50 protein-coding genes and 5 pseudogenes are annotated in these 51,833 nt (G+C 33.3%); 13 read left to right on the top strand and 42 right to left on the bottom strand.

Translation table 11 applies throughout. From position 1 onward, the window contains the following. Positions 1–481 precede the first annotated feature (481 nt). The 3 genes from ACUXEY_RS25120 to ACUXEY_RS25130 all read right to left on the bottom strand — a co-directional run bounded on the left by ACUXEY_RS25120 (position 482) and on the right by ACUXEY_RS25130 (position 2,806). Positions 482–916 carry an NUDIX hydrolase gene (locus ACUXEY_RS25120; RefSeq protein WP_071756848.1) on the bottom strand — a complete coding sequence of 145 codons (435 nt, stop codon included), beginning with the start codon at positions 914–916 and terminating at the stop codon, positions 482–484. A 214-nt stretch (positions 917–1,130) separates the two neighbouring features. Beyond that, positions 1,131–1,580, bottom strand: a complete 450-nt coding sequence (locus ACUXEY_RS25125; protein WP_461301838.1) for a DUF6884 domain-containing protein — start codon at positions 1,578–1,580, stop codon at positions 1,131–1,133. A 20-nt stretch (positions 1,581–1,600) separates the two neighbouring features. Then, positions 1,601–2,806 (bottom strand): peptide ABC transporter permease, encoded by a 1,206-nt coding sequence (locus tag ACUXEY_RS25130; protein ID WP_461301839.1) that lies wholly within the window; start codon positions 2,804–2,806, stop codon positions 1,601–1,603. 158 nt (positions 2,807–2,964) lie between these two features. Here ACUXEY_RS25130 and ACUXEY_RS25135 point away from each other — a divergent pair, with 158 nt between their 5' ends. After that, positions 2,965–3,162: a DUF4017 family protein gene (locus ACUXEY_RS25135; RefSeq protein ID WP_048525916.1), complete on the top strand. Its 198-nt coding sequence runs from the start codon at positions 2,965–2,967 to the stop codon at positions 3,160–3,162. A gap of 18 nt (positions 3,163–3,180) precedes the next feature. Here the strand turns inward: ACUXEY_RS25135 and ACUXEY_RS25140 are convergent, their stop codons facing one another. The 12 genes from ACUXEY_RS25140 to ACUXEY_RS25195 form a co-directional block, all read right to left on the bottom strand. Next, positions 3,181–4,827: a M3 family oligoendopeptidase gene (locus ACUXEY_RS25140; protein ID WP_461301840.1), complete on the bottom strand. Its 1,647-nt coding sequence runs from the start codon at positions 4,825–4,827 to the stop codon at positions 3,181–3,183. 102 nt (positions 4,828–4,929) lie between these two features. Beyond that, positions 4,930–5,859 (bottom strand): manganese-dependent inorganic pyrophosphatase, encoded by a 930-nt coding sequence (gene ppaC / locus ACUXEY_RS25145; protein WP_461301841.1) that lies wholly within the window; start codon positions 5,857–5,859, stop codon positions 4,930–4,932. A 162-nt stretch (positions 5,860–6,021) separates the two neighbouring features. Beyond that, positions 6,022–6,687: a lytic polysaccharide monooxygenase gene (locus ACUXEY_RS25150; RefSeq protein WP_461301842.1), complete on the bottom strand. Its 666-nt coding sequence runs from the start codon at positions 6,685–6,687 to the stop codon at positions 6,022–6,024. 218 nt (positions 6,688–6,905) lie between these two features. Next, entirely contained in the window at positions 6,906–7,421 is a 516-nt protein-coding gene (locus ACUXEY_RS25155) for a DinB family protein (protein ID WP_087983843.1), read from the bottom strand. A gap of 255 nt (positions 7,422–7,676) precedes the next feature. Beyond that, entirely contained in the window at positions 7,677–8,180 is a 504-nt protein-coding gene (locus ACUXEY_RS25160) for a GNAT family N-acetyltransferase (protein ID WP_461301843.1), read from the bottom strand. Between the two features lie 218 nt (positions 8,181–8,398). Next, positions 8,399–8,836, bottom strand: coding sequence for a carboxymuconolactone decarboxylase (locus ACUXEY_RS25165; protein ID WP_141545958.1), 438 nt, complete (start codon positions 8,834–8,836; stop codon positions 8,399–8,401). Positions 8,837–8,866: 30 nt separating this feature from the next. Then, a complete protein-coding gene (locus ACUXEY_RS25170) occupies positions 8,867–10,357 on the bottom strand; it encodes an alanine/glycine:cation symporter family protein (RefSeq protein WP_166704822.1) in 1,491 nt (496 codons plus the stop codon). A gap of 130 nt (positions 10,358–10,487) precedes the next feature. Further along, a complete protein-coding gene (locus tag ACUXEY_RS25175) occupies positions 10,488–11,972 on the bottom strand; it encodes an aldehyde dehydrogenase family protein (RefSeq protein WP_461301844.1) in 1,485 nt (494 codons plus the stop codon). 18 nt (positions 11,973–11,990) lie between these two features. Beyond that, positions 11,991–12,908: a 4-hydroxy-tetrahydrodipicolinate synthase gene (gene dapA / locus ACUXEY_RS25180; protein WP_166704820.1), complete on the bottom strand. Its 918-nt coding sequence runs from the start codon at positions 12,906–12,908 to the stop codon at positions 11,991–11,993. 1 nt (position 12,909) lies between these two features. Then, positions 12,910–13,851: a proline racemase family protein gene (locus ACUXEY_RS25185; RefSeq protein WP_429603297.1), complete on the bottom strand. Its 942-nt coding sequence runs from the start codon at positions 13,849–13,851 to the stop codon at positions 12,910–12,912. Further along, a complete protein-coding gene (locus ACUXEY_RS25190) occupies positions 13,848–14,885 on the bottom strand; it encodes a proline racemase family protein (protein ID WP_461301845.1) in 1,038 nt (345 codons plus the stop codon). The genes ACUXEY_RS25185 and ACUXEY_RS25190 overlap by 4 nt, the downstream gene beginning before the upstream one ends. Beyond that, entirely contained in the window at positions 14,882–16,057 is a 1,176-nt protein-coding gene (locus tag ACUXEY_RS25195) for an NAD(P)/FAD-dependent oxidoreductase (RefSeq protein WP_097891952.1), read from the bottom strand. Before ACUXEY_RS25195 ends, ACUXEY_RS25190 begins: the two co-directional genes overlap by 4 nt. A 181-nt stretch (positions 16,058–16,238) precedes the next feature. Between ACUXEY_RS25195 and ACUXEY_RS25200 the strand changes: the two genes are divergently transcribed. The 4 genes from ACUXEY_RS25200 to ACUXEY_RS25215 all read left to right on the top strand — a co-directional run bounded on the left by ACUXEY_RS25200 (position 16,239) and on the right by ACUXEY_RS25215 (position 19,807). Continuing rightward, positions 16,239–17,900 (top strand): sigma-54 interaction domain-containing protein, encoded by a 1,662-nt coding sequence (locus tag ACUXEY_RS25200; protein ID WP_461301846.1) that lies wholly within the window; start codon positions 16,239–16,241, stop codon positions 17,898–17,900. 73 nt (positions 17,901–17,973) lie between these two features. Next, complete coding sequence (locus ACUXEY_RS25205; RefSeq protein WP_048525929.1) at positions 17,974–18,246, top strand: (2Fe-2S)-binding protein; 273 nt, start codon at positions 17,974–17,976, stop codon at positions 18,244–18,246. Continuing rightward, complete coding sequence (locus ACUXEY_RS25210; RefSeq protein ID WP_087983834.1) at positions 18,243–18,575, top strand: (2Fe-2S)-binding protein; 333 nt, start codon at positions 18,243–18,245, stop codon at positions 18,573–18,575. The genes ACUXEY_RS25205 and ACUXEY_RS25210 overlap by 4 nt, the downstream gene beginning before the upstream one ends. Further along, complete coding sequence (locus ACUXEY_RS25215) at positions 18,572–19,807, top strand: NAD(P)/FAD-dependent oxidoreductase (RefSeq protein ID WP_461301847.1); 1,236 nt, start codon at positions 18,572–18,574, stop codon at positions 19,805–19,807. Before ACUXEY_RS25210 ends, ACUXEY_RS25215 begins: the two co-directional genes overlap by 4 nt. Before the next feature lie 24 nt (positions 19,808–19,831). Here the strand turns inward: ACUXEY_RS25215 and ACUXEY_RS25220 are convergent, their stop codons facing one another. Both ACUXEY_RS25220 and ACUXEY_RS25225 read right to left on the bottom strand, forming a co-directional pair. Further along, complete coding sequence (locus tag ACUXEY_RS25220; RefSeq protein ID WP_000447759.1) at positions 19,832–20,140, bottom strand: YxcD family protein; 309 nt, start codon at positions 20,138–20,140, stop codon at positions 19,832–19,834. Further along, complete coding sequence (locus ACUXEY_RS25225) at positions 20,128–20,577, bottom strand: hypothetical protein (RefSeq protein WP_048525932.1); 450 nt, start codon at positions 20,575–20,577, stop codon at positions 20,128–20,130. Before ACUXEY_RS25225 ends, ACUXEY_RS25220 begins: the two co-directional genes overlap by 13 nt. A gap of 258 nt (positions 20,578–20,835) precedes the next feature. Between ACUXEY_RS25225 and ACUXEY_RS25230 the strand changes: the two genes are divergently transcribed. Then, complete coding sequence (locus ACUXEY_RS25230; RefSeq protein ID WP_144611637.1) at positions 20,836–21,600, top strand: DUF1836 domain-containing protein; 765 nt, start codon at positions 20,836–20,838, stop codon at positions 21,598–21,600. A 191-nt stretch (positions 21,601–21,791) separates the two neighbouring features. Here the strand turns inward: ACUXEY_RS25230 and ACUXEY_RS25235 are convergent. Continuing rightward, positions 21,792–23,191: pseudogene (locus ACUXEY_RS25235) on the bottom strand (HD domain-containing protein). Positions 23,192–23,636: 445 nt separating this feature from the next. Between ACUXEY_RS25235 and uptA the strand changes: the two are divergent. Beyond that, entirely contained in the window at positions 23,637–24,242 is a 606-nt protein-coding gene (uptA, locus tag ACUXEY_RS25240; RefSeq protein ID WP_317459798.1) for an undecaprenyl phosphate transporter UptA, read from the top strand. Positions 24,243–24,276: 34 nt separating this feature from the next. Here uptA and ACUXEY_RS25245 read toward each other — a convergent pair whose 3' ends face one another. After that, a complete protein-coding gene (locus ACUXEY_RS25245; RefSeq protein WP_461301848.1) occupies positions 24,277–24,765 on the bottom strand; it encodes a DinB family protein in 489 nt (162 codons plus the stop codon). Positions 24,766–24,906: 141 nt separating this feature from the next. Here ACUXEY_RS25245 and ACUXEY_RS25250 point away from each other — a divergent pair, with 141 nt between their 5' ends. Continuing rightward, the gene (locus ACUXEY_RS25250; RefSeq protein ID WP_166704811.1) at positions 24,907–25,131 is read left to right on the top strand and encodes a hypothetical protein; all 225 of its coding nucleotides are present in this window, start codon (positions 24,907–24,909) and stop codon (positions 25,129–25,131) included. A gap of 39 nt (positions 25,132–25,170) precedes the next feature. Here the strand turns inward: ACUXEY_RS25250 and dltD are convergent, their stop codons facing one another. The 9 genes and pseudogenes from dltD to ACUXEY_RS25295 all read right to left on the bottom strand — a co-directional run. Continuing rightward, positions 25,171–26,352 carry a D-alanyl-lipoteichoic acid biosynthesis protein DltD gene (gene dltD / locus ACUXEY_RS25255; protein WP_461301849.1) on the bottom strand — a complete coding sequence of 394 codons (1,182 nt, stop codon included), beginning with the start codon at positions 26,350–26,352 and terminating at the stop codon, positions 25,171–25,173. A gap of 446 nt (positions 26,353–26,798) precedes the next feature. Then, positions 26,799–27,566, bottom strand: coding sequence for a MerR family transcriptional regulator (locus tag ACUXEY_RS25260; RefSeq protein WP_461301850.1), 768 nt, complete (start codon positions 27,564–27,566; stop codon positions 26,799–26,801). Between the two features lie 208 nt (positions 27,567–27,774). Next, positions 27,775–29,397, bottom strand: coding sequence for a peptide ABC transporter substrate-binding protein (locus ACUXEY_RS25265; RefSeq protein WP_461301851.1), 1,623 nt, complete (start codon positions 29,395–29,397; stop codon positions 27,775–27,777). Between the two features lie 20 nt (positions 29,398–29,417). Further along, on the bottom strand, positions 29,418–30,419 hold the full coding sequence (locus ACUXEY_RS25270) for a C40 family peptidase (protein WP_461301852.1): 1,002 nt from the start codon (positions 30,417–30,419) through the stop codon (positions 29,418–29,420). A 39-nt stretch (positions 30,420–30,458) separates the two neighbouring features. Continuing rightward, positions 30,459–31,520, bottom strand: a complete 1,062-nt coding sequence (locus ACUXEY_RS25275) for a dipeptide epimerase (protein WP_461301853.1) — start codon at positions 31,518–31,520, stop codon at positions 30,459–30,461. Between the two features lie 154 nt (positions 31,521–31,674). Beyond that, complete coding sequence (locus tag ACUXEY_RS25280; protein WP_000271329.1) at positions 31,675–32,001, bottom strand: DUF3870 domain-containing protein; 327 nt, start codon at positions 31,999–32,001, stop codon at positions 31,675–31,677. 259 nt (positions 32,002–32,260) lie between these two features. Further along, positions 32,261–32,617 carry an FtsB family cell division protein gene (locus ACUXEY_RS25285; RefSeq protein ID WP_166704805.1) on the bottom strand — a complete coding sequence of 119 codons (357 nt, stop codon included), beginning with the start codon at positions 32,615–32,617 and terminating at the stop codon, positions 32,261–32,263. 394 nt (positions 32,618–33,011) lie between these two features. Then, positions 33,012–33,602: a DJ-1/PfpI family protein gene (locus ACUXEY_RS25290; protein ID WP_429603308.1), complete on the bottom strand. Its 591-nt coding sequence runs from the start codon at positions 33,600–33,602 to the stop codon at positions 33,012–33,014. Beyond that, positions 33,599–33,682, bottom strand: a pseudogene (locus ACUXEY_RS25295) (ankyrin repeat domain-containing protein); the annotation flags it as partial. The gene ACUXEY_RS25290 and the pseudogene ACUXEY_RS25295, both read right to left, overlap by 4 nt. An 82-nt stretch (positions 33,683–33,764) precedes the next feature. On the opposite strand from ACUXEY_RS25295, the pseudogene ACUXEY_RS25300 reads away from it, so the two are divergent. Beyond that, positions 33,765–34,189 (top strand): annotated as a pseudogene (locus ACUXEY_RS25300) (cytidine deaminase). Between the two features lie 261 nt (positions 34,190–34,450). Here ACUXEY_RS25300 and ACUXEY_RS25305 read toward each other — a convergent pair. The 3 genes from ACUXEY_RS25305 to ACUXEY_RS25315 all read right to left on the bottom strand — a co-directional run bounded on the left by ACUXEY_RS25305 (position 34,451) and on the right by ACUXEY_RS25315 (position 36,263). Further along, positions 34,451–34,681, bottom strand: coding sequence for a hypothetical protein (locus ACUXEY_RS25305; protein ID WP_000789033.1), 231 nt, complete (start codon positions 34,679–34,681; stop codon positions 34,451–34,453). Between the two features lie 359 nt (positions 34,682–35,040). Then, entirely contained in the window at positions 35,041–35,304 is a 264-nt protein-coding gene (locus ACUXEY_RS25310; protein ID WP_461301854.1) for a hypothetical protein, read from the bottom strand. Positions 35,305–35,498: 194 nt separating this feature from the next. Continuing rightward, positions 35,499–36,263, bottom strand: coding sequence for a class I SAM-dependent methyltransferase (locus ACUXEY_RS25315; protein WP_461301855.1), 765 nt, complete (start codon positions 36,261–36,263; stop codon positions 35,499–35,501). Positions 36,264–36,460: 197 nt separating this feature from the next. Here ACUXEY_RS25315 and ACUXEY_RS25320 point away from each other — a divergent pair, with 197 nt between their 5' ends. Further along, the gene (locus tag ACUXEY_RS25320; protein WP_243870734.1) at positions 36,461–36,742 is read left to right on the top strand and encodes a hypothetical protein; all 282 of its coding nucleotides are present in this window, start codon (positions 36,461–36,463) and stop codon (positions 36,740–36,742) included. A 59-nt stretch (positions 36,743–36,801) separates the two neighbouring features. On the opposite strand, the gene ACUXEY_RS25325 is transcribed toward ACUXEY_RS25320, so the two are convergent. The 3 genes from ACUXEY_RS25325 to ACUXEY_RS25335 form a co-directional block, all read right to left on the bottom strand. Then, the gene (locus tag ACUXEY_RS25325) at positions 36,802–38,595 is read right to left on the bottom strand and encodes a Xaa-Pro dipeptidyl-peptidase (protein WP_461301856.1); all 1,794 of its coding nucleotides are present in this window, start codon (positions 38,593–38,595) and stop codon (positions 36,802–36,804) included. Positions 38,596–38,796: 201 nt separating this feature from the next. Then, entirely contained in the window at positions 38,797–40,173 is a 1,377-nt protein-coding gene (locus ACUXEY_RS25330; protein WP_461301857.1) for a sensor histidine kinase, read from the bottom strand. Then, complete coding sequence (locus ACUXEY_RS25335; protein WP_078417962.1) at positions 40,166–40,813, bottom strand: response regulator transcription factor; 648 nt, start codon at positions 40,811–40,813, stop codon at positions 40,166–40,168. Before ACUXEY_RS25335 ends, ACUXEY_RS25330 begins: the two co-directional genes overlap by 8 nt. A 121-nt stretch (positions 40,814–40,934) precedes the next feature. Between ACUXEY_RS25335 and ACUXEY_RS25340 the strand changes: the two genes are divergently transcribed. Further along, complete coding sequence (locus tag ACUXEY_RS25340; RefSeq protein WP_429603314.1) at positions 40,935–41,354, top strand: hypothetical protein; 420 nt, start codon at positions 40,935–40,937, stop codon at positions 41,352–41,354. Between the two features lie 52 nt (positions 41,355–41,406). On the opposite strand, the pseudogene ACUXEY_RS25345 reads toward ACUXEY_RS25340, so the two are convergent. The 6 genes and pseudogenes from ACUXEY_RS25345 to ACUXEY_RS25370 form a co-directional block, all read right to left on the bottom strand. Next, positions 41,407–41,858 (bottom strand): annotated as a pseudogene (locus ACUXEY_RS25345) (GNAT family N-acetyltransferase). 283 nt (positions 41,859–42,141) lie between these two features. Continuing rightward, positions 42,142–42,846 (bottom strand): alpha/beta hydrolase, encoded by a 705-nt coding sequence (locus ACUXEY_RS25350; protein WP_144611652.1) that lies wholly within the window; start codon positions 42,844–42,846, stop codon positions 42,142–42,144. 303 nt (positions 42,847–43,149) lie between these two features. Further along, the gene (locus tag ACUXEY_RS25355) at positions 43,150–44,526 is read right to left on the bottom strand and encodes a 5'-methylthioadenosine/adenosylhomocysteine nucleosidase (protein WP_166704795.1); all 1,377 of its coding nucleotides are present in this window, start codon (positions 44,524–44,526) and stop codon (positions 43,150–43,152) included. A gap of 20 nt (positions 44,527–44,546) precedes the next feature. After that, the gene (locus ACUXEY_RS25360) at positions 44,547–45,545 is read right to left on the bottom strand and encodes a phosphotransferase (protein ID WP_461301858.1); all 999 of its coding nucleotides are present in this window, start codon (positions 45,543–45,545) and stop codon (positions 44,547–44,549) included. 30 nt (positions 45,546–45,575) lie between these two features. Next, positions 45,576–47,165 carry a M3 family metallopeptidase gene (locus ACUXEY_RS25365; RefSeq protein ID WP_461301859.1) on the bottom strand — a complete coding sequence of 530 codons (1,590 nt, stop codon included), beginning with the start codon at positions 47,163–47,165 and terminating at the stop codon, positions 45,576–45,578. Positions 47,166–47,285: 120 nt separating this feature from the next. After that, positions 47,286–48,528, bottom strand: a pseudogene (locus ACUXEY_RS25370) (APC family permease). A 143-nt stretch (positions 48,529–48,671) separates the two neighbouring features. Here ACUXEY_RS25370 and ACUXEY_RS25375 point away from each other — a divergent pair. Further along, positions 48,672–49,109, top strand: a complete 438-nt coding sequence (locus ACUXEY_RS25375) for an Lrp/AsnC family transcriptional regulator (RefSeq protein ID WP_461301860.1) — start codon at positions 48,672–48,674, stop codon at positions 49,107–49,109. A 30-nt stretch (positions 49,110–49,139) separates the two neighbouring features. Here the strand turns inward: ACUXEY_RS25375 and ACUXEY_RS25380 are convergent, their stop codons facing one another. Next, positions 49,140–50,000, bottom strand: coding sequence for a DegV family protein (locus ACUXEY_RS25380; RefSeq protein WP_088082017.1), 861 nt, complete (start codon positions 49,998–50,000; stop codon positions 49,140–49,142). A gap of 213 nt (positions 50,001–50,213) precedes the next feature. On the opposite strand from ACUXEY_RS25380, the gene ACUXEY_RS25385 reads away from it, so the two are divergent. Beyond that, complete coding sequence (locus tag ACUXEY_RS25385; RefSeq protein ID WP_327961551.1) at positions 50,214–50,654, top strand: GNAT family N-acetyltransferase; 441 nt, start codon at positions 50,214–50,216, stop codon at positions 50,652–50,654. 286 nt (positions 50,655–50,940) lie between these two features. Here the strand turns inward: ACUXEY_RS25385 and ACUXEY_RS25390 are convergent. Beyond that, a partial coding sequence (locus ACUXEY_RS25390) for a BC_2427 family protein (RefSeq protein ID WP_461301861.1) occupies positions 50,941–51,833 on the bottom strand: 893 nt, incomplete at its 5' end.

Consider the following 51,833-nt stretch of genomic DNA (forward strand, 5'->3'; position numbering starts at 1 on the left):
CCAAAAACGACTCAACCATCGAGCTCCGATAGAATATCGAATCTCGATGGCTGTTTAGTCTTTTTAATACTGTCTACTTGACAGGGATAAGACCATAGTTGGGCTTTTTGTCACTTTACTCATAAGTTTGCCGCAATTGGAAGCATAAACTTGCCGGAAATCGATTATTTTAGAAGAGGTTCATCTAATTTTCCAAAGAAAATGGAATCATACCTTTGCCGTAAGTTAATTATTAACCCATAAGCTTGCCGTGTGCTTATTAATATAGCCTTGATAAATAAGCAAAAAGAAAGAGCGTGTTTTGAAGAGAGATTAATCAAAATACGCTCTTAATTTATTTAATTGAATCATTCTTTTATAAAAAGGCTGATTATCTCTGTGATCCTTCTTCCATTAAAGTGCCCGATGATTGAACAAGATAAATCCCAAAGTTACCCCTATTTATGTATAACAACTTTACTTCTATTATAAATTTAAAACGTTATGAAGAATGAATACGAATCAACGCTTCCGCATGTTTAATGCTTTCTTTTAAATAAATTGGCGAATTGGGGTGATTTAATATTTCTTTAGTAGTTAACCATAATACCGTTTCAACCTCATCGGGACTTTTAGAAAATGCCTCCCCCGATTCATATTCGCAAAGAAAAACAATATCGACAACATTTTTACCTGTATCGGTTACGAATGATGTACTATGTACATAATTTAGCCTGTCTTTTACGCTCACACCGACTTCTTCTAATATTTCTCGCTTTACTGTTCGTTCTAATATGTCTGAGGAATTTCCTTCTATATCTACCTTACCCCCCACAAGAGAAAGCCAACCACCAGCATGTTCCTCTTTTTTGCTTCTTTCAATAATAAGCCATTTATCATTCTTCCTTATAGCACCTTCAACATTTACGATAAACATTTTAAAGTACCTCCTATAAATTATCCTTAATTGCTTCTTCAAGGTTTGTAATATTTCCTTCCTTTTACATAAATTATAAGTTTGCCGCGAACAAAAAGAACTATAACCTTGCCAAAATGGCAAAGTTATAGTTCAAATCACACTTTTTTCTTATATGTATTCGCCTTCTTCTCAATCACTATATATAAGCTGAAAAGCTCAAATAAAAAACTGTCTATAGTTCCTTCCCTTCTCCCACAGCCCTTTTCAACTTCTGCAACATATACCCAATTCCCTTACATCCTGCTAACGGATACGTAATGATTTCTTCTAGATATAATTGTGTTACTACTTTCTTATGCTTCTTGCCTGCAAGTAAAACAATTTCATCAAACTGAAGCAATTCTTTTTCAATCATCTGTTGTTTTAATTGTTCCATACTAATAATTTCATCGCTCTTTGAATCAAAGGCAAGATCATAGTTTTCTAGTACAATATCATTTGGTCTTAAAAATCCATGCTTCGCCGATAATATAACCCAATTCTCGAAAAACAGAGTTGCATACGCCTGACATGCTTTTCCGAACGAGCTAATATATACATCTTTTGCCTCTATCGGTCCGTAATCTGGATACTTATCCCAAATTTTCTTTTTTCCGCATGGAATTATGCATAACTTTTTCATTTAAATTTCTTACCTCTCTTCTAACTTTTTAAATATAAAAATATAGAATTCTCTACTTCTTCATACTCACCTTCTATATCTCCAATCCCCACTACATTCAAACCATTATTTGTTTCAATTGGCTTTTCATTCATTATAATATGAACTTGTTTCATATTTTTAAAATCTTCTTCAAAAGATGCTAAAACAGGTTGATTTATCATATATGTTTTATTATGTATACGTACACTTAAAAAGGATTTATGTAACGCTTTATTTTTGTTTAATTTTACATTCATTGGATTAAACGAATTTAATTTTATATTCCCTACAATATACAAATGATAGCCTTTTTTCTTATAAAATTGTTTAAAATCCTTATCTCTTTCGTTTTGAACAAAATGAAGAATTTGCTTCGTTTCTTTGCTTATTATAATTTCATTATTAAAACTCAAATCCACATTTATATTTTGTTTTAAAAAAGCATATAACGATTTATCACTATTAAAGAAGCTCTTTTTCCATTCAGGGAGGATTTCATCTAATATTAAACATAAAAGCACTCCTGAGCTATAGCAGCTCTTTCTAATGTTACAATTAGCATCATATGTATCTAAAATAAGTCCGCTATATTTTCGTAATGTTTCACTTTCATCATTTTTACATACTGTAATGTGGGCGTTCATTTCAACATACCAAGCAGGCCCCTCTATACTTTCAACCATACATTCATATGTAATAAACTCTTCTTTCATAAAACTAGCTCTTTGCTCTCTTAGTTCAATAAATTGCTTAATATAATTATATTTCTCAGCTTGTGACTTACAATGCACAGTATCATATAAACACATTCGTTCTTTATTTCGCAATTCTATATTTTCTTCTAATATAGGATATTGAAATCCTAGAGATTCATTTGGAAATCTACTTTCATTATTCAAATATTGATAGCAATGAAAAAGTTCATGCACCACAACTGCAAGTAAACTTTCATAATCTCTATACCTATTCATATTCACGATGGCAGTCGGATAATCTTTTAATAGGATAAATGTATCAGCCTTAAATTGTTCATTCCTCTTTAAAACGGCATACTCACCATCATCTTTCAAAAGTAATGGATGATGAAATACATACACATGTTCATCATTATATAATGCAAATGCAGTCCCATTGAAACCAGGCCATAGCGTATTCAATAATTCTATATTTACATCTTTCTTTATTCTATTTAATATATTGTTCATTATATGTCCCCCTATATCATTCTACATACACCTATTCTATTCCACTTAAAAACAACCCTTTTATTTACATAAATGTTAGAAAAATATATATATTTTCTCGAACTATAATGTATTATATAAATATATATGTGATGTTTTTATGAAAAGGAGGTGAACATATGAAAAATATACTCCCTGCACTAGTACTCTATATTATTGTTTGCATAATCGCTATGATTGCTCCAGCATCTCAAGGCTATAATCATGTTGGCTGGAAGTTGTTTGTTGGGCAAGCGTATGCTATACCTATTTTTCTCATTACAGCTATTATTACATTTTATATAAACAAGAAAAAGTCTACGAACAAACAGTTATAAGGATAGCAAATGCTATCCTTATTTTAATTCATGAATCAAATCCAAAATAACACTTACAGTACTTTCTATCCTTTCCTCCGAAAAATCAAACGTGACACCTGTTTTTTCATATATTTCTTGTATGGATAAATTCCAATCTGCACTCGCACCTTCTTTAAAGAAAGCAATTGCTTTTTCTGGGTTTTCCCGGTAAATTTGAAACAATTGCATTGCTCCTATTTGTGCAATTGCATATTCAATTTTATAAAAAGGAAACTGAACAAAGTGAAATGACTCGGACCAACTCGAACCAATTTCATCTTTTAATCCAGCAATATCGACTGATGAATATTGATACCTTTTACATATTTCAGCGTATTTCTTATCACGTTCTACTGATGTATGATTTGGATTTGCATAGATCCAGTGCTGAAATACATCTCCTGCAATTGACGACATTAATAAAGACAAAGCACGATACAATTGTACGCGCTGTACTTCTTTATATTCATCCTCTTGTTTATAAAAAATAGTAAGCTTATCCATTACTAGTAACTCAAGACTGAGGGAATAAAGCTCAGCCACCTCTTCACGAAGATACCTTTCCTGCATACTACTATCATTGTTAAATTGTTTATAAAAATGAAATGCATGTCCCACTTCATGTATGAGTGCATTAATGGCATAAAATGATGGACTAAAATTAGAATATACAAAAACCTCTTTACTATGAGGCAAGGTAAAACAAACTGCTCCTGGCGCTTTATTTTCACGTTCTTCTACGTCAACGAATCCTTCTTTCCTTATATGAATAAATTTCTCATGAAAATATAAATCTGTCATCCGAAACATTTCTTCCACCCCATCCAATAAATCAATAGCATTTTGAAATGGAGCTTTTGGTATATTACATGGAGTAAGATCCCAAGGGCGATATTTTTTTACACCTAGATTCTTTTTAGAAAGACTTCCTAACTGCTCCCATATTGGTACAACATACTTTTCGATAGATTCATGGAGCTTATAGCAATCTTCAATACTGTAATCTCTGTTTTTTTGTTGAAAAGCATATTCACTATAATTATTAAATCCTGCATGTAAAGCAATCTCATTCCGTAATTGTACGAGCTCATTCATAATACAATCTATTTCCATTTTCACTACACTTCTTGCTTCACATAAAGCGTACCAAGCTTTTTCACGAATAGCTCTATTAGGGGTATCTAACTTTGCTTTTACGTATGCATACGTCTTTTGCTCTCCTTCCCAATTTATAGATATGTTTGACATTATTTCTCTATGTTTCGTAATTAGCTCTTGTTCTTTTATGGAAAGAGTAATGTTTTTTTCATTAAACATTTTACTCTTCATCACTCTTGCTTTTTTCATAAATCCGTATTTCTGCTCATCTAATAAGTCTGAAAACGGACACTCTCTAAATTTCTGATCCAAATTTGCATTGTATCTTTTTAAAATTGGTTGAATTGTATTTTGATTATACATATGTAAATCACGTATTTTTCTGTCATTTGTATCTCTATACGTGGCGATTAAACTACTTGTTATCTCCTCTTCTATTTCGGCAGTTACAAGCCGTTCATCCAAAAGCCAACTCTCTAATTCTGAAACAGAAGCAATATTTCGCACTAAAAGTGATTGTAATTTACTCTCAAGATTATTAAACATACACAATCCCCCTGTTTTTAATTTTCTGTTTTTTTAGAGATAAAAAAGGACAAGTAGCCAATCCGACTACTTGTCCTTGCTGTTTATCTGTACGCAATAAAATTAAGCTTGGAATGCTTCTGTTAATACCGGTACGATTTGTTTTTTACGAGATACAACACCTTTTAAAGTAGCAGTGTTGTTTTCTAGAGATACGTTGTATGCTTTCTCAACAACGTTTGCTGCTTTACCGATCGCAAGACCGACAGAATCGTTAGTTAAGATATCAGTTACAACGAATAAAAATAGGTCTAAACCTTTTTCTTCTACTACTGCAGAGATAACTTTTTCAAGTTCCGCTTGGTGTACAAGAACGTCGTTTGTATCAACAGCGTTTACTTGTGCGATTTCAACTTTCGCATTACCCATTTGGAATTCTTTAGCGTCAAGAGAGATTAATTGCTCCATTGTTTTTCCGCTTAAGTCAGCACCAGCTTTTAACATTTCTAAGCCGTAGTTATCAGCATCTACACCAGCGATTTCCGCTAATTCACGAGCTGCTGCTACGTCTTGCTCTGTGCAAGTTGGAGATTTGAATAGTAAAGAATCTGAAATGATTGCAGATAACATTAAACCTGCAACTTCTTTACGAATTGTAACACCGTTTTCTTTGTACATTTTGTTTAAGATTGTAGCTGTACAACCAACTGGCTCACAACGGTAGTAAATAGGATCGCTTGTTTCAAAGTTAGCAATACGGTGATGGTCAATAACTTCTAACACACGAACAGATTCGATATCGTTAGCACTTTGTTGACGCTCGTTATGATCAACTAAAATAACGTTGTCCACTTCGTTTGCAACTGTCTCAACAAAACGCGGTCCTTCTACTTTAAAATAGTCTAACGCAAATTGAGTTTCACCGCTGATTTCGCCTAAGCGTACAGGCTCAGCATTTATTCCTAATTCTTTTTTCAATTCTGCATAAGCAATTGCAGAACAAATTGCATCTGTATCTGGGTTTTTATGCCCGAAAACTAGTACTTTTTCCATGTTTTCCACCTCTTCATGAAAAGGATATCTTAAAGAAGCAAATATGACAATATTTAAAGCATAATTTTTTATAAATAATTGCACTTTCTTCTATATTTTTCATCGTTTTTCGTAAAAAAAGATCATCTAAAATGAATTAGATGATCAAAATGTATATTTTATTTAAAATAAGCTAGAAGCTTGCACTACATGATTTAGCGGAAAATTTGATGCTAAACCGTTATTTACAAGGTTGACATCTATAACTTGATAAAATGCATTCCCAGTATCTGCAATTTCCCATACAGCTAAAATAAGGTGATATCCATTTCTATCAGTAGGTACATTTGCCTCATGTGTTACTGAAGTTCCTGGTCTAGCTCCCCCATCATTTTTTACATAGAATGGTACTAAATCCAAATCAGATCTTGTTAAAGGCTTATTTGGATTCCAATCCTTCTTTGTAATGTAGTATTTCCATTCTTTCGTACTATGAGGTGCGGTAAGTTTCCACTTAAATGTATTCGTCCCGCCATTTAACGTAACTTTCTTCCACCTATCAACTGTTTGAACGTCTAAAGCAGGGAAATGGCCAGCTCCTGCAATTTGTCCATCAGAAGGTCCTAATTGCGGGAATCCACCTATTCCTTCTACACTTTGCGGCTCGTATTGAATTGGTCCGCAATTTACATTTACCCCTTGCTTACATAAATAAGAACGGCTCGCTGGTGATTCAACATATCCATGAGCTGAAGCTTTTTCTGAAAAACCGAAAGTTAACAATCCCGTAAGTAATATGCCACCACTTAATATAACTTTCTTCACCTTTTGTAAACCTTTCGTTTTCATGCCGTCATCCCCTTTCTCATAATAAAGCGAAAATAACTATAGTTGCCTAGTCATCTTCTCTACATCCATTATAAGTCGAGGAGCATAACGAAAAGAACCCTCTAAAAACTTTCTCAAATTCAATTAATACATTAAATATATTTTATTGATACATTCAAATAACACCGCTAGAGAAATATAGACGGTGTTAAATAAATTACGAAATTGGCAAAGTTAGTCTAGTTATCAAATAGCCCTCTCCCTCTCAGATTTGCGGAAACTGGCTCCTTTCCGATTTCACGTGCCCATATAGATAACTGGCCGATATGATGGATTTCGTGGACAATGACATGACGTATTAACTCTCCGTGTGTACATTCAATGACTCGGCGCCTAATTGGTGCATCTCTTGAGCTAATCGGCTCTTCATTGAAGTCAGCTTTTGAAAGTTTCCGAGAATCCATTTCATTTGTCCAAGAGGTCACAAATGGCTTCACTTTCCCGTGGTATTGAGCTGAAAGATTTTTCACTTTTTGTAAGCTGGCATACTCTTCAAACAATGGCTCCTCAGGCACTGATTCACCACGCAACCCTAAGATCCACATATATTCCACATCTACAATATGAAATAGGGTATGTAGTATACTGCCAAATCCACCGACCCTTTTCTTTACCAGTTCTTCGGTCGATATGTCTTCGCACCATGTAAACCAATCATCACGAACTTGCCAGTTATATTGAAACAGCTTCAACATCACAGCAACCTCCATCTTTTAGATTAACATTTTATATTCACCAAAAGACTTCAAAATTCCTATTTAAGTAATACCTCGTATACAACTGTTAAAACCTTATACAAATTGGCCCTCAAATTGAACATTCAATATGAAGTTAATGAATGAAAAGAAAACCCCTATTATACAGGGGGTTTTCAATCTTTTTACAAATCAATACTCAGACCTAATAACAGATTTTTCGTTTGAAAATATCCCTCTTTTTAAATAAAAATACTAAATCATTTTATAATAAATAACCGTTGCATCTAAATTACCATTTGGAGATATTGCGTATTCTGGTATTTTTCCAACTTCTTTATAGTCTAATGATTTATACAATCTATTAGAAGGGTCTCCTTCTCTCGTATCTAGCACTATAAGAGACCTATTTTCTTGCTTTGCTCTTTCCTCTGCTTTTTGCATAAGCGAACGTCCAATGCCGTTACGTCTAAAGTTCGGGTGAGTCATTAACTTGCAAATTTCAGCTCTATGAATCCCATTAGGCTTTGTAACTAAATGTAATTGAATACTCCCTGCCACTTCATTATTTATTTTAGCAACATACAAGATCACTTCTGGTGCTAAAACAGTTTCCCAATACTTCGCTGATTCTATTTGTTCCAGTGGAGGTAAAAAACCAATTGACGCCCCATCATCTACAACCGTTTTCAAAAGTTTAGAAAGCTCTTCCACATCATCTTTTATTTGCTTAATTTCTTCAATTACTACATTTTGCATTACTAATCCCCCTTTTGTTTCATTGTACCAATTTTAAACGAAGGAACAATGAAATACTAAGATGAAATTATTAGAATCTATAATTGGTAAAAGCATATACAAAATTCTTTCTGATGTAGAGAAATCAATTTATAAAGACATAGAATAATTAAAGTGAATACAAATTTAATTTCACATAAAAAACGTTTTAAACATAAAGTTTAAAACGTTTTTTACATTCAATGCTTTTGATTTTTCAGTTCTGTTAAACATTCCTGTACTAAAGTTACCGCTTGACTCATTGCAGCTCCACCAGCAAATGCTGCTGATACACCACATGCTTCCAGAATTTCTTTATCTGAGCATCCTTGATCAAGACAACCTTTTGTATGATAAATAGTACAGTATTCGTCTTGCGTTGCTAGACTAATTCCTAATGCAATAAGTTGTTTTTCTCTTTTTGTTAAAGAACCCTCTTGAAAACAAGCTTGCGTGAATGCATTATATGTTTCAGCAATTTCAGGAATTTGGTTTGTAAAACTACCAATTCCTTCTTTATAATGATGTAGAACATCATTTACTGAACTATGTTGTTCGTGTTCCATCTTATTATTACCCCCATTCAAATTATGTGTACCTATTGTAGTATGTGATGAAAAGAAGGCAATATACCTCACTAAAAAGAATGAATATTCAGTTTATTATAATTACAATTTCAGACTATCATCCACTACTGATTGTTCTTTATAGTTTTTCCTTTCAATCTCTTTACTTCTCTCCTCCCAAAAAACTAATCCTTCAATTCCAACTTTTTTAGGATCAAACACTGGATCTTTCCCTTCTTTTTTCTGTGCTTCATAATCTTTTAACACTTTTAATGCGATTTTACTTAATAGTAGAATCGCGATTAAGTTTAACCAAGCCATACTACCGATTCCTAAATCTCCAAGATTCCATAAAAGCGACGCTGATTCTACGCTACCGATGTAAACCATAATTAAAAATCCAATTTTTAAAACTGGTTTTAACCAGCTATGTTTAAGCTCACGATCTAAATAAGTAAGTGTCGTTTCAGCGATATAGTAGTATGCGAGTAATGTTGTAAATGCGAAGAAGAAGATTGCAATTGAAATGAATAATGGACCAAATCCTGTCATAACAGTTTCAACTGCTTGTTGTGTATAGATTGGACCTGCATCTACATTCCCTATATTTTTTACAATAGCGCTTTTTCCTTCAGGTATAACATTATACATACCTGTTATTAAAATCATAAGAGCTGTCGCTGTACATACAACAATTGTATCGATATATACAGAAAACGCTTGAACTAATCCTTGTTTTGCAGGATGTGATACTTCAGCAGCAGCGGAGCTATACGTCGCTTCTCCAACGCCAGCTACATTTGAAAATACAGCGCGCTTTACGCCCCATGCGATTGCTGCACCGACGATTCCACCAAACATTTCATTTACACCAAAAGCACTAGAGAAAATTAAAGCGAACATACTTGGAATTTCTGTTACATTCGCAATTAATACGATACATGTAACAATTACATAACCAATTGCCATAAATGGAACAAGCATTTGTGAAACGCCAGCAATTCTCTTTACACCACCAAAAATAATCGCTGCTAATAATACGACTAACAATATGCCAGTTATATATTTACTAATACCGTTAGAGTTTTCAAATCCAACTGCGATACTACTAGATTGAATACCTGGTAATAAAACGCCATATGAAAGTGTTACAACGACCGCTACAATAACTGCAAACCATTTCATTTTCAAGCCTTTTTCAATGAAATATGGTGTACCACCGCGATATTCATTTCCGACTTTACTTTTATACACTTGAGATAATGTTGATTCAACAAATGCACTAGCTGCTCCTAATAGAGCCATTACCCACATCCAAAATACAGCTCCAGGTCCGCCAAAAGCGATAGCTGTCGCGACCCCTGCAATATTACCTATTCCAACCCTACCTGATAAAGCTAAACAAAATGCTTGAAAGGATGAAATTCCCGTCTCCGAGCTCTTCCCTTCAAATAATAATTTAATCATTTCTTTAAAATAACGAATTTGTAGAAAACGAGTTGCGATTGTGAAATACACGCCTGCCCCTAATGCAAAAACAACTAACCCAATACTCCATACTTGCCCTACTAACCACTCTACTAATTGCTCCATCCAAATCCCCCTTATCATTCTTTTGAAAGCTATTTTATATATAAGAAAACGGACAACTATTATGAAATCTTCCAGTTGTCCGCATCTCTTATTATTTCATCACTCTATTTATTAATAGTTAGATTCTCTATTACTTTATATTCACCCAAACACTTTTCACTTCTGTATAGTTATCAAGCGCATATGAACCTAACTCACGACCGATACCAGATTGTTTAAACCCACCAAATGGTGCAGCTGCATTTTCTAAATTATAATCATTTATCCATACTGTTCCTGCCTTTAATTTATTGGCAACTTGATGTCCGGTTTTTATGTTTTGTGTCCATACGCCCGCAGCGAGTCCGTATGAAGAGCGATTTGCTCTTTCGATTACCTCTTCCGTTGAATCAAATGGAAGTACAACGACAACTGGCCCGAAGATTTCTTCCTTAACTATCGTCATATCGTCGGTTACATCTGTGAATACCGTTGGCTGTACAAAATAACCTTTTTCAAATGCACGTTCACCACCAGCAGCAACAGTAGCGCCTTCAGCTTTCCCTTGTTCAATGTAATGTAGCACACGCTCTTGTTGCTTTTTAGATACGAGTGGCCCCATTTCCGTCTCCTTCTCCATACCTGCTCCAAGTTGCACGTTATTCGCCATTTTCACTAGTTCATTTACGACTGTTTCGTAATGTTTTCGGTGAACGAACACGCGAGAACCGGCACTACAATTTTGGCCGTGATTATACATAATGCCTTGGAATGCGCCGTTAATCGCTTCTTCTAAATCAGCGTCTTCTAAAATGATATTTGGTGATTTACCTCCAAGCTCTAACGTTACATGTTTAATTGTTTCTGCAGATTGACGCATTATATATTTCCCTGTAACAGTTGAACCTGTGAAGGCTACCTTATCAATATCATGATGGTTTACGATTGCAGCTCCTGCTACAGGGCCAAAACCTGGAACAAAGTTTACAACACCATCTGGAAAACCTGCTTCTTTAAAGAGTTTCGCTGTATATAATAATGATAAAGGCGTTTGTTCTGCTGGCTTTAATACGATTGTACAACCTGTTGCGAGTGCAGCTCCCATTTTCCAAGAAGACATAACGAGTGGAAAATTCCAAGGAATAATTTGACCTACAACACCAACAGGTTCATGACGTGTGTAATTTAAGTAATCTTTTGAAATTGGAATTGTTTGCCCGATTATTTTTGTAGCCCATCCCGCGTAATAGCGATAATTTTCTACTGTTGCTGTAATATCATCATCTAGTGCTACTTGATATGGTTTCCCGTTATCCAATGCTTCTAACTGTGCTAATTCTTCTCCATGCTCTTCAATTAAGTCTGCTAATTTATAAATAAGATGCGCTCTTTCTGCGGTAGTCATTTCTGCCCAAGGTCCTGATTCAAATGCAGATCTTGCCGCTTTTACTGCTGCATTAACATCCTCTTCTTGCGCTTCGCATACGACAGCTAGAACATCTTCTGTTGCTGGATTGTATGTCTCAAATGTCTTCCCACTAATGGAAGGAACAAATTCACCATTAATAAACATTTTAATTTCTTCATTTAAAAACGCTTTCACTTTTGGTCTCAACTCAATGTTTGTCGTTAACATATTTGATCTCCTCCTTATTTAAACAGCTGCATGAGCTGCAATTTTTGAGATAATCGTTTGAAGTTTTTGATCTTCTTCTTCAGTTAATCCAAGTCTCGGATAACGAGAAGGTCCCCCGGCTTGCCCGTGTAATTCCATTGAGCGTTTAACGATTTGTACATACTTTCCTGACCCTTCAAGAAACTCGCAAAGAGGTAAAACCGCATCGTTTATTTCCCAAGCTTTTTCTAATTCACCATTTTGGAAATGCTCATACATTTTCGTAACAAGTCCCGGTACGATATTTCCGGCTACCGAAACCCATCCCGTCGCACCAACTAAATAAGATTCCATAACTAAATCTTCAGATCCACAGAATACTTGAAAAGCACCTTCGCCTTGTCTTACTAAATCTCTTGCTTTTCGAATATCTCCGCTAGATTCTTTAATATGTGTAACATTTTCACATTCTTTTCCAATACGTAGCATGAGCTCTGTACTCATATCAACACCAGAAGTAAACGGATTATTATATAACATAATTGGTATATTTACAGCGTTTGAGATTTCTTTAAAATGAAAATAAATTTCCTCTTCTTTCGGTTTACAATAGTACGAATTAATAATTAATGCACAATCCGCTCCATGTGCTTCGGCATGTTTCGTATATTCAATCGTCTCTTTCGTCGTTTCTGCTGCAGTTCCAACAATAACTGGAATACGTCCATCAACTTCTTTTAATACTGTTTCTACCATTTTAAATCGTTCTTCTTTTGATAAACTAACAAACTCCCCTGTACTTCCATTAATAATAATGCCAGCTACTTTTTGCTCAATAAAATAGTTTACGTTTTGTTTTACACCGTTCCAATTAATTTCTTGCAACTCATCCATCGGTGTGATTAATACTGGAAATGCTCCTTTAATTTTTTTCATATTTATCTCTCCCTTTACCATTTTATTTTAATAAAAATCCTGCCGGAAACGGATCTGTAGGGTCTAATAGAAACGTCTGCATCCCTGTAATAAACCCTCTACTTTCAAAACGGAAAATGTAACCCGTTTCTTCCTTCTTCACTTTTTCAACAGTTATAAAGCTATTAAATATACTTTCATTTATAAAAGGTTTATCCGCTATATAATCATTTTTAAATAATGTATGAACAAAAGACACAATAGTAGAGACAAACCCTGGCGAACGTACGATGAAGTTATCTTCATGAAATGTAATCGACTTTATATGGTTCTTTTCTTTCTGCGAAGAATCTACTAAAATAAGCCTTTTTATAAGTGATTGTTTTTGTATAGTTTGAAGTGTAGCTTCTCCCCATTTTTTCAATTCAGAAATGTTTTCAATACGAATTTCTGGCGAATACGTATCCTTTTCTACAACTGCATATACTTTATCTGCCTGAATGAGAGAGTAACTTATATTATCAGCTTGTAAATTTTGCTCAATCACATAACATAGTTTACTTTCAAAAGAAACAGATACAACTTCATCATTCTCTACATACGCATGGACTACAAATATGCCAGATAACGTTTCTATTTTGTATTGATTCGTCTCTCTCTTTTTTAAATACCCGCTTTCTAGTAACATCGTTATTACTGCGACAATGCCTCCATAATGAAGCGGAATGGATCCTTCATGATTAAAAAATAATACAGCTGCATCGACTTCCGTATGAATAGAAGGAACGACAATACATCCATTTAAACCGATAAAACCACGTGGTTCATTTAATAAGAGCTTCATTTCTTCTGCTAATTCACCTGAAAATTGCTCGTTTAATTGTTCCAAACTGGAGTAGTATTTGCATGGTACATCTTTCATTACACGAAATGCTTCACCATTTACATGTACGTCTACTGCCGTATACATTTTTTGAATGTTCATTTTACATCCTCCGTTTCATGTTCCATCGGCGGAATTAGCAAAAAGCCTTCTTTAAGTGGGTCCTTTTCATTGTAAAAAAATCTGTGCATCCCCATAAGCCAAGCTGAACCGGTAATTTTCGTTACGACAGCTTCAATATTTTTTACAAATGTCGTATTTATGACACAGCCTTTAAATAGAGAGCCCACGATACTCTCATGAATAAACTCTTCATTCATCTCAATTTTTTGATTTGCGAATAATACAGCTAACTTTGCTGATGTTCCTGTACCACATGGAGAACGATCAATTCCTCCTGGCGGAACGACAACTGTATTTTTTACATGATCGCTTTCATGAGTAGGATCTGTATAAAATTCAACATGAGTTAATCCTCTAATAAACGAATGCTGCGGATGTATGATTTCAAATTTCTCATTTATGATATTTCTAATATGAATTGCCTTATCGATAATTGTAGATGCATTTTCCGGTACTAACTCTAAACCTACTGACTTCGCATCAATAATGGCATAGAAATTTCCTCCATACGCAATATCTGCTTTAACAGTTCCAATTCCTTCGACTTGTACGGTAATATGTTTCAGTAAAAAAGCTGGTATGTTACAGAAAGAAACTTCTTTCGCTTTTCCATCTTGAACAAAAATATCCACTTCAACTAAGCCGGCTGGCGTGTCTAACTTTAACGAAGTAATTGGTTCAACTACCGGTATTAAACCTGATTCAATTAAAGCTGTACAAACACCAATTGTATCGTGACCACACATCGGTAAATATCCACCTGTTTCTATGTAAATAACACCAATATCTGCTTCAGGATGACATGGATCTGTTAATAATGCTCCTGACATTACATCGTGACCACGCGGTTCATTCATTAACAATTTGCGAATCCAGTCATACTCCTTTTTCATATGTAACATCTTCTCTGCCATCGTCTCTCCAATTAACTTTGGCAGTCCGCTAATCAATGTTCTCGTTGGATTCCCGCCCGTATGTGTATCAATTGTCGTAAAGACTCTTTGTGACCTCATCCGTTTAACACCCTTTCTGTAAAACGACTCAAACGAAGTGGTTCAATTGGAATGATTGTTTCTTTTTCATTTAATAACTCTTCAATCACTTTCCCAGTAACTGCAGCAAGACTAATGCCGTCCCCTTCATGCCCTGCTGCTATAAAGTAGTTCGGGATATGTTCCACACGTGAAATGATTGGCAAATGGTCTTCTGTCCACGGACGTAATCCAGCGTATGAACGAACCACCATCATATCCGCCATTTTCGGATAAAAACGAATTGCTCTGTTCGCAATACATTTAATAACCTCGTTATTTATCCTCGTATGAAATCCTACAAACTCTCTACTACTACCAATTAAAAAATTTTGGCTTTCTGTCGGCTCAAATACAAGAGCTACCCCATATTTTTCAGTTAAAGCATCCACTTTTCGTTTCCCACCAAATTTAGAAATTAAATAACCAAATTCCATTACTTTACGGCAACCAACGTGTTGTTGCCTTGATGCTACAATAATATGTCCTTTTCTCGGTTCAATTGGAATATTTACATCCAACATTTCTCCGATTTTCGGAGCCCACACACCAGCTGCGTTCACTACTTGCTTCGCAGTAAACGTCCCATTTGTCGTTTCTACAATAAAGGAACCGTCTATATCTCTTCTCATTTCTTTTACTTCCGTATGATTAAAAACTTTCGTACCAAACTTCTTCGATTCTGCAAGAAGTGAAAAAGCAAGAAGATATGGATTTACAGTCGAATCTGTTGCGCATTCCAATCCGCCTAATAAATCATCTGCGAAAAATGGCGATTCTTCTCTTATATCTTGTCTATCAAGCATTCGAAATGGTAAACCAGCTTCCTTTTGACTGTTCACCCATTGCTGTGCTGCTTCCATTTCTTCGTCCGACTCACATACGAGAATACTTCCTGGCGCCCTATATTCAAATGAGTGCTCTAACTCTTCACTTAAATCAGTTACTAATTTTTGACTTACTAATGACATTTGACTATCAAACCCTGGGTCTTTATCAATAGCCAAAATATTTCCGTCACACCGTGAAGAAGTCCCACTGACAAATTCTCCTTTTTCAATGATTGTTACGTCTCTTCCGTATTTTGAAGTGTAATAAGCGATTGAACATCCTATAATTCCACCACCTATTATTAAAACGTCACAGTGCCTCACGTAGCATTCCTCCCTTCTTTTTAATCCCTCACTTTCTTTTATGCAATTGATGTGCCAACTCTACATATATATACTTTTTACAAATAATATTTTTATTTGTAAAAATATTTTGAATTTATCACAAATAGGTGTATTATTTTTTTATCACTGTCAAAATTTTTATACATAATAGGAGGACAATATGGCATTCTCATTTCCCACAATACAAGAATTTCTAAAAACTTTATTAATTAATCACACAAACAATTTGCGACATATTGAGCAAGTTAACGAAAAGTTTTATTACAGCCCTTCTACTACAGAAAAATACAACTGTGCAGTTATAGATGAAGATGATTCATTCAACACTTTAATTGACGCGTTTTCTCATGAAATGACCGTTATCGTAATAAACGAAAATAAAGAGCCTATATGCTGTATAACGGCTCAGCAAATCATTCCGTTTCTTGTTAAGTCTTACAATGAACTACAATCTTTCTATAATACCGTAATACAAACAACTGATTCTTCCGTTACAGTCATCGATGATAAAGAATGCGTTCGAACTTGGACAGATGGCGCCGAAAAGATTTTTTCAGTCAATCATAATGAAATTATTGGACAACCTATCACTCGCTTTTTTGACTATAAAGATTTGGAGATCCTACAATCATTACATGACGGAAAAAGCATAATCGCTCAGTTCCATCAGCCTCGTCCCGATTTGTTCGTATTAATTAATTCAAATCCAGTATATTGTAACGATGAAATTATCGGAGCTGTCGTTTCAGAAACTGATGTTACAAATCAAGTCGCTTTAAATGAAAAGCTATTTAATATGTCACATGAAATGCACCGATTAGAACAAGAGGTCGCAAAATATAAAGATGAATCAGACCCGTTCCTTGCGATGAATGGAAAGAGCCCTGTTATACAAAGAACGATTCAATTAGCTAGAAAGGTTTGTTCGGTGAAATCAACTGTTTTAATTCTCGGCGAAAGTGGTGTTGGAAAAGAAGTGTTTGCGAAAGCGATTCATGAAGCAAGCGAGGCGGCTAAAGCACCTTTCATTTCAATTAACTGCGGCGCCATTCCAGAAGCGTTATTTGAAAGTGAATTATTCGGGTATGAACGCGGGGCGTTTTCTGGTGCAAATAGTAAAGGTAAGAAAGGTAAAATAGAGCTTGCGCAAGGCGGCACACTATTCCTTGATGAAATAGGAGAAATGCCACTCGACATGCAAGTAAAGCTTTTGCGTGTACTACAAGAACGAAAATATTACCGTGTTGGTGGAGAAAAAGAAATTCATATTAATTTCCGCATTATCGCTGCTACAAATCGTGATTTACAAGAGGAAATGAGAAAAGGCACGTTCAGAGAAGATTTATACTATCGCCTAAATGTAGTTAGCTTGCATATTCCACCGCTACGAGAAAGACGCGAGGATATTATTGAATTAACCTATTCTTTCTTAAACGATTTTTCAATCAATTACAACAGACCAATTCGTGACTTACCTTCCAGCATTATGCATGAGCTACTTCATTACAATTGGCCAGGTAATATTCGCGAGCTTCGTAACGTTGTTGAAAGACTTGTCGTATTTGCGACTGACGGTATTATAAAACAAGAATATTTACCATTCCATACAACTGAAACGGTAGAAAATACTACGGCTCATTCTCTATTACTCAGCAACCATAATACAATCCTCTCTTTGCAAGAAGAAATGGATGAACATGAGAAGAAAGTCATTGAGAGGGCTTTACGCATTTTAAATGGGAATAAATTAGAGTGCGCGAAACAACTTGGTGTTACGAGGGCTACCTTATATAACCGATTAAAAAAACTTGGGTTACAATAAATCTTCCTCCTCTATATTGGCATAGTTTTTGCATTATATAATTTGTGCAAACCGAACTAGAGGAGGAATACATATGACGAATAAAGATCACTTAATTGTTTGTCGATGTGAAGAAGTTACATACGGTCAACTTCAATCGACAATTGCTGAATATAAATGCTCGGCAAGAGAATTAAAACTAAGAACACGTGCTGGCATGGGATTTTGCGGTGGCCGCACATGCAGAATGATGATAGATCGAATGATTGAAAGTGCAAATCCTGACGTAACTACTAATGAAATCCCATTAAAATATCAACCACCTGTGCGCGCAGTTACCTTTGGAGCGGTAGGTGAAAATCAATGAATAGAATTACCCATCACCCTATTTTAGGGAGTTTAAATAATAGTAAACGCATCACTTTCCAATTTAACGGGCAACAATATGAAGCCTATGAATATGAAACGATTGCGGCCGCTTTACTCGCAAACGGAATAAGAACTTTAAGAGTGCATGAGGATAGTGGGACGCCGCGAGGTATTTACTGTAATATTGGACATTGCTCTGAGTGCCGCGTCACAGTAAATAATCAAACGAACGTACGAGCATGCTTAACTGTTGTAGAAAAAGATATGATTGTTGACAGCGGAAAACAGCATCCAAATATCGTGAGAGAGATGGTGAAAAAGCGATGAACGATGTCATTATTATTGGAGCTGGACCCGCAGGTTTATCAGCCTCCATCTCTTGCGCTCGATTTGGACTGAATGTACTTGTTATTGATGAATTTATGAAGCCTGGCGGAAGATTGCTCGGTCAATTACATCAAGAACCTACTGGAGAATGGTGGAACGGGATAGAAGAATCAAAACGCCTTTACGAAGAAGCACAATCTCTTTCAGTTCATATTCGATGTGGCATTTCCGTCTATAATTTAGATAAAGATGGAAGTTCTTGGCTCGTACATACGAATATCGGTACGTTAGAAGCACCTTTCGTTTTACTTGCTACTGGAGCTGCTGAGTACTCCATTCCCCTTCCTGGTTGGACAATTCCAGGAGTTATGTCAATCGGGGCAGCCCAAGTAATGACAAATGTACATCGCGTTCAAGTTGGGAAAAAAGGAATCATTATTGGTGCTAACATTTTGTCATTCGCCATTTTAAATGAATTACAATTAGCAGGAATTAAAGTGGAACATATCGTACTTCCTGAAAAAAGTGAATTAAGTCAAAAGGCTAGTGAACCAGAAGAAGTATTAAATTCTCTCTTACATGCTGCCCACCTTGCCCCATCACCTTTATTACGTATAGGTAGTCGATTGATGAAATATAATTGGGCGAAACAAGTTGGATTAAACTTCTATCCAAATAAAGGTATGAAAATAAACGGCACACCTCTTCACCTTCGAAAAGCAGCTCTTGAAATTATCGGAACAGATCAAGTTGAAGGTGTACGCGTTGTCAATATTGATACGAAAGGAAACATCATAACTGGATCGGAACAAATATATGAGGCAGACTTCGTTTGTATTGCCGGTGGCTTATACCCTCTTGCTGAGCTTGCTGCTGTAGCTGGCTGTCCTTTCCGTTACATTCCGGAATTAGGCGGACATGTTCCACTGCATTCCGAAACAATGGAAACCCCTCTTCCCGGTTTATTTGTCGCCGGCAATATAACTGGCATTGAAAGCGGGAAAATCGCAATGGCACAAGGGAATGTTGCTGGGTATTCTATCGTAAAACAAGCAAATAAAAAAGCTCATACTATTGAACAACACATACAACAAGCGATCCAACATGTACACGCCGTACGTCAACAAGCTTCCATACAATTTAACCCGATGGTTAATGCTGGTAGACGCAAAATGAATGAGATTTGGCGTGATTATTCCCTTTCTTATGCACATACTAAAAAGAGCTGTTGAGATTACTCTCAACAGCTCTTTTTCCTACTCATCTGAGTTATTAAATTTCGCTAATGCGTAAATGCCTTCTTCATCATCTAATTCAAGTTGTAATCTTGCTGCAAATGAATTGACGTTATATTCTCTGTCAAGTAATAAGCGTAATGCTTCGATTAAGTTCGCTTGAATTAAAATTTGCTGGCGACCATTTACCTCTACTTCAGCAGAGAAGCCGTAGTCATCGTCATACATGAGTTCAACTAAAACTTCTTCTGGACCAACTTGTCTCTTTTCAGCGATATATACACAAAGCGCGTTTATTAATTCTTGTTCAGAAATTTTTATTGTTTCCATGCTACTTCATCTTCCTTTTTCTTACGTTGATCTTTGAAGTATTTAAATGCACGAACTGCTAACATTACGATACCAGCCATTACTAACATATTTACCATAAACGCTAATACAGAACCAAGAGCTCCCATATTTGCAAATAAGCTACCCATTAGTAAACCACCAAGACCACCTAGTAATAAACCTTTCATAAAGCTTCCTTTATTACTTTTTGGTGCTGTGTTTGTTGCTTTTGTTTTTGAATCTGTTGTCGTTTTTTGTGAGTTCACGTTATTATCTTTTTTGTTCAAATCAACTTTTGACTTTTGACCAGAAGTTGGTGTGTATGATTTTTTACCAGATTTGTACCCCTTCGCTGCTGCGTGGTCTACAAACATAAAGCTACTAGCTCCAAAGATAACCATGAATGCTGTCATGACTGCTACAAGTTTTTTCAACATATTATATCCATTCTCCTTTTATATAGATATATGTGAAATCTACCTTTCTACTAAATTCAGAATGATAGATTTGTTTTAAACACATTTTAAAAGTTCTTATGAACTTATTATATGAACTTTTGTCGAAATATGCAAGTATTATTTACTTCCGACAGTTTGGTGACAAAGGAAAAATTAAGCAAAACAGAATTGACTTTAAATGAAACAAAACATATTATAGGTTCATAAGAACTTTTTATTATTTATGGAGGTGAAAAGATGGAAACATTTCATCTCACACGAAACGAAATGGCTACCCTTCTTCTATCATTAAGAGGGTGGAATACGAAAAAGCCTCTCGGTATTTTACAAGAAGCTTGGGCAAAGTCACATAAAAAAGATATTGAAAGCGGACAAAGCGTAACTGCTTTTATTACTACCGCACTTTCACCAATTTTTGAAAAACTAATTAAGATTGAAGATACGGACGTCGGTTTTTCATTAAATGAAATAGTTGCGCTTGGAAATCAGATTGAAAATACAAGTTTCTCAGTAACGGCCATGCAAAACTGGGTGAAACGAGATATAAAAGAAATGATTGGCTCTCCTCAAAAAGGTAAAAAATATTCAATTGAACAAGCGGCCTTACTATTTATTGTTGAAGATTTAAAAACAGCACTTGATTTCGAATCCATTCGTAAGCTATTACGCCTTATCGTAAATGACCCAGCCGATCGAAGTGATGACTTAATCAATCCTGTTCATTTATATGGAGCATACTCTTCTCTATTTGAAGAGCTCAATCAAGGGAATTGCTTGCAATTAAATGCAACAGATACAGTTCATACAATTGAAAACATCGTAAAAGAAAAAGCTGATAAAATCGCAAGCAAGTTCGATCAGGTTAACAACGAACAACGCGAAGCAATTCGTAACGCCATTATTATCGCCACACTTTCTGTACATACCGCTTATGTACAAATGTTGGCGAAACGTTACGTAACAGCAACGTTATTTTTACAGAATTTAGATGTGAAACCGTAAGAAATAGGAGCAGAAATGCTTCTATTTTTTAATAATGAAAACAACCATCCACCTGTTATATATTTAGAACAGGTGGATGGTTGTTTTTTAGATAATAATTATAAAAAATCATAATCGCCTATTATTAATTCAAAAATGATCATTTCATTCTATTAAATTTCGAACAGGTTTTCTCAATAAATTTAATCCATTCATCTTTGTAACTCTTTATAAATTTCGATTTGAGCTTTTGAACTATTAGCGAAATTTAACCAATCCTGTCTTACATTACTTATGTTTTCAGTTACCACAAGTTCAACAATATCTAGATGTGAAACATTCGTTGTTATCGGTTTATTTATACCATTAACTTTAGCACCTGACATATACTTAGCACTCTCAGGGTTTAATGCGAAAGCAAAATCGATTACAGTAGAACCTTGCGGTAAGTTCACGGAATCTAACTTAGGAGTAAATGCTACAATGTTATCTTGGAATAGTTCATATGATACTAAATCATAAAATTCAATTGCATCTTGAGTTACTAGATCATTTGTCTTAATAAAATGCTCCATCAATTTATGAATTATATTTTGCATGCCCTTATCAGTTATACTTTTTGTAAGAATATGAAATACCCCTTTATATCGTATCTCCTGATTTATTTTTGTTTCAATACATATCACTATTTCATGGTTATTGATTACCACTTTGGTCTTTAAGTATTTGTTTAATACATCACTTTCAATTGCTTATTATCTTCAAATTGATATGGAATTGGTTTGTATAGCTGATGTATAATTCCTAATATTTTATAACAGTCTAAATTATTTGAGGCCGTGATAATTATTTTTGACACTGCTGTAATGTCTTGAATATCTTGGAGACGAGAATAAGCTGTATAAATAGGGCTTACTTCATAGTCGACTTCAAATATTAAAGATGTATTTAGAAAAGTATTTATATCTTGCATTATATTTTGAGACAAATCCCCTAATAACTTAACATAATTTTGCAAAAGAATTTTCATTCCCTTATATTTAGAATGATTAAGATAATAAAAACCTAAATCTTCTAACTCGTGTTGAATATGAAATAGCCCCAGCCTTTTACAAATCGGAGCGAAAATTTTGAGTGTTTCATTTGCATAAGGAACTTGTTTCTTTACAGCTTTCACCTGTAAAGTTCTCATGTTATGTAGACGATCTATTACTTTTATAATAGCTACTCTTATATCTCCTTGTGTAGCTAACAATAATTTCTTTAAATTTATTGCTTCATACTCTTCTTTATTAGGGATTTGTTTTTTATCAATTTTAGTTAACCCTTCTACAATATCAGCCACTTTTTTACCGAATATATCACGTATGTACTCAATTGTGTAATCTGTATCCTCCACCACATCATGTAGTAATGCTGCAACTAAAGTTATAATATCTGCCTTACAATCTAACAAAATTTCAGTAACTGCAAATGGATGAGTAATATACGGCTCACCCGAAACTCGAAATTGTCCTTCATGAGCTTTCTCAGAAACTAATATAGCTTTATGTAATTGTTCTAATTCTTCTTTATGTAGATATGAGGCCTTTTCTAATAATGCTTTCTTCATATTTTCACCTTCATCACGTTAATTTCCTATAAAATTTTATTAACATTATAATTCGTTATTTGAAAGTGAAGTACCTGTCTAGGTGATAAGAGAATATTTATATTTTTATTCTCCTTGAATTATTTTTAAATTTTTGAACCTATAAGCCACCCTTTGAAATACTTTTTATCAACCGAATCATGTCTCTATTCCAAATAGAAAGTCGTTCATAAATTTGATACTTATTATGCATACATTCCCCTTGTCACTTTGTAAATTAAAAGCCCATATCATTATAGGAAATTTCCAATACATTATCATTTACTATAATACTTATCAGAGACATAAAAGAATTGAAATAGCAATCCCCTATACAAATAAGGTATAATCTACACATAGTGAATCTTTTATGTTATTAAGTATTAGGTTCACCTATTCAAAAATACATAAACTAGAAGGTGCAACAATGGTAAGTAGTTTTATTCACTCAGTATTAACGTTTTTTGAAGGGTTAGGTTATTGGGGCATTATGCTTGGACTTATGATTGAGATTATTCCGAGTGAGATCGTCCTTGCTTATGCAGGTTATTTAGTATTCAACGGTAGTATCTCATTTATAGGCGCAGTTATATTTGGTACAATCGGTGGTGTTATTGCCCAAATCTTTATTTATTGGCTTGGACGATACGGTGGACGCCCTATATTAGAACGTTACGGAAAATATATTTTCATTCATAAAAAACATATAGATGCAGCTGAAGATTGGTTTAATCGGTACGGGACTGGTGTAATTTTCACTGCTCGCTTCATTCCGGTAGTACGTCATGCGATTTCAATTCCTGCTGGTATTACAAAAATGCCATTACTACGCTTCACTACATTAACAGCACTTGCAATCATCCCTTGGTCTATCATTTTCATTTATTTAGGTGAAAAACTAGGTCAAAATTGGGAGAATATAAACGATATTGCGGGACCGTATGTGAAGTCTTTCGCAATTGGCGGTGTCATACTTATCCTTCTATACTTCATCCTTAAAAAATGGACAAAAAAACGTAAAAATCTCGCTTAAAATAATAAAAACCGCTAAAAATTCATTACGAATGTTAGCGGTTTTTATTATAGACTTGATTATATATTAAAAATTGGTTTATTTCTTCTTTATGCTTTAAGTCATGCTGAATGAGTGATGAAAAATAATGATTTAGCATAACTTTTTTTGTACCAATTTGAAAATCATTATTAAAATTATAGGCGGGAATTCCCTCAATTTCATCTACTAATTGTTTACGAGTATAGCTAAACTGATTAATAAGTTCTTCTCTTGAAATACCTGATCTCGCATATATAATTGCACTCTTATTCATTTCCTCTACATCTGTTGGAATATAAGGTATTGATTGGGCACTTAGAAAATAAGGAATTCGATACTTCATTACAAAATCATCCCAAATGATAAAATGTGAAATCACATCTGCAATTCCCCACGAACCATTTTTAAATGATTGAAACCATATATCATCAGGTACTTCCTTCAATGTTTGACACCATTCTATTATATTTAACTTTTCTTCTAAAATATTTTCTTTTTTCATTATTTATTCCTCTCTCACACTTATAATTCATTCATATTAATGTCTTCTAGAAATTGTATAAAAAAGCCTCCATAATTATGTGGATAAGCAACAATTCAATCGTCCATTTCGTATATTATCTCAAAAAGGAGTGATTCCCCTATGCATTGGCAACAAAAAATACAATACTTAATTGGACGCCCTATCGGTATTTCCTTCATTAATGGGCAAGGAACTTCTGGTGTATTATGTTCAGCATATGATGGTCAATTATATGTGTATGAATACCTTTACCAAGCTCAGTTCGCAATGAAGCATTATGATTTTAGACAAATTCAAGATATACATGCATTTCCGAATTGCCCACATCAAAATCCTCTATACTAAAAAAAGGAACAGCTTATAGCCGTTCCTTTTTCTCCACACTTATTTCTCAGTGTAAAAGTTTTGCACTGCTTCATCAAAGTAAATCCAGCCTTTCCAGCCTAAATGAATTGTATCTTTTAAGAAATACTTATCATATTCATGGCCAGAGAAATCAACTACTGGGTATCCTGCTTTCTCAACTTGTTCTCGAACTTTTTTATAATACACTTCACGGCGTTCTTTCGGGAAGCCAGTATAATCATACCAAGGGCCATTTACAGGTACAGAAATAAAGAGTGGTTTGACATTTTTCTCTTTAAATAAATCTAAAATAATTTGTAAATCACCATATTCTGGTGATTCATCATATGTTTCATTTGCTCTAAAGTTTTTTAAACCTTTTAGTTTTTTCTTCAGATTATTCTTATGATAATAGGGATTTTCAATTCCGAATGTATTTGTAGTAGACTCAGCCTTCCCTTCTTGTTCTGCGTGTTTACGTGCGTCTTCCCAAGAAATTGAACGAAGTCTGATATTTGTTTTCTCTTTCATCGGCTCAATCTTAAATATAGAGTTAAATAAATCTCTATGATCTAAAATATTTCGATGTATATAAGCAAGTGGTTTAACTAAACCCGCTTGTATGTTATGTTTCGTATCATTATATACAATACCTTCTAATGAATTTTTTAATATATCATCTTCTTGAACAACTTTATATTCTAATAATCGTTTCGCAATTTGCTTCTTCATTTTTACATTTATTTTATCATTAAAAATAAAATGATATGCCTGTTGTTTGGAGAAATTGTTCGTAAAATCCCCCTGTGAAACCCCAGTTTTGGTAAACCATTGTGGCGATAAAACAAAGACTACTTTTTTACCTTCTAACTCATCCATTGTAGACGTCATATTTAATATATGAGCTAAACTTTGCGTACCACCAATCCCCATTAAATATGGTGTAAAACCTGCTGGATTTACTTTAAAGTAATTAGACGGATGATATGCATCCATTCGTAAAAATTCAGATGAACCGTACATCGGTAAATACTGCGAATTCTCTAACATTTTTTGCTGTAAGAAAACGCTTTGTAGTTTTTCTTTTTGTAAGGAGGTTGCCGCATCTTCTACCTTCTTATCACTAATAAGTGATACTAAACTTTTCGATGGGATTAATATGATAATGAAAAAAAGCATACACGCTAAAATTATCGGACCAAAAGCATGCTTCATTTTCATCGTCTCTTCCTCTTTCTATCGCTATTAAATTGTAACCCTTGTTTTTGACACGCCATCATTTCTCTCCTTTTTCTCTATACATGTTCCATTCTATTTATCTATTATATACATGTATGTATTTCTTTCCTTGTTCTATTAAGTCCTATACAATTAGCACAAGAAAATGTTTCCATAGAAACACGTTAATTATACAAGATTCTACATAAATTTCACACTGGAATTTTAGTAATAATTTTATTTTTCAAAGATAAAAAAACATAAGAAAAGTCTTTAATTTAATCTTAAGAAATAAAATTGCATAATTATATGGTCTTCCATACGCATAACCCCGCTTTAAAACTAGAACGGGGTTAAAAATAATAATGTTTTATAATTCAATAATTGTCTCTTTTAACGAAGATTAGTCACTTACAATTTAAAAAATGTATAAATCATTAAATCTATTACTATTCCATTTCTACTTGCTCCGTATAATATTCCATCGCTCGATTAAGCCATTTTTGTTCATCTTCTGTGAAAGGTGAAGATATCATATTTTCAAGTTCTTGAATATCCAGTTCTTTCACACTAGTATTAGCTAGCTTTTGTATCAAATCCTCACCAAGGAATGAAATAGACGCTTCTAAATAATACTTAATCATCTCTTGTACTTTCGAATCTTCTACGGGTTTACCATATAATTGTTTCACTTTTTTAGACAATTGAATTAACGTTTTATCTAAATTAATTTTATCTTCTTCTGATTTCTTTGATAATTCTTCCATGATATTCGGTAATCTATGCCGCTTCATCCAATCTTTGTAAGTATGTTCTGTATTCATACCGTAAACAAGACTAAATAATACATTACTATCTACTTCTCCTTCCTCCTCGACCAATTTGATTACTCTTTTAATCGCTTGCATTGATTGCTCAATTTGTTCTTTTTCTTTCTCTAAAACTTGTAAATGAAGAGACAAGCTTTCATTTAGATCAACGTTAAAACTTGATTCATGTAACAAATTAGCGACTTTATCTAAGCTATAGCCTAGAAATTTTAAACTTAGAATTTTTTGTAACGTTATAATATCTTCATACTTATAAATGCGGTGCCCTGAAGAAGGATTCTTTTCTGGTTGTAACAATCCGATTTCATCATAGTAATGCAACGTAGGAATTGCTATTCCCGTTTTTTCTGAAAATTTCCCAATAGAAAATATTTTATCCTTACTCATCTAAATCCCCCCATCAAAAGTATAAGTTCATTATAAAACCTCAAGTAACTAGAGGTTCAACAGTTAAATTAAGAAAATCCAATAATATTTCAGTTCATAAAATCAATGTCTATTGCCCTCATTTCATTCCATAAGCCTCATTCTTGTTACTTAACAGGAGGTAAAAAAAACAGACTATCACACATGTGTAGTCTGTTTCTCCATACCTTTATTTTTGTACATCTGCCCATTTTAAACTTGTTGCCGGACCGAATTGATGTACATATAAATCTTTCACATATGGCTTTTGTAAGTACGATAACCCGCGCTGGAATACCGGTGCTATTACTGCATCATCTAGCAGCATTTTTTCCGCATCTTGCATTGCTTTCCAACGAGCTTTTTCATCATTACCTAATTCTGTTTTAATCTTCTTAATTAATGCATCATATTCTGGATTTGCATACTCTGTATTGTTCACACTGCTTCCAGAAAGAAATACTTCTAAGTAAGTCATTGGATCTGGATAATCCGGTAACCAGCGTGATAATGACATTTCATATTCTTTCTTCTTCTCTAACGCTAGTTTTTGCGTATGCGGTTGTAATTTTACATTTACCTTTAAGCCTGGTAAGTTTTTCTCTAGCTCTTCTTTAATGTATTCCCCTACTTTTTTGAAGTTTTCTAAGTCATAGTTTAATAACTCAAGCGTCACTTCATTTGTACCTGTCTCTTGCTTCGCCTTTTCCCAATATTCTTTCGCCTGTTTTACATCAGTTTTATTAAACTCACCTGTCGTACTTCTAAAGTCTTTTTTATCTGGACCTTTTAAAAACCCTTTCGGTACGTAATAGTTAGCAGCAACCGAACCATCATTTAAAAATGAAGTCGCAAGTCCTTTCTTATCAAACACTGTACTTAGCGCAAGCCTTGCATTTTTATTTTTAAGAATCGCTACATTTTCATTGAATCGGAAGAAGTACATAACTGGATCTGTATATTGTTTAAGCTCTTTATTATTTTTATATTTATCTACAAATTCTGTAGAAATGACAGCTCTATCCACTTTATCTGTTTCATATAAATTTACCGCAGTTGAAATTTCCTTTACAATTTGATAGTTTATTTCATCTAGCTTCACTTCTTTTTTATCCCAATACTTATCGTTTTTCTTCATTGTAAAACTCGCTTCATGCTTCCACTCCGATAATATAAATGGCCCGTTATATACCGCTTTATTTGCTTCTAATCCGTATTTATCACCTTGTTCTTTCGCATATTTTTCGTTAATTGGATAGAAGGACGGTAAAATTAGTAGTTTTGTAAAATACGGTACAGGGTGTTCTAACTCTACAACGAACGTTTTATCATCCTTTGCTTTTACTCCTAATTCCTCTAACCCTAGTTGTTTCTTATTTATTTTCTCCGCATTTTTCACATCGTATGCAATGTATGCATATTGAGAAGCTGTATCTGGATTAATAAGCTGCTTCCAAGCGTATACGTAATCTTGTGCTGTTACTGGATCTCCGTTAGACCATTTCGCATCACGTAAGTGGAATGTATATGTTTTCCCATCTTGACTCACTTCATATTTTTGTGCTCCAGCTTCAATCACTTCATCATTTTTCGATAAACGGAATAATCCTTCCATTACATTATTTAAAACGTTAAACGATACCGCATCTGTTACTTTCCCTGAATGTAAAGACGGAATTTCACCTGTTTCTAATAACTGTAATACTTTTTTCTCATCTTTTGGCTTTGTCGTTGTTTTTTCTTTTGCGCAGCCAACTAAAAATGAAGAGGCTAATAAAGTACTAACTAATGAGTAACGAACAACTTTTTTCATTTGAAAACCCTCTCTACTTTTTATGGTAAGTAACGACGAGCACCAGCGTACTCTTCTATATATCCTGGTGTATTAAGCGGTATAATCTCTACTGATCTTTCAGCTCTCGGCGAGTGAATCATATTTCCGTCACCAATATACATCCCCACATGATGAACACTGCCTTTCCCTTGATCATGTGCAAAGAAAATTAAATCTCCTTTTTGTAAATGTTCTTTATCAACTGCAACTCCATTTCTCGATTGCGGACCTGAATCTCGCGGAATTGTAATACCATGTGATTTATAAATCGTATGTGTAAATCCAGAGCAATCAAATCCGAAACCACTTGTACCAGCCCATATATACGGTAATCCTAAAAACATTTTCCCTGTATTTATTAAATCATCGGCCGCTGGAGTTGGAATATCATTTTGAGAACGGTAAACCGTTCCATCATTTTTTCGTAGCCAAGCTTTCTGTCCGTTTGGTAACAAGACGCGATATGAAATCGTATCTTCACTAAGTAGCGGCAGTCGCGTATTATAGCTCACTTCAAGTGATTTATGTTTTTCAGAAGGATTTATATATAAAATGGCTGTCGGTTTCGTTACTAATACGAAAGGTTCATTTGTTTTATCTGCAAATTCTTGATTATATGTTAACTGTTTTTCAGGCATCCATCCTGGGTAGCCTTCCTCATTTCGCGGCATTGGCTGACCATGGACTAACACTTTCACCCAGTCCCCTTTTTTATCAACAACCGTTACTTCTTGACCTAATAGCGCTTGTGTTTCTAGTTTATTTGCATTTGTTAACCAAAGTTTCTCATCAAGCGTCATTGATTTCGTCCACTTCCACAAATCAACTGGATTTGTAGCGCTTGGTGTATCAATTGGCCGTAATGAATCAGGCGTGGTCCAAAGTGTTGCGGCAGATACATCAATAAACGCTTTACTATCTTTCTTCTCTTCAGCATTTGCTGATGTAAACGATGAAAATATAAATAAAGTTGTTAAAAATGCAGTTCCTACTTTTTTCATACATATCCCCCTTAAAAGATAGTTTTCTAGTTTCTTCTCCTAAGATTTACTATTCACTGTCGATTGAAGGTTTACCTTTGATCCTGAATAAGTCATTCCTTCCGGTTCTTCCATTAACCAAAGAGGTGCATCTAGATCGAAGTAATGAATATTAGGATGTGCAGCTGCTAAATGAGCTACAGCACTAACAGAAAGTGAAGATTCCATCATACTACCGACCATACATTTTACACCAGCTGTTTCGGCGATATCGGCAATACGCCACGCTTCACGTATACCACCACATTTCATTAATTTAATATTAATTAAGTCTGCATATCCTCCTTGAACGATTTTCAATGCATCACTCGCTGAAAATATGCTTTCATCTGCCATAATTGGCGTTTGCACATGATCTTTGACGTACTTTAATCCATCCCAATCTTTCGCGTGAACAGGTTGTTCAATAAATTCAATATTTAAATTGCGATTTTCCATCTCTTTAATGATCGTAACCGCCTCTTTTGGATTCCATCCTTGATTTGCATCTAATCGTAACGTTGTATTTTTAGGTACGCTATTTCGAATCGCTTCAATACGTTCTAAGTCTAAAGGAGCAGATTTCCCCACTTTAATTTTTAAAGTTTGAAATCCTTTTTCTACATGTTTCTTTGCCTCTTTCGCCATAATGAAAGGCTCATCTACACTAACGGTAATATCTGTATGGATTTCTTTCTTCCCGCCTAATAATGCGTAAAGTGGAACGTTTTGATATTGACAATACACATCATATAAAGCGATATCTACCGCCGCTTTCGCACTTGGATTCCCAATGCAACTCATTTGAATGTGCTGTAGTAACTGCTGAAATTGAATAATATCTTGACCAATTAAACAGGAACGCATCGGCCCTAAAATTGCTTCTTCAATCCCGTTTGCGAAATCACCCGTAATAACTGGTGTTGCGGCTGCAGCACCTTTGCCAACAATCCCTTCATTTGTATGAATAAATACATCTATACTTTCTATTTCGGTTACGGTACGAAGAGCTGTTTTAAACGGTGTATGAAGATTAACACGTCTACGATTTACTTTTACATTTTTAATTTTCATATTGTTCATCCTTTCGTTGTCTAACAAAGCGGAACTTTAATCTTTAAAAACAAATTATGTTTTTACGTACAATTCATTTCCTCTTTCACTTACTTTAAATGCAAGAGATTAATGTGAAATAAAAAAATCCAGCCATAAGAAGATTCTTACGGCTGGATTTTGTCTAGGAATGTGTAGACAAAGCAGCAATTTGATTATATTTTTTCTGCGCATCTTTTAACGCTACAAGTAATGCCTTTTGAGACGAACCGAAATAACGATCTTTTATTTCCATTACTAACGTTGGATCATTAATATTTTTATGTAGAAACAAATATTTAACGAATTGAGATGTTAATGCAATTGTCGCTGAGCAATCTGCATCTACAATTTCCCCAGTCTCCTTGACAAGTACAAACGCTACAAAATAGCTTTTAAACTTTTCAGTAATGGGATTATTTTGAGGTGCTTTCGCATCCCCTACGACATAAATTGTATTTGAAGCATACACAGCTATCTTCCTTTCTAATACGGGATAACGGTTTTCTTAATAGTCGTATGAGTGATAAACTCAACGTTGATTAAAAAATGTATCCGCTTACCTTGTATTATAATACAATTGACAGAATTTTAACAACATTTATTTCGGTATATATTCCATAATTATAAAAACAGCTCACACTCTTCATTTTTACAGTATGTGATTGTTTCTTGTACCATGCCAGTCGTACATAAAAAAACAGTTAGCTATCGCTAACTGCTCTATTACACTACTTCGGCAATACAAATATAGTTTCATTTGACTTAGAAAACTGATATTCTTTTCTCGCAAACTTCAAAATTTCTTCCTCATCGTCTGTTAAATTTTCTATGTTAGTCTTTAAAGACGCCTTATTTTTCTTTAAAGAAACCAATTGTTCTTTTTGATTCGTTATTGTATCTTTTTTTTCCACGATTATTTCTTGTTGTTTCGTTAAAATAAATTGAACGTACAAAGTAGCCGCCGCGATAAATATAAACATGAATATAAATCGCCTTAGTTTTTTCTTATTAATTGCTCGATTCTCATTAGACTGTGATAGTTGTTCTTGTATATTAGGAACATTTATTCGCTTGAGTTTCCTCATTTTGAAATCCCCCTAACACATATATTTTCACTACCATCGGCATAATCTCTTACTAACTTTAATTCTATTCTTATAAAATAAGCTCCTTCACAAAAATATCTCACAAATTAACCAATTAAAGATAGCATTCGACGACATTTCCATATTTACATTGAATTTTTTTATGTATGCTGCCATAAAATAGTAGTTTCTGTTATTCTTTTTCTACTATTGTAGAAGAGTTTTTTTACATACGAAATTTCTCCTTGTAATAACATGCTTACAAGGAGGAAAAAGATAAATTGTCGTATATTCGCTAAAACTGAAATTACTGTTTCTGAACTAAAGTTTTGAGCATAGATCACCTGTTAAGAAACTTTGCTAAATAAAAAAGCCCAAATTGGGCTTTTTTATTTTACAAATCAATATCATATTCCATACTTTTGGCTGTTTCCGCAGCAACCTCCACACCTAACAAATTTGTCACAATATGAAATGACATGTTAATACCAGCTGAAATACCTGCCGATGTAATAATGTGTCCTTCATCTACAAATTTCACATTCTCCATTACTTCTACATTCGGAAAATCTTTTTTGAAAGTTTGAATACTAGCCCAATGCGTTGTTGCTTTTAAATTTTCCAGTAAACCAGCTTTCGCAAGTAATAGCGCTCCAGTACAAACTGAAGTCATTAGCTTTACTTCTTTCATTTGCTGACGAACCCATTTTATTATAATATCATTTTTCACTTCACTTTCCCTAACGCCTTTACCACCTGGAATGATTAAAATATCAACTGGTGGTAAATCTTCAATACTATAATCCGGCTGTACCTTTAATCCGTTTCTTGCTGTAATCATTTCTCCATTTTGGCTAACTGTATACACTGTAAATGGTTTTTCTTCATACGCTTCGGTTACAGAAAAAACTTCAAATGGCCCTGCGAAGTCTAAAACCTCTACCTCATTAAATAAAAATATGCCTACACTCCACTTATTTATCATACATTCACTTCCTGTTTTAAATGTTGTAAAAGGTGCTCGTATCCTTTTTCTAATGCAATATCATATGCTGCTATCCCATCTTTCAAAATATTTAAGTATACTCTTCTATATGTTCTATTGATTATGATATTTTCCTTTTAAGACGACAGTTTACATAACAATATTATTTCTTTAATTTCTTCTAGTGAAGACTTTGATTTTATTACAGTTGTTGAAAAAATAATTGAAAAAAATTATAAATATGACCGTCATCATATCGCTTCCGCTGTACGAACTAAAACGGGTAATATTTATGCAGCAGTGCATGTTGAACCAAATGTTGGAAGAATAACAGTTTGTGGTGAAGCTATGGCGATTGGAAAATCTATTTCAGAAGGCGATCATGAATTTGATACCATTGTAGCGGTTGCTCACCCCCCCATGAAGATATAGAAAAATGTTGGGTTGTTGCTCCATGTGGTATGTGTCGAGAATTAATAAGTGATTACGGAAAAAATACGAACGTTATACTTTCATATAATGGTGAACTTGTAAAATGTAACGTAATGGAATTATTACCTGAAAAGTACACAAGTGAAGTAGCGTAATCATTCATACTATCAACATATCAAATAATATTATTCCAATAAAAAAACAATCCATTTTTAAAATGGATTGTTTTTTTATTTCTTTTTTATGCAGTTTATTTTATTTTTATATTTTCAATAACGATACAATTATCGTTAACAAAAATGAAATACAAATATTTGAGTACGAATTGAAGTGTGTTTTTCATTCGAAAACTAAATTCCCACTTACCCTTACATTTGAAAAACATGAATGTAAACCCTCTAAAATCAGCAGCCTTATCATACCAATCTATAACAATTCTGTCTTCTTCCCTTACCTGTTTCCTTTAACACATATGATTTTAAAACGAGCGACGTTAATGAATCCGTTAATGTTTTATATGATAAATTAGATAATGCTAATAGATCGTTCGTATATAACATTCTATGCTTCTCTAATAATAATAGTACTAATCTTTCAGACGGTTTTAATGCCTCATCACTTTCTAGTATAAAGTCTATATTTTTCATTTCTCTAATTATTACTCCTTATATAAAAAAATAATAAAACGACTAATTTAATATAAAAATAATACACAACAAAATTTGAAGTATATTAAAATAACATCGTTTTAAAACACTATTATACTATAACATAGAAAAAGCATTTCCCGAAATAGGAAATGCTTTTTAAAATTGCTTATATGTTTCTTCCAAACTTACATTATATTTCGAATTCTTATCCATACAATTTCCTGATCATCTCGATATATTTGTAATAAATCAAGTTCTTCTAAAATGATTTAAACAAATAAAAATGGTTCGTCATACATGCTTTAAACATGAATGACGAACCATTTTCCAGCTTCTTTTCAAATACATGTTCTACCTTAAATATTTCTTGCAATATGCGGCTTACTGTAATGACTTGTGCCACTGCCACCTACTACTACTTTACCGCCTTTTTCAAAAATTAATAATTTACTTGAACCATCTGCAAGAAGTACTATTACTTCAGCATTGTTACTTGTTGCTACATAAATTACATAACCACTTTTTGATATACACGTTTCCCAATTCGCATCAAATTCTGATCTTAATACCCGATTGGAATACACTTGATTTTCAACTCTATCTTGTGCTTCGTTTTCCAAAATTTATCCCCCCCTACTTCTCCAAAATATCATTTACAAAAAATAACGGTTCTATTTCTGTCTTTAATATAAATAGTATATGTAGGTAGTAGAAAAATGCTTGGACAATGAAAACGTAATAACATGTAAGTAATATACAATTGCAATAAGGCAATCGATACAGTATCGATTGCCTTATTTTCATCCATAGTTCTTTATTTTTCGTTTCGCACAGCTTCAAAAGTAAACATTTGATTTGCATTTGACGGTTCTTTTTCATAAACATAGTCAGCCGAACAAGTAATGTTAGAGAAACCTATACTTTCTAACAGAAGTTTAAACTCTTCTATTCCATACCAGCGTATCGCAAAGCGTTGTAGTTCTGTTTGTACTAACTGACCTTTACTCCATTTTTCATATTTTAAATATGATAGAGTAGTTTGATTCAGCCAATCTATTTCAATTGATTTATTTTCTAATGTAATTCCATCTCCATTTGGCAAAGAAAAAGTCGATGTATGAATCTCTCCCGTCTTCCAGTCATGCGGAAGCATAATATCTACGATTAATCGTCCGCCTGGATTAAGATGTTCATAAAAACATTTCAATGCATTTATAGAATTCTCACGATTTTCAATTAAGCAAAAAGAACCAGTAGGAATGATAATTGCCTCATATTTATGCGGAAGTGAAAATTGTTGTAAGCTTCCTTCATATAAATTAGGGTGTACGCCTCTCTCTTTGCATCTTATACGGCACGACTCTAGCATTTCAGGTGAATAGTCAATCCCATCAACTGTAAAACCCGCCTCAAGAAGTGGGATGATGACACGCCCTGATCCTACTGCTGCTTCGAGAATTCTACCTCTACAATTTTTCAAACGTTCTTCGTAATACTCAATATCACCATTTAAAGAATAACCGACAGGCTTTGTGTAATCATAAAGTTCCGTGCAAAGTGAACTATAAAAACTAAACATTTATTTTCTCCTCCGTTTTTTACGTACGGAAGATTTTCATTCAACTAATCTTCCCGTACCTTTATTTTTAATAAAAATTCGAAAGAGCTGACTGTCATAATATATCACTCGCTTCCCATAAAATATAATTATATTTTATAATATTTCATTAAAAATTAACATATGAAAATTCAGACTTTTCACGAAAGAAGGATGTGATGAATTCATTAATTGGATTTATTTTTCTTCTTATATCTTTTAATACACTCATTTTCTTAATAGCAAAGAAGTATAAACGAATATGGAAAATAGCCAGTGGCATTTTCATACTTTCTTCTCCCGTTGTTTTCTTCGCTACTTTACACGTTATTGGTGAAAAAGTAGGAGATGGATTCGCTGGAGGCTTTGCTGGGCTTATCTTTAGTGGCCTATTGATCATAAATGCCATTTTTTTATTTATTGTAAGCATTTTTGTATCCACCAATAAAAATTCACATTAAACTCCCCCTTTCAAAATATAAAGAGCTTACCATGTAGTAAGCTCTTTACCCATCACTATTTATTTCACAATTGGCAATGTCACTTCACTTAATTTTACTGTAAGCTTCGTGCCAGCTTTCGGTCTAATTGTATAATCATAGTCACTAGCGATTAAAACAACCCCTATTTGATGCCCCACTTTAAATACATAATCATCTGGCTGCATGTCCCATGTAAATGTATAATCTTTGCCCGGTTGAATCGCTGTTGAACTTTCTATACTCGTTAAGTTTTGTGGATCCATCCAACCTCTCGTTACGATTTCCGGCTTCGTTCCTCCATAATCAACAAGTAAAGCAGTTAAATTTGATACAGATCGATCAATATTTCCTGTAATTGAAATCTTTGGTGTACCACTTATTCTCATATCCTTTTGTAATACAGGCATTGTATACACTAATCGATTGGCTACTTCGAGTTCTGTGTTTGCTATTAATTGATTTGATTTCATTTTTGCATCATCTACGAATGAGAAAACTTTATTTGCAGAGCCCATACTTAATGGCATATTAACTGCTTTGTTACTTAAATACATACGAACTTTTGACGGCACAGCTGATGGATCCGGCCAATTTTTTAATTTTTCCCAAGTTTTATTTTCACGTTGTACATCAACCATTGGTTCATTCATAATTCCATTTTCAATTCCATATAACCAATAATCGAGCCATTTATTTTGTGTTCTTTGCCAGTCATTCGTTGATGTTCCACCATGTCCACCCTGATGTAACCACATTTTACGAGGGACATTATTTTCTCCGAGTGCCTCCCACCATTGCGCGAACTGCTTCGTCTTTACATTCCAATCATTTAAACCATGAACAACAAATACACTCGCTTTTACGTTTTTAGCATCTTTTACATAATTTCGTTTATCCCAAAAATCATTATAATTACCAGTTTTCCGGTCCTGTCCAGCTGTGAGCTCTTTTATTACTTGTCCGCAAACTTCAGGGTTTTCCCTCGTTAATACTGCTTCTGCCATATTATCCGTATCTTCTCCTTGATATCCACCTGGTGCAATGACTGCACCGTTTGCACGATAATAATCATACCAACTACTAATCGCTGCGATTGGAATAATTGTTTTTAACCCTTCAACCCCAGTCGTCGCAACAGCATTCGGTAACGTACCATTATAAGAAACTCCTGTCATACCTACATTACCTGTTGACCAATCCGCCTTAACTTCCTCACCATTTTCTGTATATGCTTTCGCACGTCCATTCACCCAATCAATGACAGATTTCGTCCCTAATATTTCTTGTTCATCTCCAGTAGTCGGACATCCATCTGATTTTCCAGTTCCAATACTTTCGCCTAAAATGACTGCATAGCCTCTTGGTACATAATAATTTCCATACGAACCAAGATTAACAGCTCCATACGGTTTCCCTTCATACGCATACAATTCTTCATCTACGTTATATACAGGAACATCTTTTAAACCAGCTCGATATGGACTCATTTCATATATAACAGGAACTTTCACATTTGGATCAGTTTTTGGACGCATAACTTTTACCGATACACGATCCTTTTTTCCATCTCGATCACTATCTACTTCCGTTTCTACAAATAAATTTTCAATAATTGCTTCATCAAGCGAATAAATCGGTTTTGTCATCCCATTTTCTAATTCAATTTTCGTGTTTGATTGTAACGCCTCTGAAACTTTTCCATTTAACTTCACGTCATTCTCATTTATGTAGTTTGTTTCTTTATTGTCTGCATACGCAGTCGTGCTAGAAACTCCTGATGTAATTGATAAAGATAATATTGCTGATAATGTTGCTATTTTCTTTTTCCCCATACGCTTCCCTCCCCATATATTTCTCTTTTTACTATACAATAAAATCACAGAAAATTCAGTTTATATTTTGTGCAACAACTTGAAAAATTTGTAGAACACTCTTCCAACGAGCTTTCAAGATTATATATCCTGATATACCACTCTCATATAATCAATAAAAAGCATCGCCTAATAATAGACGATGCTCCTAATAGTATTGAATTAAACATTCTTCATATTAATATAAAATCTTATTTCTCCCTCTATAGTAGATACTCCGTAGTCAAAACCATGTCTCTCTAAAATACTTTTCACTATCGCTAATCCTAATCCTGTACCTGAATGGTCTTTACTGCGAGAAGATTCTAAGACGTAAAAAGGTTCCCAAATTTTATCGATATCTTTCATACATTCTACATTCATACCATTTTCAATTTGAAAATACACACTTTCATTTCGTTCTTCTAAAGTAATTTTTATATTTTGATTTGCCGTATATTTTATTGCATTGGATATTAAATTTTGAAACACCATTCTCATTTTATTTACATCTGCATACACAACTGCATCACCAATATTATAGTTGACATGCAAATCAATTTCTTTCGACTCTAACTCAATCTTATGCTTACGTAATATACTTTGGACTAGTGATTTAATAGAAAACTTTTCTTTTTGTAAAACATCTCTTTCTAGTTTAGAAAATCGTAATAGCTCTTCAATTAAGTTCGAAATGTGATCAGTTTGTTTAATAATAGTATCTATGTATGTACCATCATCTAAACCATCTTTGATTCCCATAGAATATGCTTTTACTAACGCGATTGGTGTTTTTAATTCATGCGTCACATCACCCATAAATCGTTTTAAATGTTCATTTCGATCTGTTAAATTTTGATGTGCCTCATGTAGTTTATCACTCATAATATTAATACTATTAGCTAAGTCTCCTATTTCATCATTTGTTTTCACTTTCGCTCGTTCAAATTTCAAATTTGAAATATCTTCTGCAACATCACTTAATTCTTTCAATGGTCTCGTGATTGTTTTTGAAAGTATCCATACAAGTACGATAATAAGAAAAATCGTAACACCTAATATGTACAAATAAAATGAGTTTAACGTTTTTATCACTTCATTTGAATGTGCGATCGAAACTCCTACCAAAATCAACTTATCGTCTTTCGCAATGTATTTCACAAAAAAGCTAGATTTCATCTTCTCTTGATCATATATTTTATTCGAATGCCCGAAGTTCTTTACTTTCATTATTTCTTCTTTTGTAATCCAAAGTTTATTTAGGGCAACTCTTTTCTTTGTAAGTTGCATACGTAACTCTTCATTAATATGATCTTCTGAATCGTTTATCGATGTATACGTAATCGTAACATTCGCCTCATTTTCAATACTAGAAATTGCTTCATCCAGTTGTTCACTCGGTATCGCCTGTATTTGTGCTGTAATACCTTCTAAACTTTCTCGCGTTTTGTAAATATTATATTTCGGTAAAAGATAGTTAATTAATAATAAAGATATCGTAAAAATAAGAATAACAGTTAAGGAAATGCTGAGAAATAGTTTTTTTCCAAGTTTATTCACTCTGTTCCTCCAAACTATATCCTAGCCCGCGGTGCGTCTTTATAATATTTCCTCCAACTTTTTTACGTAATCTTCTTACATGTGTATCAACAGTTCGCTCTTCTCCAAAATAGTCAAATCCCCATACGATATCTAACAATTTTTTACGAGTTAAAATCATGCCTTTATGATTTAAAAAACACTTTATTAATTCTAGCTCTGTTTTGGTGATATCTAACTCTTTGTCATTTTTATAAACTTTATTTTTAGTGAAATCTATTTTCAAATCTTGAACTTGAATGACATCATCATGCTGTATTAACTTTTTCGCTCGTGTAATGAGTACGCCTGGATGAAATGGTTTTTTTACGTACTCATCTGCCCCACTTTGAAGCGCCGCTAATTCGTCTTCGCTTTCACTTTTCGCTGTAAGCATTAATACTTTAACGCTTGAGTTCTTTTTTATTTCCTGACAAACAGTAATACCACTATGTTTCGGCATCATCCAGTCTAAAATAGCTAAATCAATTTTCTCATCATAAAATATTTGAAGTGCTTCCTCTCCATCTTTCGCTAATAAAACTTCGAAGCCTTCTTTCTCGAAATAAGCCTTTAAAATCCTTAACATATCTTGTTCATCATCTGCTATTAATACTCTCATACATGATCCTCCATTGCTTTTAAACAAAAACCAATTGTATTATACAACTTCTTTGTTACATAAATGTGACAGAAAAATATTTGAACCTTTTAAGGGTATAGTAAAGACGAGGTGTTGTATTATGATTAAAAAAATCGGGGTCATTACTCTTCTTTGTTTCTTATTATCAACAAATGTGTTCGCAAATAGTAATCAACAAATTGAAGTATTTGATTGTCAAAAAGAAATGGTCATTCAAAAACAATCTTTAGATCCAGCTATTCAAAAAAAAGCTGTTCAATATGCTAAATCCATTACTGGCCCGTTCAAAAACTTAAACGTCGTTCCAAAAGATGGTCACATGATAAAAATCCCTTTATCTAAACCAGTTTCTATTACAAATCAATGGCTACATTCAACAATTGATGAAGTACTTATTCTTCTCCCACTTAACGAAAAGCCTTATATTATGCTTTACGATGATGAAAATAATCCGCATTTTTATTATGTAAAAGGTGATCCGAAGGGATTATTGAAAGAAATGAATGTTAAACATAATTGACTAGAAAAAAGAGACTTCATAAGCTTATTTTTATAAGCAGAGGTCTCTTTTCTTACTCATATAATACTTTATAGTGACTAGATCCTTTAACTAATTCCCCTTTCACAAATCCATTTGCAGTATAAAACGCATCACCTTGCTTTGTATCTGTATGTAAAACAACCACTTTAAAATACTTTCCGCATGATTTAATATTCGGATTAACAACAAATTCCCTAGCCCTATACGACGGTAGTCCTTTGAAATATAAAATCTCCTCACCCTACCAATCTTATTAGTTTCTGTATATGGATCCTCATTTAACCCTCCTATTCCAATTAACTTTTCCCCTTGAAAAACACCAAATAAACATTCACCAGTTTTATCAAATGTGTTTATTTTATTTTCATATTCACTTATTAGTCTCTTTAAGAAATTGAATCCTTCTTCTTTGCTTTCTTGAACAAGATAATCGTGTTCGTATATCATTAAATCTTCTATTTGTCGAATAAGTATATCTTTCAAGTGATTTCCTCCTTAATTTTGAAATACATAAAAATGCTCTAGAATTATTTATTCTGAGCATTTTTATGATTGTTACTTTATTCAATTTGTAGAATGGCTATTCTTCACTTCATATGTAAATCGATAATATAATTGTCTAATTTCTATACATTTAAAGCTATTAGTACTCAAAAATCATGAATAAAGCCATTTAAATAAATACATTTATAATATCTCTCAAATATTGTATTAGTTTATATATTCGCCATCCTTCTCTAGCAGACTCAAGATAAATTATAATTTGTTAATTGATATGTTTGTGTAACCACTGTTCAAATATCTTTAACTGTTCTACAGTATGAAAGTAATGTTCACCCGTCTCCATGACTTCTAATTCACAACGATGTTTTTTTCTAAAATCATTAATAGTTTCAAATTCGCACAGTTCATCCTTGGCTCCGTACATAATATATGTATCCGTATCCCATGTATTAATAGGATGTTCTTTTACATAACATAAATAATCCCAATATAACTTTTGACCAATCGGTGTCTCTATAGTCATTTCTTTTTGCAAAAGTTCTGGTGTCACATTAAACCATTTCATCATATTTTCGATAATTCGTTCCATATTAACTACTGGTGATAAAAATAATGCCTTTTCTATCACATCATTTTGATAGGCTAAAAGGCTAAAATAAGCTCCGATACTACATGCAAACACGCTTACTTCTTTCCAATGTTCTTTTGCGTAATTCATAATTATAGATAATTCACTAACACAAACCTGTACTTTGCAAGGTGTATTATCATTTGTTCTTTCTCCATGCTCAGGTAAATCAAAACTTAATACTTGATAGCCTTTTTGATTGGCTTCTTCAGCTAATATTTGAATAACCGCATCTTCCTTATTTGACATATTTCCATGTACTGCAATAAAAACTTTTTCACTTTTATCTCCCCATAAAACCACTGGAATATTACCAATTTTAAAGTAATCTTTAATCATATTTCCTCCGTAAAACAAGACATGTAGGAATTAGCAAAAAACTACAGAAACTATAAAATTCACTACTCAATTTTTAAGAAATTAAACTATTACTAATTCATCATAAGTGAATTAAAATCTTATTCTACCTCTGCATAACAGCGTATATTTTGAATTAGAAAATCATACTTTTCCACTTCTTCAGAAACTACAAACTCTTATTTTAATTCCTTATTCAGCAAATCTACTTCGTTAGTGGAAGAATAATTTTTTTAACAATTATATTATTTTTTAAATGGCTCTATTATAAATTAAACATCTTTACTATCTCTGCACAACTGACAACATCCCCTTCAACTCCAATAAATCATCTATTACTATATCCGCCTGAGCAAGTTCATCTTCTTGTGCAAAATCAAAATTGCATCCAATCGCAATCAAACCATTATCTTTCGCTGCATTTATATCAGATAACCGGTCCCCAACTACAGCTGCTTCTTTTATATCATATTTGTTCAAAATACTTTTTACTAAGTCGCTTTTATTAAGTGAGTTTATTTGTTCAATACTAAACGTTTCAGTAACCCATTGGTCTAAACCATAATAAGATACGATTGCTCGTAAATATTCAGTTAGACCATTACTAGCAATATAAATTGAACAATTATTTTCTTTTATATATGTAAAAATTTCTTTTACGTTCGGATATAAAGCACCTTTTCCTCTTTTAATGTTTTCAATTAATCTTTCTAAAAAATATGCATCCGTTTGTTCTCTTATTTCAAGAGAATGATCCGGTAATAAAGCTTCCCAAACTTTCGGTAAAGGCACACCCATAATTTCACGGTATTTATCAATAGGTGTTACCGTATCCCATAATTGTAGTGATCTTAAGTGGTCAAATGTATCATCTAACGATAATTCTAAGATTTTATCTGTTTGAAATAACGTTCCGTCCATATCAAAAATTAATGCTTGTAACATGTCATTCTCCCCTTTTAAACTATAAGTATTACTCGATATATTTTTCAGCATCTCAACTATAATTTCTGAACAATAATTTGCGGCAGTTTTCGCAAAGTCGTCATATGAAATTTGAGCTTCATCATCTGCACTGTCAGAAATACATCGTATAACGAGAAACGGTATATCATTTATGTGCGCAACATGTCCAATTGCTGCGCCTTCCATTTCTGTACAAAGTGGCGCATATTCATCTATTAATTTCGCTTTTAGTTTTGAATCTTCAACAAAACATTCACCGCTTACAATTCTTCCTACATGAACCTCCATGTGTAAATCACTACTATTGCATGCAATACGTGCTAACTCTATTAATTCCTTACTTGCGACAAATTCTTCTTGGAATGGGAATAAGTTTTTCATTTGAGTTTTACTTACGTCATGATGGGTAACATTCGTTGAAATAACGATATCGCCAACTTTTACATCTCGGTGTAACCCTCCAGCAACACCCGTATTGATGATAGCATCTACATGAAATTTATGAATTAATGTTTGCGTACATGCGGCTGCATTTACTTTCCCTACACCAGAACGTGTAATAATTACTTCTGTTCCCATGAATTCTCCAACGTAAAAAGGCATTCCCGCAATCGTCTGTTCCTCTTGTATAGCTAGTTTTTCTAAAAGTAAGTCTATTTCAATTTGCATTGCTCCGATAATGCCGATTCTCTTCATGAATGTTATCTCCTTTTTTGTTATAAGTCTGCCAATATATTATGTAATGAACTATAATTTTCAGCTATCCAATTCATTTCATCTGCAAAACGTGAAGGTGGTACACTATGCTGATCCATATTGGCATGAATCCACCATGTACTCTCCATATACCAAAGCATTTGAATTGCTCGAACAATACTCCATACTGGAAAGTCTAATTTATTACGGTATCCCGCTAAAAATGATGCAACTAGATTCTTATTTAATACTCCATCATGTAGAGCACAAGATATAACCGCACGCCCAATATCCAACTCTACATAATCATAATCCATACGATCAAAATCTAGAATTGCTGAGACTTCATCGTTATGGAATAAGAAATTATCTACCCATAGATCACGGTGCCCCCATCCTTTTTTACTACTATAAAATTGCTCTATATTTACTAATTGTGTTGCTTCTTGCTGTAATTTTATATGGGAGAGAATATGTTCTTTTCCTAGCTGTTCTGCTTCTCTCCTTTTATCTTCCCAATGTTTAAGCCTTTCCTCTTTAGTAGGCGGAACAAATTTAGGTTTTTCTCCTTCTATTAAAGAGCCATCATTTAACAATTTATGCATTTGACCTATTGTCTTACCAAGAGAGTAGATTTCCTTTTCATTCAATTTTCCTGGTGAAATTATATTACCTTCTTTATGTTCTAAAACTATAAATCTTTCATTGTTTTTTGATAAATGCATTACATTATTTTTATAAGTTAGGAGATTTGGACAACTTACACCATTATTATGTAGTCTTTGCTGTTGTTGTAATGCTTGTATTAAAAGTTCTGGGTTATACATTTTGTACCGTTCTTTATTATATTGCTTTAATACAAAAAATCCTGCATCCGTATCGAGTTTCCACTTTAAATTTAGCCAACCACGATGAATAGGTATTGCATTTCGAATTTTAAACTTAAATAAAGACTCACACTCCACTTTCAGCTCTTGAAAAATCATTGCAGCTTTTTTATTACATAATGGCTCAATCATCTTACTTATCCTTTCTTAACTTGACGTTCTTTACATCAGTTGCAAATATTCATCAACATCTTTCGAAATTTGTCTAAAAGCTTTATCCCAAAATGCATATCTCGTTATATCTATTTCAAAATGTTTTTTCATAAGCTCTTCCACTGGAGCTTTTCCTGTTTCTCGTAAAAACTTTTTATATTTCGAATGAAAAGTACTTTTACTTTCTTGAGCTATTTCTATTAAACTAAAACTAGCTAAATACCCAAATGTGTATGGATAATTATAAAAAGGAACATCTGCTATATAAAACTGAACATATTTCATCCAAACAAACGGCTGATATTCTAATAAAGCATGTCCGTATGCTTTTTCTTGTGATACTATAGATAATTTCTCAATTTCATCAGCACTTAAAGGACCTTCTTTACATTTTTCATAAAAGTTCTTCTCAAATTCAAATGATGCTCGTATTGCCATTACATAATTAAAACTATTTCTTATTTTCCAACTAAGCAATGACTTTTTCATATCTATACTATCTGTTGTTTGAATTAGATAGTTTATAAGCACGGTTTCAAAGAATATAGACGCTGATTCTGCTGTACTCATTGGCAAATAATCATCTAAAAAAGAAGTAGATTGTTCAAAGCTCATATTATAAAAATGCCAAGCATGTCCTAGTTCATGCGCAAGTACTCTTACACTATCGATACTTCCGTCATAACGCATTGAAATTCGCGATTCTTTCTCACTGAAGAAAGGAGCGCAAAACCCGCCTGGTGCTTTATTATCTCTCGGCTCCGCATCTACCCATCCACTCTCTATTGCATTACGTGCAAATTCTGCTAATTCTTTATCTATATTTTCAAATGCATCGTATATGTTTTGAACTGCTACTGAAAAGGGGAAATTAACCTCATTATTTTCCTTTACTGTCATAAGTTCATGCCATGTAATCGAAGCTTCCCCCTTCTTAAACACGTTTAAAACACTTACTAATTTATCAAGATTTTCTTCTGTCGCATTCCACATTTGTAATAATACAGTGTCAGTAATGCCATTCGCATGTAGAGATTGCGTTAAAACCTCTCTATCTTCTAATTCATTAATCTTTGTATTACGTAATCTCCCTATTTGACTTAATACAGTAGCGAAGATTTCCTTTTCCTTATGTAAAGCACTTGTTAATAACTCGAATACTTGTACTCTTTCCTTTTCATTATTACTATTCATTGCAATATTATTTGCTTGTCCAAATGATAATTGCTTATTATTGTGCTCTATTTCTATCTTATTTCTTAATTGTATGTACATATTTTCCCATGCATGAAGTTCATCTTTTATTAAATTAGTATTAATATTATTGGAAGTTTCCATTTCACTTTGCTGTAATACTTGCTGCACTTCTCTTTTCAAATCTATTACTTCCTCGGTCAATATAGTAAGGTCAGATGCAACACTTTCTTCAGCCGATCGGCAATACAAATAATATTCAGCCTTTTCAATAGCTTGTATAAGTTTTGAAAGGCCTCCAACAGCTTTTGTCGCATAATATTGTTCTTTCAGCCCTAATATTGGAGTTAGAATATCCTCAATCGCATACAATCGATCTAAATCCCACCTAGCAATTTCGTTCATTTTTATAGCCGCCTCCTATTTTTACAAATAGTTACAGATATTTCTCCCCTCACAATTATAAACGAAATGTAAAATTTTTAATATCTTTAAATATTTAGATTTCTATAAATACATTCTTATTTATATTCTTCTGCTACTGAAACGCACATACCATAAACATATGAATGCTACTGCTACTGGAAGCAGTATTACTCCTCCAATAAAAGGATAAACAACTACACAACATGTAAAAGCTACTATAGAAAAAAATTTACCTAACCTATTCTTTATTAATTTCATTCCAGCCGCAGTACCGACTATATATGTAACAATTCCTAACGAATTCGGTATTAATACAATTTTATCTATACTAATATGGAAAACGAAACTTATTAACAAACCTATTATTGCAGTGCAACCTACAACTTTTAATGCATTTGTTGGGGTTTCTCTTTTTTTATTTATATGTGCTAAATAATGTGGTGCAACTTCAGCTTTTCCTAATGAATAACCTAAGCGACCCATACTTGCGATAAATGCATTTGTCGTCCCTAAACAAATTATAAAAGCTACAAATCCAATTATCCATGCAAATTGCTCGCCTAATGTTTGTTTCATTACAAGCACGAGAGCCGTAGTATTATCAGCATTTATATGATAGGATTTCGTTCCAATTACTGATAATACAATACCTATATATAAAACTCCAATAATAACAATCGCAAATCTCGTAGATAAAATAATATTTCTTTTTCTAGGTGTTTTAAATTCTGGAGCTAAACTTGCAATAGCTTCCCAGCCGAAAAAAGACCAAAAAATTAATAATGATGCCTCTAAAATTGGATTTATTTCATGCATAGAAATATGTACATTTATATTTTTCATTTCAATATAAGGTAGTGAGCTAATAATCGTTACAATTAAAATAAAGAAAGTTAATACACCAATACACACTTGAAACCAACCACTCATTTTTAACCCGTATAAATTAAAACCAATTGAAATACTTAAAATAATAAGCGCTATAACGTAAGAGAAATATGGTGATAATGCAAACACTCTCACTATATAAGACTACGATTTGACCAACGCTACCCGCAATAAAAAAACACCATCCTATAATAGTACCTATATTTTTACCGAAAGCTTTTTCTGCAAACGTGGCAATTCCACCTGCACTTGAGTACTCAATCGATAAAAAAGCGAACGTAAATGCAAGTGGAATACTAAGTAATATCATAACAAGCCAAGAAACAATTGCATTCCCTTCTGCTACACTCGCTGTCATACCAGGTAATATAAGGATTCCCGATCCTAGAACCGCTCCGACGTATAAGGCTGTTCCCTTTTTAATAGAAATTGTTTCACTAAAATGATTAGACATTACATGCACCTCCACTTATATTTTAATTATAGAAAGTTATCATTCTATTCAATATAAAAAAGTGTATGTATTTTTTACATAAGGCTTTATATTATGTATTTGTTTAAGAAATTTACTTTCAATTTTGCAAAGGAGCATAATTCATGGATGAAATTGATAAGAAAATAACGCTATTACTACAAGAAGATGCCAGAATGACAATTACAGAAATGACCGAACACTTACACCTCAGCCGCCCTAGTGTTACCGAAAGACTAAAGAGATTACAAGATACTGGAATAATTGAAAAATATACCGCACGGATATCATTAGATGCAGTTGGAAAATCAATTCAAGCATTTTTAAGAATTGAAAATCTAAAGATTCCTTGCAAAAAATTTGAGGAGAATATCTACGAAGAATATAGAATTCTCGAATGTCATCGAGTAACAGGTGAAAGTAGCTATTACTTAAAAGTAGCGGTGCACTCTATGAAGGAATTAGAGGAATTAATTGATATCGTTATACCATTTGGAACAGTCAAAACTTCGATGATTTTATCTTCACCGATACCATATCGACCAATTATTACTGATTCATAAGAAAAAAGGATTGATCAAATGATCAATCCTTTACTCTACTTCATTTAAGAAGAACAATGTTAACGCACCAGGTCCTGTATGCGCACCGATTGCTGCTCCAATTGTATTTACGATAAATACCTCACAGCCAAATCTTTCAGTAATTAATGCTTTTAATGCTTCAGCTGTTTCTAAGTCATCACCGTGAGTCATAGCGATTGTTTGACCTTTAAGGTCTTTTCCGCGCTCTTCCATAATATCTACAATTCGGCTTAGTACTTTCTTTTTCCCTCGTACTTTTTCAAGTGGTACAAGCTTTCCTTCTTCCACGTTTAAGATCGGCTTAATATTTAATAAACCACCGATAAAACCAGCTACTTTACTTAAACGCCCACCTCTCACTAAGTACTGTAAGTCAGCTACTGTGAAGATATGTTCTATATGGTTCATTAGAAAATCAACACGTTTTAAAATATCTTCTTTTGATGCACCATCTTTCGCCATTTTAGCAGCTTCTAGTACGACAAGCCCTTGACCAAGCGAAGCACATTTTGTATCGATAATTTCTAAATCTAAATCAGCATATGTTTCTTTTACTTCTTCTTTAATAACAACTGACGATTGATATGTACCAGATAGTTCAGATGAAAAAGCTAAATATATACAAGGATTACCTTCTTTTGCATAAGAAACAAATTTTTCTTGGAAAGTTTCAAGCGAAGGCAATGACGTTCTATAAACAGCGCCTTCTCTCATGTTTTGCAATAATGTAACTGACTCTAATGTAACTCCATCTAAATACTCTGTTTCTGCTTCATCATAAACACGGAGTGGAATTAAATCAATATCATATGCTTGCAGCAATTCTACCGGTAAATCCGCCGCACTATCCGTAATGATTTTAACACCCATTTTTAAACCTCTATTCTGTTATAAATATAAAAAATATAAAATAAAAATAGTACTTTTAAATTATATACGTAAAACTTAAATGAAGAAAGGAAAAGACTTTATATTGTATTCACTATTCTTCAAAATTTGAACTGTTATTAAAATCATCTAAATTTAACCGCTTTACATTCTGTATAATAAAAATATATCGAATTTTCCAAAGGAGTGATACAAATGAGTATTCAACTAGCCACCTCTAATGATTTAGAATGGGTTAATAAACAATATGACGCTATAGGATTTGTACGAAGTGATTTAAATCGAGATATGGTAGCAATCATTACATACGACAATGCTTATGCAGGTGTTGGTCGATTAGTCCAAATAGATGAAGGTACTATTGAAATGGGTGGAATTTTTATTCTCCCTAAATTTAGAGGTCTACAATTAGCTAGGAAACTTGTTTCATTCTTAGTACAGACTGCGAAAGCATTAGAAATACAAAGCGTATTTTGTATTCCTTTTGACGAACTAGAAAGTTTTTATAAAACATATGGCTTTATTGAAGTTGATATGAAGAAAGAAGTTGTCCATCCAATTATTCTAAAAAAATATAATTGGTGTTTAGAAAATTATGATAAACATGTATTACTATTCAAATTGAGAGTCTTGTAAAAAAAAGTGAATACACTTTATTTTACACATCAGTTTATAGTAGGTAATTATCAATGTTTTTTATTAAATTCTTAAATCAAACCACATATAATCCAAATTTTATGCCTGTTTTTAATAAGTGTTAATAAGTTTGTTTTCAAACATGTTAGCACTTATTTTTTCATAGACCTAAATAGATTCATTTTATAAAGTAACTATCCCCGTTAGCAAAAATTAGTATTTATTAATATTACACTGAATTTATTGAGAAAAAAACATTTGTAGCATTTAGGGAATATATTCATTTTTAATTAATTCGTACTTGTACTTCCTGTTCTTGTATTACTTGAACGACTAATTCCAGTACAATATTTTGCATTAATTGATACACATTATTATGAAATGTACTTTGTTCTGAAATGTATTCAATACATTGATAAATATAACCTTCTACAAATAAGCTTCCTTTTTCAACTGTAAATGTATTTTGTCGATTTTTTATTACTTTTGGCACTAAGAATTCAGTTTTTGTCAAAACAATCTCTTGTTCCACCTCTTTTATTCCTATGACTTTTTCTTTAAATACAACTTTTTCTCGTAAAATAATTTCACCTTTATATTTTCCTATTTCTATTGGTAGCTTGGCTGTTATAACATTATTTATTTCTCCTTCATTTTCACCCTCTATTACTATGCTATGTATAGGAGTCCATGAAGATGTCTCTACCTTATTCTCTTCAATATTCCCTATGACTTTTTTATTATATAATTCCATAAGCACTCTCTTTTCATGAAGATTAAAAGAAACTATTTCACAATAAGCCTCCGAATGATACTGTTGTACTGTAGTTAATAGCTTAGAATCTAATTCACGTCTACCTACATCTTTTTCATTTTGAAAAACAAACTCTTCTTGATTTTTTATATTTATTTTTGGAAATATTTTAAAACTAGACACTTCAGAAATAATAGAAAATGGTGTTTTCACTACCATTGAACGTACTGAAGGTTCTATTTGTGATTCAGATGTTGCATTTTCTTTCTTTACTTCAGATACTTCCTCTTCTTTCTTTACTTCAGATACTTCCTCTTCTTTCTTTACTTCAGATACTTCCTCTTCTTTCTTTACTTCAGGTACTTCCTCTTCTTTCTTTACTTCAGGTACTTCCTCTTCTTTCTTTACTTCAGGTACTTCCTCTT

The sequence above is a fragment of the Bacillus sp. F9_6S_D1_P_5 genome, from assembly GCF_054823925.1.

What these genes read in the sequence shown, in the direction of transcription:
- ACUXEY_RS25120 (WP_071756848.1), bottom strand. Translation starts at nt 916, where the DNA reads ATGTTTATCGTAAATGTTGAAGGTGCTATAAGGAAGAATGATAAATGG.
- ACUXEY_RS25125 (WP_461301838.1), bottom strand. Translation starts at nt 1,580, where the DNA reads ATGAAAAAGTTATGCATAATTCCATGCGGAAAAAAGAAAATTTGGGAT.
- ACUXEY_RS25130 (WP_461301839.1), bottom strand. Translation starts at nt 2,806, where the DNA reads ATGAACAATATATTAAATAGAATAAAGAAAGATGTAAATATAGAATTA.
- ACUXEY_RS25135 (WP_048525916.1), top strand. Translation starts at nt 2,965, where the DNA reads ATGAAAAATATACTCCCTGCACTAGTACTCTATATTATTGTTTGCATA.
- ACUXEY_RS25140 (WP_461301840.1), bottom strand. Translation starts at nt 4,827, where the DNA reads ATGTTTAATAATCTTGAGAGTAAATTACAATCACTTTTAGTGCGAAAT.
- ppaC (WP_461301841.1), bottom strand. Translation starts at nt 5,859, where the DNA reads ATGGAAAAAGTACTAGTTTTCGGGCATAAAAACCCAGATACAGATGCA.
- ACUXEY_RS25150 (WP_461301842.1), bottom strand. Translation starts at nt 6,687, where the DNA reads ATGAAAACGAAAGGTTTACAAAAGGTGAAGAAAGTTATATTAAGTGGT.
- ACUXEY_RS25155 (WP_087983843.1), bottom strand. Translation starts at nt 7,421, where the DNA reads ATGTTGAAGCTGTTTCAATATAACTGGCAAGTTCGTGATGATTGGTTT.
- ACUXEY_RS25160 (WP_461301843.1), bottom strand. Translation starts at nt 8,180, where the DNA reads ATGCAAAATGTAGTAATTGAAGAAATTAAGCAAATAAAAGATGATGTG.
- ACUXEY_RS25170 (WP_166704822.1), bottom strand. Translation starts at nt 10,357, where the DNA reads ATGGAGCAATTAGTAGAGTGGTTAGTAGGGCAAGTATGGAGTATTGGG.
- ACUXEY_RS25175 (WP_461301844.1), bottom strand. Translation starts at nt 11,972, where the DNA reads ATGTTAACGACAAACATTGAGTTGAGACCAAAAGTGAAAGCGTTTTTA.
- dapA (WP_166704820.1), bottom strand. Translation starts at nt 12,908, where the DNA reads ATGGTAAAGGGAGAGATAAATATGAAAAAAATTAAAGGAGCATTTCCA.
- ACUXEY_RS25185 (WP_429603297.1), bottom strand. Translation starts at nt 13,851, where the DNA reads ATGAACATTCAAAAAATGTATACGGCAGTAGACGTACATGTAAATGGT.
- ACUXEY_RS25190 (WP_461301845.1), bottom strand. Translation starts at nt 14,885, where the DNA reads ATGAGGTCACAAAGAGTCTTTACGACAATTGATACACATACGGGCGGG.
- ACUXEY_RS25200 (WP_461301846.1), top strand. Translation starts at nt 16,239, where the DNA reads ATGGCATTCTCATTTCCCACAATACAAGAATTTCTAAAAACTTTATTA.
- ACUXEY_RS25205 (WP_048525929.1), top strand. Translation starts at nt 17,974, where the DNA reads ATGACGAATAAAGATCACTTAATTGTTTGTCGATGTGAAGAAGTTACA.
- ACUXEY_RS25210 (WP_087983834.1), top strand. Translation starts at nt 18,243, where the DNA reads ATGAATAGAATTACCCATCACCCTATTTTAGGGAGTTTAAATAATAGT.
- ACUXEY_RS25215 (WP_461301847.1), top strand. Translation starts at nt 18,572, where the DNA reads ATGAACGATGTCATTATTATTGGAGCTGGACCCGCAGGTTTATCAGCC.
- ACUXEY_RS25220 (WP_000447759.1), bottom strand. Translation starts at nt 20,140, where the DNA reads ATGGAAACAATAAAAATTTCTGAACAAGAATTAATAAACGCGCTTTGT.
- ACUXEY_RS25225 (WP_048525932.1), bottom strand. Translation starts at nt 20,577, where the DNA reads ATGTTGAAAAAACTTGTAGCAGTCATGACAGCATTCATGGTTATCTTT.
- ACUXEY_RS25230 (WP_144611637.1), top strand. Translation starts at nt 20,836, where the DNA reads ATGGAAACATTTCATCTCACACGAAACGAAATGGCTACCCTTCTTCTA.
- uptA (WP_317459798.1), top strand. Translation starts at nt 23,637, where the DNA reads ATGGTAAGTAGTTTTATTCACTCAGTATTAACGTTTTTTGAAGGGTTA.
- ACUXEY_RS25245 (WP_461301848.1), bottom strand. Translation starts at nt 24,765, where the DNA reads ATGAAAAAAGAAAATATTTTAGAAGAAAAGTTAAATATAATAGAATGG.
- ACUXEY_RS25250 (WP_166704811.1), top strand. Translation starts at nt 24,907, where the DNA reads ATGCATTGGCAACAAAAAATACAATACTTAATTGGACGCCCTATCGGT.
- dltD (WP_461301849.1), bottom strand. Translation starts at nt 26,352, where the DNA reads ATGAAAATGAAGCATGCTTTTGGTCCGATAATTTTAGCGTGTATGCTT.
- ACUXEY_RS25260 (WP_461301850.1), bottom strand. Translation starts at nt 27,566, where the DNA reads ATGAGTAAGGATAAAATATTTTCTATTGGGAAATTTTCAGAAAAAACG.
- ACUXEY_RS25265 (WP_461301851.1), bottom strand. Translation starts at nt 29,397, where the DNA reads ATGAAAAAAGTTGTTCGTTACTCATTAGTTAGTACTTTATTAGCCTCT.
- ACUXEY_RS25270 (WP_461301852.1), bottom strand. Translation starts at nt 30,419, where the DNA reads ATGAAAAAAGTAGGAACTGCATTTTTAACAACTTTATTTATATTTTCA.
- ACUXEY_RS25275 (WP_461301853.1), bottom strand. Translation starts at nt 31,520, where the DNA reads ATGAACAATATGAAAATTAAAAATGTAAAAGTAAATCGTAGACGTGTT.
- ACUXEY_RS25285 (WP_166704805.1), bottom strand. Translation starts at nt 32,617, where the DNA reads ATGAGGAAACTCAAGCGAATAAATGTTCCTAATATACAAGAACAACTA.
- ACUXEY_RS25290 (WP_429603308.1), bottom strand. Translation starts at nt 33,602, where the DNA reads ATGATAAATAAGTGGAGTGTAGGCATATTTTTATTTAATGAGGTAGAG.
- ACUXEY_RS25305 (WP_000789033.1), bottom strand. Translation starts at nt 34,681, where the DNA reads ATGAAAAATATAGACTTTATACTAGAAAGTGATGAGGCATTAAAACCG.
- ACUXEY_RS25315 (WP_461301855.1), bottom strand. Translation starts at nt 36,263, where the DNA reads ATGTTTAGTTTTTATAGTTCACTTTGCACGGAACTTTATGATTACACA.
- ACUXEY_RS25320 (WP_243870734.1), top strand. Translation starts at nt 36,461, where the DNA reads ATGAATTCATTAATTGGATTTATTTTTCTTCTTATATCTTTTAATACA.
- ACUXEY_RS25325 (WP_461301856.1), bottom strand. Translation starts at nt 38,595, where the DNA reads ATGGGGAAAAAGAAAATAGCAACATTATCAGCAATATTATCTTTATCA.
- ACUXEY_RS25335 (WP_078417962.1), bottom strand. Translation starts at nt 40,813, where the DNA reads ATGAGAGTATTAATAGCAGATGATGAACAAGATATGTTAAGGATTTTA.
- ACUXEY_RS25340 (WP_429603314.1), top strand. Translation starts at nt 40,935, where the DNA reads ATGATTAAAAAAATCGGGGTCATTACTCTTCTTTGTTTCTTATTATCA.
- ACUXEY_RS25350 (WP_144611652.1), bottom strand. Translation starts at nt 42,846, where the DNA reads ATGATTAAAGATTACTTTAAAATTGGTAATATTCCAGTGGTTTTATGG.
- ACUXEY_RS25355 (WP_166704795.1), bottom strand. Translation starts at nt 44,526, where the DNA reads ATGAAGAGAATCGGCATTATCGGAGCAATGCAAATTGAAATAGACTTA.
- ACUXEY_RS25360 (WP_461301858.1), bottom strand. Translation starts at nt 45,545, where the DNA reads ATGATTGAGCCATTATGTAATAAAAAAGCTGCAATGATTTTTCAAGAG.
- ACUXEY_RS25365 (WP_461301859.1), bottom strand. Translation starts at nt 47,165, where the DNA reads ATGAACGAAATTGCTAGGTGGGATTTAGATCGATTGTATGCGATTGAG.
- ACUXEY_RS25375 (WP_461301860.1), top strand. Translation starts at nt 48,672, where the DNA reads ATGGATGAAATTGATAAGAAAATAACGCTATTACTACAAGAAGATGCC.
- ACUXEY_RS25380 (WP_088082017.1), bottom strand. Translation starts at nt 50,000, where the DNA reads ATGGGTGTTAAAATCATTACGGATAGTGCGGCGGATTTACCGGTAGAA.
- ACUXEY_RS25385 (WP_327961551.1), top strand. Translation starts at nt 50,214, where the DNA reads ATGAGTATTCAACTAGCCACCTCTAATGATTTAGAATGGGTTAATAAA.